This window comes from Spiroplasma endosymbiont of Melieria omissa, assembly GCF_964031175.1.
In the GTDB taxonomy this organism is placed as follows: domain Bacteria; phylum Bacillota_I; class Bacilli_A; order Mycoplasmatales; family VBWQ01; genus Spiroplasma_E; species Spiroplasma_E ixodetis_A.
On the sequence record NZ_OZ035012.1, the window covers coordinates 346,029 to 403,699 of the forward strand.

General features: G+C 22.4%; 81 protein-coding genes, 1 tRNA gene and 3 pseudogenes (2 of these 85 cut by a window edge). 33 read left to right on the forward strand and 52 right to left on the reverse strand.

Annotated features, from left to right (window positions below):
- Positions 1-212, forward strand: the final stretch of a protein-coding gene (locus ACQH26_RS02245; RefSeq protein ID WP_425381862.1) for an IS630 family transposase. It extends 277 nt beyond the left edge of the window; only the last 212 of its 489 coding nucleotides appear in the window; its start codon lies beyond the left edge, outside the window; its stop codon occupies positions 210-212.
- Here ACQH26_RS02245 and ACQH26_RS02250 read toward each other — a convergent pair.
- Positions 209-1,015, reverse strand: a complete 807-nt coding sequence (locus ACQH26_RS02250; RefSeq protein WP_425382726.1) for an Mbov_0401 family ICE element transposase-like protein — start codon at positions 1,013-1,015, stop codon at positions 209-211. The two genes, ACQH26_RS02245 and ACQH26_RS02250, sit on opposite strands and share 4 nt — an antisense overlap.
- A gap of 72 nt (positions 1,016-1,087) precedes the next feature.
- Between ACQH26_RS02250 and ACQH26_RS02255 the strand changes: the two genes are divergently transcribed.
- The gene (locus ACQH26_RS02255) at positions 1,088-1,306 is read left to right on the forward strand and encodes a hypothetical protein (protein ID WP_425382727.1); all 219 of its coding nucleotides are present in this window, start codon (positions 1,088-1,090) and stop codon (positions 1,304-1,306) included.
- On the opposite strand, the gene ACQH26_RS02260 is transcribed toward ACQH26_RS02255, so the two are convergent.
- Together ACQH26_RS02260 and ACQH26_RS02265 are read right to left on the reverse strand one after the other, a co-directional pair.
- Positions 1,299-1,787 carry an IS630 family transposase gene (locus ACQH26_RS02260; RefSeq protein ID WP_425382140.1) on the reverse strand — a complete coding sequence of 163 codons (489 nt, stop codon included), beginning with the start codon at positions 1,785-1,787 and terminating at the stop codon, positions 1,299-1,301. The two genes, ACQH26_RS02255 and ACQH26_RS02260, sit on opposite strands and share 8 nt — an antisense overlap.
- Positions 1,788-1,827: 40 nt before the next feature.
- Positions 1,828-2,187, reverse strand: coding sequence for a helix-turn-helix domain-containing protein (locus tag ACQH26_RS02265; RefSeq protein WP_425381863.1), 360 nt, complete (start codon positions 2,185-2,187; stop codon positions 1,828-1,830).
- A gap of 205 nt (positions 2,188-2,392) precedes the next feature.
- On the opposite strand from ACQH26_RS02265, the gene ACQH26_RS02270 reads away from it, so the two are divergent.
- The 6 genes from ACQH26_RS02270 (at position 2,393) to ACQH26_RS02295 (ending at position 5,830) form a co-directional block, all read left to right on the forward strand.
- Positions 2,393-2,956 carry a hypothetical protein gene (locus tag ACQH26_RS02270; RefSeq protein WP_425382728.1) on the forward strand — a complete coding sequence of 188 codons (564 nt, stop codon included), beginning with the start codon at positions 2,393-2,395 and terminating at the stop codon, positions 2,954-2,956.
- A gap of 109 nt (positions 2,957-3,065) precedes the next feature.
- The gene (locus ACQH26_RS02275; RefSeq protein WP_425382729.1) at positions 3,066-3,425 is read left to right on the forward strand and encodes a helix-turn-helix domain-containing protein; all 360 of its coding nucleotides are present in this window, start codon (positions 3,066-3,068) and stop codon (positions 3,423-3,425) included.
- Positions 3,426-3,465: 40 nt separating this feature from the next.
- Positions 3,466-3,954, forward strand: a complete 489-nt coding sequence (locus ACQH26_RS02280; protein WP_425381862.1) for an IS630 family transposase — start codon at positions 3,466-3,468, stop codon at positions 3,952-3,954.
- Positions 3,917-4,828 (forward strand): hypothetical protein, encoded by a 912-nt coding sequence (locus ACQH26_RS02285; protein WP_425382730.1) that lies wholly within the window; start codon positions 3,917-3,919, stop codon positions 4,826-4,828. The genes ACQH26_RS02280 and ACQH26_RS02285 overlap by 38 nt, the downstream gene beginning before the upstream one ends.
- Positions 4,829-4,941: 113 nt before the next feature.
- The gene (locus tag ACQH26_RS02290) at positions 4,942-5,301 is read left to right on the forward strand and encodes a helix-turn-helix domain-containing protein (protein ID WP_425381863.1); all 360 of its coding nucleotides are present in this window, start codon (positions 4,942-4,944) and stop codon (positions 5,299-5,301) included.
- A 40-nt stretch (positions 5,302-5,341) separates the two neighbouring features.
- A complete protein-coding gene (locus ACQH26_RS02295) occupies positions 5,342-5,830 on the forward strand; it encodes an IS630 family transposase (RefSeq protein WP_425381862.1) in 489 nt (162 codons plus the stop codon).
- On the opposite strand, the gene ACQH26_RS02300 is transcribed toward ACQH26_RS02295, so the two are convergent.
- Positions 5,831-6,667, reverse strand: a complete 837-nt coding sequence (locus ACQH26_RS02300) for an ABC transporter ATP-binding protein (RefSeq protein ID WP_425382731.1) — start codon at positions 6,665-6,667, stop codon at positions 5,831-5,833.
- Positions 6,668-6,802: 135 nt separating this feature from the next.
- A tRNA-Ile gene (locus ACQH26_RS02305) sits at positions 6,803-6,879 on the reverse strand.
- A 140-nt stretch (positions 6,880-7,019) separates the two neighbouring features.
- Between ACQH26_RS02305 and ACQH26_RS02310 the strand changes: the two genes are divergently transcribed.
- The 5 genes from ACQH26_RS02310 to ACQH26_RS02330 all read left to right on the forward strand — a co-directional run bounded on the left by ACQH26_RS02310 (position 7,020) and on the right by ACQH26_RS02330 (position 10,426).
- Complete coding sequence (locus ACQH26_RS02310) at positions 7,020-7,967, forward strand: DDE-type integrase/transposase/recombinase (protein WP_425382732.1); 948 nt, start codon at positions 7,020-7,022, stop codon at positions 7,965-7,967.
- A gap of 47 nt (positions 7,968-8,014) precedes the next feature.
- Positions 8,015-9,135 (forward strand): IS3 family transposase gene (locus ACQH26_RS02315; protein WP_425381867.1). Its coding sequence is split into 2 segments (ribosomal slippage): positions 8,015-8,285 and positions 8,285-9,135, totalling 1,122 coding nucleotides; the frame shifts between segments, so codons are not numbered across the junction.
- 136 nt (positions 9,136-9,271) lie between these two features.
- Entirely contained in the window at positions 9,272-9,433 is a 162-nt protein-coding gene (locus tag ACQH26_RS02320; protein WP_252319474.1) for a hypothetical protein, read from the forward strand.
- A 123-nt stretch (positions 9,434-9,556) separates the two neighbouring features.
- Positions 9,557-9,814, forward strand: coding sequence for a hypothetical protein (locus tag ACQH26_RS02325; protein WP_425382733.1), 258 nt, complete (start codon positions 9,557-9,559; stop codon positions 9,812-9,814).
- Between the two features lie 189 nt (positions 9,815-10,003).
- The gene (locus tag ACQH26_RS02330; protein ID WP_425382734.1) at positions 10,004-10,426 is read left to right on the forward strand and encodes a hypothetical protein; all 423 of its coding nucleotides are present in this window, start codon (positions 10,004-10,006) and stop codon (positions 10,424-10,426) included.
- Positions 10,427-10,664: 238 nt separating this feature from the next.
- On the opposite strand, the gene ACQH26_RS02335 is transcribed toward ACQH26_RS02330, so the two are convergent.
- From ACQH26_RS02335 to ACQH26_RS02350, 4 genes and pseudogenes are all read right to left on the reverse strand, one after another.
- Positions 10,665-11,657 (reverse strand): hypothetical protein, encoded by a 993-nt coding sequence (locus ACQH26_RS02335; RefSeq protein ID WP_425382735.1) that lies wholly within the window; start codon positions 11,655-11,657, stop codon positions 10,665-10,667.
- Positions 11,658-11,753: 96 nt separating this feature from the next.
- Positions 11,754-12,023 (reverse strand): annotated as a pseudogene (locus ACQH26_RS02340) (transposase); the annotation flags it as partial.
- A 189-nt stretch (positions 12,024-12,212) separates the two neighbouring features.
- Complete coding sequence (locus ACQH26_RS02345; protein WP_425382736.1) at positions 12,213-12,464, reverse strand: transposase; 252 nt, start codon at positions 12,462-12,464, stop codon at positions 12,213-12,215.
- Positions 12,465-12,504: 40 nt separating this feature from the next.
- The gene (locus ACQH26_RS02350; protein ID WP_425381863.1) at positions 12,505-12,864 is read right to left on the reverse strand and encodes a helix-turn-helix domain-containing protein; all 360 of its coding nucleotides are present in this window, start codon (positions 12,862-12,864) and stop codon (positions 12,505-12,507) included.
- Positions 12,865-13,031: 167 nt separating this feature from the next.
- Here ACQH26_RS02350 and ACQH26_RS02355 point away from each other — a divergent pair, with 167 nt between their 5' ends.
- Positions 13,032-13,820 (forward strand): hypothetical protein, encoded by a 789-nt coding sequence (locus ACQH26_RS02355; RefSeq protein ID WP_425382737.1) that lies wholly within the window; start codon positions 13,032-13,034, stop codon positions 13,818-13,820.
- Positions 13,821-14,099: 279 nt separating this feature from the next.
- Positions 14,100-14,348, forward strand: a complete 249-nt coding sequence (locus ACQH26_RS02360; RefSeq protein WP_425382738.1) for a hypothetical protein — start codon at positions 14,100-14,102, stop codon at positions 14,346-14,348.
- Positions 14,349-14,440: 92 nt separating this feature from the next.
- Here the strand turns inward: ACQH26_RS02360 and ACQH26_RS02365 are convergent, their stop codons facing one another.
- Together ACQH26_RS02365 and ACQH26_RS02370 are read right to left on the reverse strand one after the other, a co-directional pair.
- A complete protein-coding gene (locus tag ACQH26_RS02365; RefSeq protein WP_425381872.1) occupies positions 14,441-14,935 on the reverse strand; it encodes a transposase family protein in 495 nt (164 codons plus the stop codon).
- 4 nt (positions 14,936-14,939) lie between these two features.
- Entirely contained in the window at positions 14,940-15,287 is a 348-nt protein-coding gene (locus ACQH26_RS02370; RefSeq protein ID WP_425381897.1) for a transposase family protein, read from the reverse strand.
- Between the two features lie 205 nt (positions 15,288-15,492).
- Between ACQH26_RS02370 and ACQH26_RS02375 the strand changes: the two genes are divergently transcribed.
- From ACQH26_RS02375 to ACQH26_RS02430, 12 genes are all read left to right on the forward strand, one after another.
- Complete coding sequence (locus tag ACQH26_RS02375) at positions 15,493-15,633, forward strand: hypothetical protein (protein WP_338974739.1); 141 nt, start codon at positions 15,493-15,495, stop codon at positions 15,631-15,633.
- A gap of 61 nt (positions 15,634-15,694) precedes the next feature.
- Complete coding sequence (locus tag ACQH26_RS02380; RefSeq protein ID WP_174481051.1) at positions 15,695-15,859, forward strand: hypothetical protein; 165 nt, start codon at positions 15,695-15,697, stop codon at positions 15,857-15,859.
- A 117-nt stretch (positions 15,860-15,976) separates the two neighbouring features.
- A complete protein-coding gene (locus ACQH26_RS02385; RefSeq protein ID WP_338978737.1) occupies positions 15,977-16,267 on the forward strand; it encodes a SemiSWEET family sugar transporter in 291 nt (96 codons plus the stop codon).
- Complete coding sequence (locus ACQH26_RS02390) at positions 16,260-16,565, forward strand: SemiSWEET family sugar transporter (RefSeq protein WP_281748102.1); 306 nt, start codon at positions 16,260-16,262, stop codon at positions 16,563-16,565. Before ACQH26_RS02385 ends, ACQH26_RS02390 begins: the two co-directional genes overlap by 8 nt.
- Before the next feature lie 42 nt (positions 16,566-16,607).
- The gene (plsY, locus tag ACQH26_RS02395) at positions 16,608-17,321 is read left to right on the forward strand and encodes a glycerol-3-phosphate 1-O-acyltransferase PlsY (protein WP_425382739.1); all 714 of its coding nucleotides are present in this window, start codon (positions 16,608-16,610) and stop codon (positions 17,319-17,321) included.
- Between the two features lie 167 nt (positions 17,322-17,488).
- Complete coding sequence (gene rpsO / locus ACQH26_RS02400; protein WP_252319942.1) at positions 17,489-17,755, forward strand: 30S ribosomal protein S15; 267 nt, start codon at positions 17,489-17,491, stop codon at positions 17,753-17,755.
- An 814-nt stretch (positions 17,756-18,569) separates the two neighbouring features.
- Positions 18,570-19,088: a hypothetical protein gene (locus ACQH26_RS02405; protein ID WP_425382740.1), complete on the forward strand. Its 519-nt coding sequence runs from the start codon at positions 18,570-18,572 to the stop codon at positions 19,086-19,088.
- A 134-nt stretch (positions 19,089-19,222) separates the two neighbouring features.
- The gene (locus ACQH26_RS02410) at positions 19,223-19,519 is read left to right on the forward strand and encodes a hypothetical protein (protein WP_425382741.1); all 297 of its coding nucleotides are present in this window, start codon (positions 19,223-19,225) and stop codon (positions 19,517-19,519) included.
- Positions 19,519-19,665 (forward strand): hypothetical protein, encoded by a 147-nt coding sequence (locus ACQH26_RS02415; RefSeq protein WP_425382742.1) that lies wholly within the window; start codon positions 19,519-19,521, stop codon positions 19,663-19,665. Before ACQH26_RS02410 ends, ACQH26_RS02415 begins: the two co-directional genes overlap by 1 nt.
- Positions 19,666-19,778: 113 nt before the next feature.
- Positions 19,779-20,138 (forward strand): helix-turn-helix domain-containing protein, encoded by a 360-nt coding sequence (locus tag ACQH26_RS02420; RefSeq protein WP_425382031.1) that lies wholly within the window; start codon positions 19,779-19,781, stop codon positions 20,136-20,138.
- A gap of 40 nt (positions 20,139-20,178) precedes the next feature.
- Entirely contained in the window at positions 20,179-20,667 is a 489-nt protein-coding gene (locus ACQH26_RS02425) for an IS630 family transposase (RefSeq protein WP_425382141.1), read from the forward strand.
- A gap of 74 nt (positions 20,668-20,741) precedes the next feature.
- Positions 20,742-21,071: a hypothetical protein gene (locus ACQH26_RS02430; RefSeq protein WP_425382743.1), complete on the forward strand. Its 330-nt coding sequence runs from the start codon at positions 20,742-20,744 to the stop codon at positions 21,069-21,071.
- 64 nt (positions 21,072-21,135) lie between these two features.
- Here ACQH26_RS02430 and ACQH26_RS02435 read toward each other — a convergent pair whose 3' ends face one another.
- Together ACQH26_RS02435 and rpsD are read right to left on the reverse strand one after the other, a co-directional pair.
- Entirely contained in the window at positions 21,136-21,477 is a 342-nt protein-coding gene (locus ACQH26_RS02435) for a hypothetical protein (protein WP_425382744.1), read from the reverse strand.
- 234 nt (positions 21,478-21,711) lie between these two features.
- On the reverse strand, positions 21,712-22,323 hold the full coding sequence (gene rpsD, locus ACQH26_RS02440; RefSeq protein ID WP_425382745.1) for a 30S ribosomal protein S4: 612 nt from the start codon (positions 22,321-22,323) through the stop codon (positions 21,712-21,714).
- A gap of 320 nt (positions 22,324-22,643) precedes the next feature.
- On the opposite strand from rpsD, the gene ACQH26_RS02445 reads away from it, so the two are divergent.
- Positions 22,644-23,417, forward strand: coding sequence for a DDE-type integrase/transposase/recombinase (locus tag ACQH26_RS02445; protein WP_425382746.1), 774 nt, complete (start codon positions 22,644-22,646; stop codon positions 23,415-23,417).
- On the opposite strand, the gene ACQH26_RS02450 is transcribed toward ACQH26_RS02445, so the two are convergent.
- Together ACQH26_RS02450 and ACQH26_RS02455 are read right to left on the reverse strand one after the other, a co-directional pair.
- On the reverse strand, positions 23,410-23,898 hold the full coding sequence (locus ACQH26_RS02450; RefSeq protein WP_425382141.1) for an IS630 family transposase: 489 nt from the start codon (positions 23,896-23,898) through the stop codon (positions 23,410-23,412). The genes ACQH26_RS02445 and ACQH26_RS02450 overlap by 8 nt on opposite strands.
- 40 nt (positions 23,899-23,938) lie before the next feature.
- On the reverse strand, positions 23,939-24,298 hold the full coding sequence (locus ACQH26_RS02455) for a helix-turn-helix domain-containing protein (protein ID WP_425381863.1): 360 nt from the start codon (positions 24,296-24,298) through the stop codon (positions 23,939-23,941).
- Between the two features lie 181 nt (positions 24,299-24,479).
- Between ACQH26_RS02455 and ACQH26_RS02460 the strand changes: the two genes are divergently transcribed.
- Positions 24,480-24,716 (forward strand): integrase core domain-containing protein, encoded by a 237-nt coding sequence (locus ACQH26_RS02460; protein ID WP_425383065.1) that lies wholly within the window; start codon positions 24,480-24,482, stop codon positions 24,714-24,716.
- Between the two features lie 31 nt (positions 24,717-24,747).
- Here ACQH26_RS02460 and ACQH26_RS02465 read toward each other — a convergent pair.
- Both ACQH26_RS02465 and ACQH26_RS02470 read right to left on the reverse strand, forming a co-directional pair.
- Positions 24,748-25,537, reverse strand: a protein-coding gene (locus ACQH26_RS02465; RefSeq protein WP_425382012.1) for an IS5 family transposase whose coding sequence is annotated in 2 segments (ribosomal slippage) — positions 24,748-25,275 and positions 25,277-25,537 — 789 coding nt in all. Because the reading frame shifts where the segments join, the coding sequence is not laid out codon by codon here.
- A gap of 182 nt (positions 25,538-25,719) precedes the next feature.
- Positions 25,720-25,929 carry a BspA family leucine-rich repeat surface protein gene (locus tag ACQH26_RS02470; protein WP_425383066.1) on the reverse strand — a complete coding sequence of 70 codons (210 nt, stop codon included), beginning with the start codon at positions 25,927-25,929 and terminating at the stop codon, positions 25,720-25,722.
- Between the two features lie 343 nt (positions 25,930-26,272).
- Here ACQH26_RS02470 and ACQH26_RS02475 point away from each other — a divergent pair.
- A pseudogene (locus tag ACQH26_RS02475) lies at positions 26,273-27,395 on the forward strand (IS3 family transposase).
- Between the two features lie 431 nt (positions 27,396-27,826).
- Here the strand turns inward: ACQH26_RS02475 and ACQH26_RS02480 are convergent.
- The 19 genes and pseudogenes from ACQH26_RS02480 to ACQH26_RS02570 all read right to left on the reverse strand — a co-directional run.
- A pseudogene (locus tag ACQH26_RS02480) lies at positions 27,827-28,257 on the reverse strand (transposase); the annotation flags it as partial.
- 1 nt (position 28,258) lies between these two features.
- Positions 28,259-28,753: a transposase family protein gene (locus ACQH26_RS02485; RefSeq protein WP_425381872.1), complete on the reverse strand. Its 495-nt coding sequence runs from the start codon at positions 28,751-28,753 to the stop codon at positions 28,259-28,261.
- Entirely contained in the window at positions 28,707-29,105 is a 399-nt protein-coding gene (locus tag ACQH26_RS02490) for a transposase family protein (RefSeq protein ID WP_425382747.1), read from the reverse strand. The genes ACQH26_RS02485 and ACQH26_RS02490 overlap by 47 nt, the downstream gene beginning before the upstream one ends.
- A 988-nt stretch (positions 29,106-30,093) precedes the next feature.
- Positions 30,094-30,855, reverse strand: a complete 762-nt coding sequence (gene pnuC / locus ACQH26_RS02495; RefSeq protein ID WP_338960310.1) for a nicotinamide riboside transporter PnuC — start codon at positions 30,853-30,855, stop codon at positions 30,094-30,096.
- 122 nt (positions 30,856-30,977) lie between these two features.
- A complete protein-coding gene (locus ACQH26_RS02500; RefSeq protein ID WP_425381862.1) occupies positions 30,978-31,466 on the reverse strand; it encodes an IS630 family transposase in 489 nt (162 codons plus the stop codon).
- A gap of 40 nt (positions 31,467-31,506) precedes the next feature.
- Entirely contained in the window at positions 31,507-31,866 is a 360-nt protein-coding gene (locus ACQH26_RS02505) for a helix-turn-helix domain-containing protein (RefSeq protein WP_425381863.1), read from the reverse strand.
- A 128-nt stretch (positions 31,867-31,994) separates the two neighbouring features.
- Positions 31,995-32,315, reverse strand: coding sequence for a hypothetical protein (locus ACQH26_RS02510; RefSeq protein ID WP_425382748.1), 321 nt, complete (start codon positions 32,313-32,315; stop codon positions 31,995-31,997).
- 568 nt (positions 32,316-32,883) lie between these two features.
- Positions 32,884-34,299 carry an MATE family efflux transporter gene (locus tag ACQH26_RS02515; RefSeq protein WP_425382749.1) on the reverse strand — a complete coding sequence of 472 codons (1,416 nt, stop codon included), beginning with the start codon at positions 34,297-34,299 and terminating at the stop codon, positions 32,884-32,886.
- Positions 34,300-34,380: 81 nt separating this feature from the next.
- Complete coding sequence (pheT, locus tag ACQH26_RS02520; protein ID WP_425382750.1) at positions 34,381-36,786, reverse strand: phenylalanine--tRNA ligase subunit beta; 2,406 nt, start codon at positions 36,784-36,786, stop codon at positions 34,381-34,383.
- Positions 36,787-36,810: 24 nt separating this feature from the next.
- Positions 36,811-37,875 carry a phenylalanine--tRNA ligase subunit alpha gene (pheS, locus tag ACQH26_RS02525; RefSeq protein WP_425382751.1) on the reverse strand — a complete coding sequence of 355 codons (1,065 nt, stop codon included), beginning with the start codon at positions 37,873-37,875 and terminating at the stop codon, positions 36,811-36,813.
- Positions 37,876-37,939: 64 nt separating this feature from the next.
- Positions 37,940-38,719: a TrmH family RNA methyltransferase gene (locus ACQH26_RS02530; RefSeq protein ID WP_425382752.1), complete on the reverse strand. Its 780-nt coding sequence runs from the start codon at positions 38,717-38,719 to the stop codon at positions 37,940-37,942.
- Positions 38,697-39,404 carry a M48 family metallopeptidase gene (locus ACQH26_RS02535; RefSeq protein ID WP_425382753.1) on the reverse strand — a complete coding sequence of 236 codons (708 nt, stop codon included), beginning with the start codon at positions 39,402-39,404 and terminating at the stop codon, positions 38,697-38,699. Before ACQH26_RS02535 ends, ACQH26_RS02530 begins: the two co-directional genes overlap by 23 nt.
- A 35-nt stretch (positions 39,405-39,439) precedes the next feature.
- The gene (locus tag ACQH26_RS02540) at positions 39,440-39,943 is read right to left on the reverse strand and encodes a dUTP diphosphatase (protein WP_338960903.1); all 504 of its coding nucleotides are present in this window, start codon (positions 39,941-39,943) and stop codon (positions 39,440-39,442) included.
- Positions 39,944-39,974: 31 nt separating this feature from the next.
- Positions 39,975-40,835 carry a hypothetical protein gene (locus ACQH26_RS02545; RefSeq protein ID WP_425382754.1) on the reverse strand — a complete coding sequence of 287 codons (861 nt, stop codon included), beginning with the start codon at positions 40,833-40,835 and terminating at the stop codon, positions 39,975-39,977.
- A gap of 233 nt (positions 40,836-41,068) precedes the next feature.
- A complete protein-coding gene (gene rplT, locus ACQH26_RS02550; protein WP_252320320.1) occupies positions 41,069-41,428 on the reverse strand; it encodes a 50S ribosomal protein L20 in 360 nt (119 codons plus the stop codon).
- 16 nt (positions 41,429-41,444) lie between these two features.
- A complete protein-coding gene (gene rpmI, locus ACQH26_RS02555) occupies positions 41,445-41,633 on the reverse strand; it encodes a 50S ribosomal protein L35 (protein ID WP_425382755.1) in 189 nt (62 codons plus the stop codon).
- 16 nt (positions 41,634-41,649) lie between these two features.
- Complete coding sequence (infC, locus tag ACQH26_RS02560; protein WP_425382756.1) at positions 41,650-42,192, reverse strand: translation initiation factor IF-3; 543 nt, start codon at positions 42,190-42,192, stop codon at positions 41,650-41,652.
- Between the two features lie 294 nt (positions 42,193-42,486).
- A complete protein-coding gene (locus tag ACQH26_RS02565) occupies positions 42,487-42,975 on the reverse strand; it encodes an IS630 family transposase (protein WP_425382141.1) in 489 nt (162 codons plus the stop codon).
- A 40-nt stretch (positions 42,976-43,015) separates the two neighbouring features.
- Complete coding sequence (locus ACQH26_RS02570) at positions 43,016-43,375, reverse strand: helix-turn-helix domain-containing protein (protein WP_425381863.1); 360 nt, start codon at positions 43,373-43,375, stop codon at positions 43,016-43,018.
- A gap of 271 nt (positions 43,376-43,646) precedes the next feature.
- Here ACQH26_RS02570 and ACQH26_RS02575 point away from each other — a divergent pair, with 271 nt between their 5' ends.
- From ACQH26_RS02575 to ACQH26_RS02585, 3 genes are all read left to right on the forward strand, one after another.
- Positions 43,647-43,970 (forward strand): hypothetical protein, encoded by a 324-nt coding sequence (locus ACQH26_RS02575; RefSeq protein ID WP_425382757.1) that lies wholly within the window; start codon positions 43,647-43,649, stop codon positions 43,968-43,970.
- The gene (locus ACQH26_RS02580) at positions 43,900-46,851 is read left to right on the forward strand and encodes a hypothetical protein (protein WP_425382758.1); all 2,952 of its coding nucleotides are present in this window, start codon (positions 43,900-43,902) and stop codon (positions 46,849-46,851) included. Before ACQH26_RS02575 ends, ACQH26_RS02580 begins: the two co-directional genes overlap by 71 nt.
- 62 nt (positions 46,852-46,913) lie before the next feature.
- Positions 46,914-47,222, forward strand: a complete 309-nt coding sequence (locus ACQH26_RS02585; protein ID WP_425382759.1) for a hypothetical protein — start codon at positions 46,914-46,916, stop codon at positions 47,220-47,222.
- A gap of 122 nt (positions 47,223-47,344) precedes the next feature.
- Here ACQH26_RS02585 and ACQH26_RS02590 read toward each other — a convergent pair whose 3' ends face one another.
- The 16 genes from ACQH26_RS02590 to ACQH26_RS02665 form a co-directional block, all read right to left on the reverse strand.
- Entirely contained in the window at positions 47,345-47,779 is a 435-nt protein-coding gene (locus ACQH26_RS02590; protein ID WP_425382760.1) for a hypothetical protein, read from the reverse strand.
- A 64-nt stretch (positions 47,780-47,843) separates the two neighbouring features.
- Positions 47,844-48,026, reverse strand: coding sequence for a hypothetical protein (locus ACQH26_RS02595; RefSeq protein WP_425382761.1), 183 nt, complete (start codon positions 48,024-48,026; stop codon positions 47,844-47,846).
- A 3-nt stretch (positions 48,027-48,029) separates the two neighbouring features.
- Entirely contained in the window at positions 48,030-48,212 is a 183-nt protein-coding gene (locus ACQH26_RS02600) for a hypothetical protein (protein WP_425382762.1), read from the reverse strand.
- Positions 48,212-48,538 (reverse strand): hypothetical protein, encoded by a 327-nt coding sequence (locus ACQH26_RS02605; protein WP_425382763.1) that lies wholly within the window; start codon positions 48,536-48,538, stop codon positions 48,212-48,214. Before ACQH26_RS02605 ends, ACQH26_RS02600 begins: the two co-directional genes overlap by 1 nt.
- 119 nt (positions 48,539-48,657) lie before the next feature.
- On the reverse strand, positions 48,658-48,951 hold the full coding sequence (locus ACQH26_RS02610) for a hypothetical protein (protein WP_425382764.1): 294 nt from the start codon (positions 48,949-48,951) through the stop codon (positions 48,658-48,660).
- A 340-nt stretch (positions 48,952-49,291) separates the two neighbouring features.
- The gene (locus ACQH26_RS02615; RefSeq protein ID WP_425381973.1) at positions 49,292-49,624 is read right to left on the reverse strand and encodes an IS3 family transposase; all 333 of its coding nucleotides are present in this window, start codon (positions 49,622-49,624) and stop codon (positions 49,292-49,294) included.
- A gap of 225 nt (positions 49,625-49,849) precedes the next feature.
- Positions 49,850-50,314 carry an IS3 family transposase gene (locus ACQH26_RS02620; protein WP_425382765.1) on the reverse strand — a complete coding sequence of 155 codons (465 nt, stop codon included), beginning with the start codon at positions 50,312-50,314 and terminating at the stop codon, positions 49,850-49,852.
- A gap of 41 nt (positions 50,315-50,355) precedes the next feature.
- Positions 50,356-50,634 carry a transposase gene (locus tag ACQH26_RS02625; protein WP_425381925.1) on the reverse strand — a complete coding sequence of 93 codons (279 nt, stop codon included), beginning with the start codon at positions 50,632-50,634 and terminating at the stop codon, positions 50,356-50,358.
- Positions 50,635-50,656: 22 nt separating this feature from the next.
- Positions 50,657-50,965, reverse strand: coding sequence for a transposase (locus ACQH26_RS02630; protein WP_425382766.1), 309 nt, complete (start codon positions 50,963-50,965; stop codon positions 50,657-50,659).
- Positions 50,966-51,127: 162 nt separating this feature from the next.
- A complete protein-coding gene (locus ACQH26_RS02635; RefSeq protein ID WP_425381863.1) occupies positions 51,128-51,487 on the reverse strand; it encodes a helix-turn-helix domain-containing protein in 360 nt (119 codons plus the stop codon).
- A gap of 814 nt (positions 51,488-52,301) precedes the next feature.
- Positions 52,302-52,526: an ankyrin repeat domain-containing protein gene (locus ACQH26_RS02640; protein WP_425382767.1), complete on the reverse strand. Its 225-nt coding sequence runs from the start codon at positions 52,524-52,526 to the stop codon at positions 52,302-52,304.
- 152 nt (positions 52,527-52,678) lie between these two features.
- Complete coding sequence (locus ACQH26_RS02645) at positions 52,679-53,314, reverse strand: hypothetical protein (RefSeq protein WP_425382768.1); 636 nt, start codon at positions 53,312-53,314, stop codon at positions 52,679-52,681.
- Between the two features lie 87 nt (positions 53,315-53,401).
- Positions 53,402-54,889, reverse strand: coding sequence for a VWA domain-containing protein (locus ACQH26_RS02650; protein WP_425382769.1), 1,488 nt, complete (start codon positions 54,887-54,889; stop codon positions 53,402-53,404).
- 14 nt (positions 54,890-54,903) lie between these two features.
- Complete coding sequence (locus ACQH26_RS02655; RefSeq protein ID WP_425382770.1) at positions 54,904-56,481, reverse strand: AAA family ATPase; 1,578 nt, start codon at positions 56,479-56,481, stop codon at positions 54,904-54,906.
- A 22-nt stretch (positions 56,482-56,503) separates the two neighbouring features.
- Positions 56,504-57,124 (reverse strand): hypothetical protein, encoded by a 621-nt coding sequence (locus ACQH26_RS02660; protein ID WP_286642598.1) that lies wholly within the window; start codon positions 57,122-57,124, stop codon positions 56,504-56,506.
- 330 nt (positions 57,125-57,454) lie between these two features.
- On the reverse strand, positions 57,455-57,671 hold the 3' portion of the coding sequence (locus ACQH26_RS02665) for a hypothetical protein (protein WP_425382771.1). Its footprint extends 245 nt past the window's final position; 217 of the gene's 462 nt are visible here — the last part of the coding sequence; its start codon lies beyond the right edge, outside the window; its stop codon occupies positions 57,455-57,457.

Consider the following 57,671-nt stretch of genomic DNA (forward strand, 5'->3'; position numbering starts at 1 on the left):
TTCATAAATCTAAATTAACACAACAATTAATTGAAAATGCTGGATGCAAACTATTATTTCTTCCGCCATATTCTCCTAATTTAAATCCAATTGAACATTTTTGATTTGCTATAAAACATAATATAAGAAAAATATTACCAAATTATTGACCAAATATTAAAAAAGCGATTGATTTTGTTTTTCAAGATATGAGTAAACATTACTTTAGTTAGCTATATAATGTTCTAATTAAATGAAATTTATCTAAAACAAACTGTGCATTTAAATAATCAGCAACTTCTTTAATTCATCCTGCACTGTCTCCACAAATAATGATTTTGGCTTGTTCAAAATTTTCAAAAAATCTTTTTCCTTGTTCTAAAATAAATTCAGCAGTTTTCTTAACTCCAATTGCTGTTTTATTTGATCTGATAATAACATTCACTCTTTTATTAACTAATTTGTGATTAATATTATCCGTATAAAATGCTACTAAACGCATTGAATATTTATTAATTTTTCTTTTAATTTCTCAAAACTTTCGATGACCATCATCAATGCTAATATAAATGGGTTGATTTTTTTCTAATTTAATTTTTTCTACATTTTTATTAAAAACTTTATGTTTTTCAAAAATTCTATGAATATCCATAATAGTTAAACCAGCATCTTTCAAAATATCACAAATATCTTTGTATCTTTTTCCATCAGCAAAATATTCAATAACAATTTGTTCTATGTCTTCTCCAATTTTTTTATATTTGGGTAATTCTAACTCTTCATCAACTAAACAAATACGTACTCATTTTTGTAATTCTATGTTATAATATTTATAAATACGTCGTTTATAAATTACTATGCCATATTTTGTTTTTCTTTTTCTTTCTTTATAATCAACAATTTTATATTTATTTTTATCTCTTGTTTTAAAAAATTTTCTATCTAATTTTTCTCATTTTTGTTTTATATGTGCTAATACTAATTGATTAATATTAGCACATTCTTTTTGATAAATTCATTTGTATTTTGCACTCATGTTTAATTTTCCTTTCTAAATTGGATTTGTTAATAGTTTAAGTTTAATTTTTTTTAAAAATAAGGAGAAAATATGGCTTTTATTAGTAGTTATGCACAATTAAATAAAAAATATAATCTTAATTTTAGTGATAATAATTATGGTTTTAGTTGAGATATTTTTAAAGAATTTGTTGGTGATGAATGAGCAGAATTTTTCACTACCAACTGTTTTTATCGTTTTGTACCAACTGCACGTGGAACAAGAAAAACTTGAAATTGTTTAGCATTTGATTTATTTATAGCTAACTAAAGTAATGTTTACTCATATCTTGAAAAACAAAATCAATCGCTTTTTTAATATTTGGTCAATAATTTGGTAATATTTTTCTTATATTATGTTTTATAGCAAATCAAAAATGTTCAATTGGATTTAAATTAGGAGAATATGGCGGAAGAAATAATAGTTTGCATCCAGCATTTTCAATTAATTGTTGTGTTAATTTAGATTTATGAAACGTTGCATTATCTAAAACTATAATTTGTCCACGCTTTAATACTGGAATTAGTTTATTTTTAACATATGATTCAAAAATTTTACTATTGCAATGTTCTTCAAATGCTCATAAGGCTTTTAATTTACCTTTATTTAGTGAACCAATTATACTCATTCTCTTTATTTTATATGCGGGTTTATTATCAAATAATCTTTTACCTTTTTCAGATCAACCATATTTATAAAATTCATTATCATCAATTCCAGATTCATCAATATATACTAAATCTTCATTCATTATTTTAGCTATTTCTTTTAAAAAATCTTCTTGTTTATTTTTATCTCTTTGTTCATATAGAAAAGTTTTTTTTATATGTATAATTTAGTTTTTTAAAATAGTTATAAACTGTTTCTTTAGTCATATTTCCAAATTTATCAATTACTTTTTGAACTGTAACATCTTTATTTTCTGCTAAATAATTTTTTAATTCATCTAAATCCTTTATTTTGTGGCTATGTCCTTTTTGATAATTCAAAATTGGTTTTATATGCCCAGTTTCTTTTTTTCTTTTTCTTCATAAAAATAAAGTCTTTCTAGTGATATTGAACACTTTACAAATTTCTTTAATTTTCATATTTTTACTTTCATAAGCTTCTATTACTTTTCTTCGTAAGTCTTCACTGTATGGTTTTGGCATAATTTAATCTTCCTAATCTATTTTAATTATTGCTGAATTGTACTTTTAAATTCAAAAACTGTTTAAATTACATATTATTATTTTACATTATTTATGAGTAAATATTACTTTAGTTAGCTATATATGTTGTAATTTTAGTGATAGTAGTGTTCAAGAAGTAAGACGTTATGAAAATACTCATAGTGAAACTACAATTGGTGCATTAATGAATGTTTGTCAAGTTTTATTAGATAAATATGATATTAATTTACTACCTAATAACCCACATGGTATTAAGTGAAAAATAACTAAGGATGGTGGATGTATTATTTTTCCTAATAATCAACAAATTGATTTTATTGGTTATGCTAATAGTAATAAAATTTTTGGAAAAGAAGCAGGTGGTTCAAGTTTTTTAGGTTCAAGAACAGATGAAATTATTATGGCAGAAGAAAAAGAAACTTTAACAGAAAAACAATTAACATATCGATATGAACGATTACAGAACTCTATGTTTAGAAGTAATCGTATTAAAGTATCAAAAGAACCTATTAAAGAATGAAGTTGAACGTTTATTGATAAAAATATATATAGTACTAATTTTGGAAAAAAAATTACTCGCTATTTTTATAAAAGTTTCTTTATTACTTTTACATGTAATCCTTATGATAAATATCATCCATTTTATTTAAAGTACTGTACACCATTTTTACCATTAAATGATAAAATAATGAAAAATCTTAAAAAAGTTGGCAAAATTTATTATGAAAATCAAGATATAGCTAACTAAAGTAATATTTACTCATAAATAATGTAAAATAATAATATGTAATTTAAACAGTTTTTGAATTTAAAAGTACAATTCAGCAATAATTAAAATAGATTAGGAAGATTAAATTATGCAAAAACCATACAGTGAAGACTTACGAAGAAAAGTAATAGAAGCTTATGAAAGTAAAAATATGAAAATTAAAGAAATTTGTAAAGTGTTCAATATCACTAGAAAGACTTTATTTTTATGAAGAAAAAGAAAAAAAGAAACTGGGCATATAAAACCAATTTTGAATTATCAAAAAGGACATAGCCACAAAATAAAGGATTTAGATGAATTAAAAAATTATTTAGCAGAAAATAAAGATGTTACAGTTCAAAAAGTAATAGATAAATTTGGAAATATGACTAAAGAAACAGTTTATAACTATTTTAAAAAACTAAATTATACATATAAAAAAAACTTTTCTATATGAACAAAGAGATAAAAATAAACAAGAAGATTTTTTAAAAGAAATAGCTAAAATAATGAATGAAGATTTAGTATATATTGATGAATCTGGAATTGATGATAATGAATTTTATAAATATGGTTGATCTGAAAAAGGTAAAAGATTATTTGATAATAAACCCGCATATAAAATAAAGAGAATGAGTATAATTGGTTCACTAAATAAAGGTAAATTAAAAGCCTTATGAGCATTTGAAGGACATTGCAATAGTAAAATTTTTGAATCATATGTTAAAAATAAACTAATTCCAGTATTAAAGCGTGGACAAATTATAGTTTTAGATAATGCAACGTTTCATAAATCTAAATTAACACAACAATTAATTGAAAATGCTGGATGCAAACTATTATTTCTTCCGCCATATTCTCCTAATTTAAATCCAATTGAACATTTTTGATTTGCTATAAAACATAATATAAGAAAAATATTACCAAATTATTGACCAAATATTAAAAAAGCTATTGATTTTGTTTTTCAAGATATGAGTAAACATTACTTTAGTTAGCTATATGTTTAGTGGTTTAGGATTATTTATTTTAAGATTTACTATTCAACCATTTTGAAATAAATTACCAGATATTCAAAAAAGAACATTATTAGAAATGAAAAAAAGTAATCCTGATGAATTTAATACTGTTTTTTATGGTTTTGAATTTTTAGATAGTGATGTAACAATTTTTCCCTTTCAAAAAACTGTAAAATATTGACAGAAATATGATTTAAAACAATTTTATAATCAAGAAAAAGATATGTATAAATTTGATTTTTATAGTGTTGGTATTGATTGAGCTACGGGACCAAAAGACCATACTGTATTTATGGTAGTTGGTTTTAAAGAGTATAATAATACTGGTTATTATAATGCTTATATTATTTGTGAATTAGTAGTTACTCCAAATGACTTTATAAATGAAAATGAAAAAATTAATGCTTACGTTAATGAAATTTTAGGATTAATGGACAATTTTGAGAATTTTGAACAAGCAATTTATTTTTATGATGATAAAGCAAGAACTGCTATTGATTGATTAAATCAAAAATTAATAGATGAGCATAATACTATTCTAATAACACAAACTGATATTAAACATGCTTCTAATTTAAATCAAGAAGCAGAATTAACTAATAGAGTAGTTTGAATGAGAAATATTATGAGTTATGGAAACTTTTATGCAAATAAAGATGATTTACCAAAAACTACTCAATGTTTAGAAGAATTACGTTATGATGAAACAAAAACTAACATTCCAGACAAGAATATGTATCAAGACCCATATGATGCTTTGTTTTATGCACTATATCCATACAAAAATGTAATTAGGGGTAAAAATAATGCTACTGTGAAAAAAAGTATCTTCACATTTGGTATATATAGCTAACTAAAGTAATATTTACTCATAAATAATGTAAAATAATAATATGTAATTTAAACAGTTTTTGAATTTAAAAGTACAATTCAGCAATAATTAAAATAGATTAGGAAGATTAAATTATGCCAAAACCATACAGTGAAGACTTACGAAGAAAAGTAATAGAAGCTTATGAAAGTAAAAATATGAAAATTAAAGAAATTTGTAAAGTGTTCAATATCACTAGAAAGACTTTATTTTTATGAAGAAAAAGAAAAAAAGAAACTGGGCATATAAAACCAATTTTGAATTATCAAAAAGGACATAGCCACAAAATAAAGGATTTAGATGAATTAAAAAATTATTTAGCAGAAAATAAAGATGTTACAGTTCAAAAAGTAATTGATAAATTTGGAAATATGACTAAAGAAACAGTTTATAACTATTTTAAAAAACTAAATTATACATATAAAAAAAACTTTTCTATATGAACAAAGAGATAAAAATAAACAAGAAGATTTTTTAAAAGAAATAGCTAAAATAATGAATGAAGATTTAGTATATATTGATGAATCTGGAATTGATGATAATGAATTTTATAAATATGGTTGATCTGAAAAAGGTAAAAGATTATTTGATAATAAACCCGCATATAAAATAAAGAGAATGAGTATAATTGGTTCACTAAATAAAGGTAAATTAAAAGCCTTATGAGCATTTGAAGGACATTGCAATAGTAAAATTTTTGAATCATATGTTAAAAATAAACTAATTCCAGTATTAAAGCGTGGACAAATTATAGTTTTAGATAATGCAACGTTTCATAAATCTAAATTAACACAACAATTAATTGAAAATGCTGGATGCAAACTATTATTTCTTCCGCCATATTCTCCTAATTTAAATCCAATTGAACATTTTTGATTTGCTATAAAACATAATATAAGAAAAATATTACCAAATTATTGACCAAATATTAAAAAAGCGATTGATTTTGTTTTTCAAGATATGAGTAAACATTACTTTAGTTAGCTATAATAAATCAGTTTTATTAACCAATCCTGTATAAACAACTTTACTATAATTTAAAACAGTAACTTCATCAGCTAAATTTTGTAATTCAGATAAAATATGTGATGAAATAAAAACAGTTTTACCTTGCTCACGAAGTTTTCTTAAATCATTAAACAATTCTGTTCTTGCTGTTGGATCAAGATTAGCGGCTGGTTCATCTAAAATTAAGACATCTGGATTATTTAATAGTGATTGTGTTAATAACACCTTTTTCTTCATACCCGAAGAATAAGCATTAGGGTTACGTTTTTTAAACTTTCATAAATCTAATTCCTTTAAAATCATTTCTGTCTTTTCCTTAGCAACTTTATATTTCAAACCACTAATTTGCCCCATTGAAATTAAATAATCATAAGTAGTAATTCGTTTAGGAAATATTGCAGCTTCTGGAATATAACCAACTTGTTTTTTTGCTTCAACTGTTCATGAACGCTTACCATGAATAATTAAATCACCGTGTGTTTCAACCATAGCGCTAATTAAACATTTAATAGTAGTGGTTTTGCCTGATCCATTTGGACCAATAAAACCATGAATAGTACCTTTTTTAACTTTAATAATAGCATTATCAACAGCTTTAAATTTTTTAAACTGTTTAGTAAAATCACGAATTAAAATTGCATATTGAGCATCTTCAGGATTAACTATTACATTACGGTTATAATGATTACGTCAGTTTTTAAAATATGATTTAATAAAATTTAGAAATTTATGTTTTTCTTTTGATTTAGCATTAACATCATCTTCAACTAAAGAACTATTAATAATTGGTTTTAATATTTCTTGTTTTTTCATACTCATTTTCCTAACTACTTAAATATAATAATTACTATATGATTAATATACTTAATACTGATATATTATACATTAATTTATAATTCAAAAATAAAAAAATAAACAAAACTGTTTATTTCATAATTTCACATATAATGGTGGGACTAAATGGACTTGAACCATCGACCTCACGCTTATCAAGCGTGCGCTCTAACCAGCTGAGCTATAGTCCCAAAAAGAGCAACAGAGATATTATATATTTGTTCAAGCACGATTGCAATATATAATAACAATATTTTTGTAGATTAGACACACTTTTTGGACTAATAAAAGTTTTTATAACTTTATATTATTAGTTGAGGTGTAGTTTAAAATGAAATATTTAATTAATAGTGCTGATTTTACTAAATTTGATTATAAATTTAACAAATTTGTAGAAAAGTATAAAAATGATAAAAATATTAATAAAGTTAATATTTATTATCGTAAATTTAGAAAATTTTGTTTTATTTTTAAAAATAAAAATACTTGTAAAGAAATAATTTCTCAATTACATATGCCAAAGCAAACCTTTTATTATTGAGCTAAACGTTTTTATGATGTTTTTTACAGAAATAAACCTTTTGAAGAATTATTATTTAAGTCAACAAAACCTAAAAATATTAAATATTTCTATAAGTTGGAATTATCAGAAAAATTTATAAATTATTTTGTTCAGTATAAAGAAGAGTTTGGTATAGGTGCTTTTCAATTTTGTTATTTAATAAGGCATATTGATGATATTAGGTTTAATTTTTTGCCAAAACCCTCGGTTAAAACTATATATCGTTGATTAAAACGTTTTGGTTTTTGTTCACAAAAAGTTATTAAGAAAAAACATTTGAGATATGAAGTAAAAGAAACTGGATTATTACAAACTGATATTAAAGTAGTATCAGATTATATAACAGGAAGTAAAAGATGATATATTATTGATTTTATTGATGAAAAAACTCGAATTACTTATTGTTATCCATCTGAACAAGCACAAACCAGAGATATTGTAAATGCTACTAAAAATGCTTTAAATTTCTATGAAAAATTAGGAATTAAAATTAAAAGAATTAGAACTGATAATGGTAGTCAATATACTAATACATCTTGTGGAAAACCACAAAGGAATCGTTGATTTACAAATTTTTGTAATAAAAAAGGTATAGTTCATGAAACTACACCGTTTAGATCACCACAGAGTAATGGTAAGATTGAAAGATTTCACAGAAATTGAAGTAATTTATTTGAAATAAAACCATTGGATGGGTTACACTTTATTGGACACTAATTACGTAGACAAGTGAACAAATTAGTTGAAAGAAAGGAACTATAATTATGGCCAATATTAATTCATATACCGATGAATTTAAAAAACAAATAGTAGCTTTATATCAAAGCGGCAAATCAGTATCTTACCTTGCTAAAGAATATAATGTTACAAGAGCAGCTACTTATAATTGAATTAAGCAATTTACTAATTCAGGTAGTTTTAAAGCTAAAGATAATCGTTCTGTTGAAGAAAATGAATTAATTAAATTAAGAAAAGAATTAAAACAATTAAGAATGGAAAATGATATTTTAAAGCAAGCAGCACTAATAATAGGCAGAAAATAGAAATTATTACAAACAATAAGTTTAAATATAAAATTCGCACAATGTGTCATTTTTTAAAAATTTCTAAATCAACATATTATTTTAATTTAAAGAAAAAAGAAAATAAAATTCAAAATAATATTTATGATGAAGCTATTATTAGTGCTTTTAAAGAAAATAAATGTGTTTATGGAACAAGAAGATTAAAAGTAATATTAGAAAACCAAGAAATTTATTTATCAAGACGAAAAATTAAAGAAATTATGAATAAGCATAATTTAATATCAAAATACACTAAATTATCATTCAAAAATCATAATAACAAAGTAAATGATGAAAAAATCACTAATCTTGTGAATAGAAACTTTAATAATAGGCTTAAAAATGAAGTTATTGTCAGTGATTTAACTTATGTTCAAGTTAATGGTAAATGAAACTATATTTGCTTATTAATTGACCTATTTAACCGCGAAATTATTGGACATAGTGTAGGTACTAGAAAAGATGCCTTATTAGTACATCAAGCATTTATGCAATCAAATCGCTGTTTAAAAGATATTCAAATATTTCATAGTGATTGTGGTAATGAATTTAATAATAAAATTATTGATAAACTTTTACTAGCATTCAATATTACTCGCTCTTTAAGCAAAAAAGGTTGTCCTTATGACAATGCTGTTGCTGAAGCAACTTTTAAAACTTTCAAAACTGAATTTATTAATGATAAAAATTTTAGATCATTAATCCAATTAAAATTAGAATTATTTGATTACATCAATTGATACAACAACATAAGAATCCACAGCACTTTAAACTACTTAACTCCAGTTAATTATCAAAAACAAATGTCTACCAAAAAATAGTCCTAAAAAGTGTTGCCATTCCAATTTTATTTAATTTTTATTTAATATTCTTATAATAAAAATTTATATTTTTAAAAGTAAAAAAATTTTTGTATAATTTATTCATACAAGGTTTTTTATTAAGAGGGGATTGAGAATGACAAAGATTAAAATACATATCTTAAAAATTGAAAAATGAAATCAAAATTTAGGAAAAGAAGCAACACTAAATGATGATGATATAAAAGATATAAATGAGAATGAGAATATAGAGAAAATTAATGATGATATTATTGCAAAATCACCTACGTTTTCATAATCATATTTTTATTGTATATTTATTAAAAAATTTTAATAAAAAATACTAAATATGAATTAAGTAAAATGATATAATTTATATATAATTTACTTATTAAATTATATAAGTTTGAGAGGTAAAAAAATGAATGGCAATAAAAATGAAATGAAAATAAAACTCAAAGAAATTTATTTATTAAAATATAAAACAAATCAAAGTGATGACATAAAATATAAAGCATTTGAAACATTAGAATTAGCAAGACTATTTCATCTAAGTTTTAAAGAAATAGTAACAAAATTTGGATACCCTAATCGCGAAATTATTCACTATGAAATTATTGTAATACCATTTAATTTAGATGCAAGTAGAATATTGAATCAAATTAATAAATCAAAATAATATTAAGAAAATATTTGAATATTTTCTTAATATTATTCATTTATATAATTAATTAAAACTTTGCTTATACAATCAATAATTGTAAAAACAATATAAATTTGTTATCATTTTTACATAAAATAATATAGTTTTTAACTTATTATTTTTATTATCTAAAAATGTTTTTTTTATATTTAAAGAGGTATCAAAATGAAAAAAGTTAAAATATTACAGTTAACAACTATAATATTATTTGCAATCACGGTTTTAATTATAATTACTGGTCTATACTTAATTTGATTTAGTAACTTTTATTTTAAATTCGATAATAATGAACAATGCCATTCAAATTTTAAAGATGGATATACAATATTAAAACATTTTGGTTTAAGTTATACTATTAGCACTTCAGCAAGTTCTTTCTGTAATTTAAGTCATTTTCCTGATAATTACTATCCTTGAATTCAATTACAAATTGGATTTATCTTTTGTATAATTATCGTTCCAATCTTATTATATACAGTATTTCTATTCGTAGTAATTATTTTTGTTTTTAAAATAAGAGAAAAAAATAATAATTTTTGAGATGCAATCGAAAATTGTGAAATAATTAATAATTACTATGTTCATTAATTTTTATTAATATACTTTATCTTACTAATATTTTAAAAATGAAACTTAATTTTGCTAATTTTTGTTTTAACTAAATATTTTCTAAACATTATAATATTTTTATTATAATGTTTTTTATTTTTTTAATAATTTTATTTTATTCTTTTAAAAAATAACTTCCCTTGATAATTTTGATTAGTTTTATCATTATAATTTTTGCTTCCAATATATAAATTATTATCTACAGGTAATAAGCTCACTACAACACCATAATCTTTATTTCAATCAAATACTTCAGTAAAAGTAATACCACCATCAGATGACTTATATAATCCACCTTTAAAAAATTTATTATCAATAACTGAACTCTACTTCCAACATATAAATCATTATTAACAACAGCTAAACTTCAAATCTCACCATAATTTTTATTATTTTTTCAACCAATAGTTTCTGTTATTTTTTCTCCTTTAAGAGAAAGTTTAAATAGTCTACTTTCATATAGTTGATTTCTACTTCCAATATATAAATTATTACCAAAAACTATTAAACTCCAAACTTCACCATTATTTTGATTTCATTTTTTTAACAATTCTAATATTCCATTAGGTTTAAATATTAATAAATTTCCAGTATATGTACCAGTTTTAGTACCAATATACAAATCATTATCAATAACCGCTAAACTTCTAACTTCACCATATGTTTCAATTCAATCCTTAATTTCTGATACTTTTCTATTAGATTCAATCATAAATAACTTACCATAACAATCAGAAGTTCTTGTTCCAACATATACATTATTGCCCATAGCTACTAAATTATAAACTTCTCCTGTTATTTCTGATATTTGTGTCAAAATATTTTGTTCAGGAGAATATCTAAAAAGTCCATTAGCAAAAGTTGCTACATAAACAGTTCCATCATTAGTAACAACTAAACTAGAAATATAACCATTAATACCAGTAATTGGTGTTATTATTTTATTTTTTGTATTACTTGCATTATCTTTAATTTTATATACACCATTACTAGTTCCGACATATAAATCATTATTTATATTTAATAAAGTTGATATTGCACCATAAGATTCAGGTCAATTAAAAATATTTAATTTTTCTTGATATACTCCCTCATTTTGAACTAATATTTCAGAAATTGCTATAATACCCCCAATTAATCCACCAGCCAAAACTGTCCCACCAACCATTCCTACAATAACTTTTCTTTTTCTTCTAATTTCTTTTGGCATAAATTAAAATCTCTCCTTAATTTTATTAAATTTTTGTAAATTAATTTTACATTATTCTTAAAACAAATTATTGATATGCTTATTTTAAACATATAGCTAACTAAAGTAATGTTTACTCATATCTTGAAAAACAAAATCAATCGCTTTTTTAATATTTGGTCAATAATTTGGTAATATTTTTCTTATATTATGTTTTATAGCAAATCAAAAATGTTCAATTGGATTTAAATTAGGAGAATATGGCGGAAGAAATAATAGTTTGCATCCAGCATTTTCAATTAATTGTTGTGTTAATTTAGATTTATGAAACGTTGCATTATCTAAAACTATAATTTGTCCACGCTTTAATACTGGAATTAGTTTATTTTTAAGAACCTGTTTAGAATCTTTTTAATAGAATTTAACTAAAACAAGAAATAATCATTTATAAATAGGTACTTAACCAATAATTTATTTTCTTTTTCATTTTTTTGTTAAAAAGATTTTATCATTTGAAAACTTATCGACTAAAAATCTATTTTTTATTATAAAATAACCATTATAATATAAATTTTATTAAAAATTAATCAAAAAAGATCCTAAACAGGTTCTAACATATGATTCAAAAATTTTACTATTGCAATGTCCTTCAAATGCTCATAAGGCTTTTAATTTACCTTTATTTAGTGAACCAATTATACTCATTCTCTTTATTTTATATGCGGGTTTATTATCAAATAATCTTTTACCTTTTTCAGATCAACCATATTTATAAAATTCATTATCATCAATTCCAGATTCATCAATATATACTAAATCTTCATTCATTATTTTAGCTATTTCTTTTAAAAAATCTTCTTGTTTATTTTTATCTCTTTGTTCATATAGAAAAGTTTTTTTTATATGTATAATTTAGTTTTTTAAAATAGTTATAAACTGTTTCTTTAGTCATATTTCCAAATTTATCAATTACTTTTTGAACTGTAACATCTTTATTTTCTGCTAAATAATTTTTTAATTCATCTAAATCCTTTATTTTGTGGCTATGTCCTTTTTGATAATTCAAAATTGGTTTTATATGCCCAGTTTCTTTTTTTCTTTTTCTTCATAAAAATAAAGTCTTTCTAGTGATATTGAACACTTTACAAATTTCTTTAATTTTCATATTTTTACTTTCATAAGCTTCTATTACTTTTCTTCGTAAGTCTTCACTGTATGGTTTTGGCATAATTTAATCTTCCTAATCTATTTTAATTATTGCTGAATTGTACTTTTAAATTCAAAAACTGTTTAAATTACATATTATTATTTTACATTATTTATGAGTAAATATTACTTTAGTTAGCTATAAGTAAGCGATTTTAAAAAATATTTTTTTGGGGGAGGGAATAAATTTTGGAAGTACAAAAAATTCAATTTAAAAAATTACGACCGCATAATTTTTTGGGAGGGCAATATTTTGTTTTATTATTTTTTTGAATAATATTTATTACATTACTAATTACTGCATTAGTCTTATTTTTAAATGAAAGAACAAGAATTGATAAAGAAAATAATGTTAAAGAACTACTAGAACAAATTGCTAACGCAAAACAAGAAAGTGACAAAACTCCTTTCTATAAAAAATTAATGGCTATTTATTATCCATTAATTGATTTTTCATTAATGTCATTTATTTTTACTCAACATGATGATGCACCAATAAGTGACTGAGGAAGTGCATGAACACAACGCTTAAATAGCATTAATACTGCTTATTCATATATCTTTATTACAATTTTAATCGCTTTAATTGCTTTACTTTTTTATATTATTATCATCATTAAACTTTATCGTCGTCGAGCATTTCAAAGAAAATATGGTTTAACAACTCAATTTGCAAATGATTATCCAATTTATGATATTAAAATGTATCTAGGTTTTACAGTTAATTTAGCTATTGTTTTTAGTTTTTTCAATTTTCTAACAACTATCACTGTATTAATTTATGGTATTATCTTGGTATTAACTTCTTATTTCTTTTGATATATTTTAAAAATTAAAACAGAAATATTAATTATGCATAAATGATGAAAAACACCAAACTTTGCTTTATTTTTATCTGTTATTTTATTCCAAAATGGTTATACTTTATTAAAATCAATATTTGCTCAAAAGTTTAATGTTAACTTAGAACCTGTTTAGGATCTTTTTAATAGAATTTAACTAAAACAAGAAATAATCATTTATAAATAGGTACTTAACCAATAATTTATTTTCTTTTTCATTTTTTTGTTAAAAAGATTTTATCATTTGAAAACTTATCGACTAAAAATCTATTTTTTATTATAAAATAACCATTATAATATAAATTTTATTAAAAATTAATCAAAAAAGATCCTAAACAGGTTCTTAGACTTAATTTTATCAATTATTTTACCAATTGGAAGAATTACCATCTTTATTACATTATTAATCAAAAATATGCTTAATTCACAAGTTACAGCAGTAAAAAATGCTATTAAAACAATTGCTGCTAAAATTAGTGCTTTTCAAATTTTCTATTATACACAAAAAGAAAAATCTTTAGAAGACTACATGTTTGTTAGTCAGTTGCCAACACTTGTTCGTATACCATTACAAAATAATAGCATTAACACCAAACAAGCAGTAACGCTAATGGCAACTATTGATGAAACAATAATATTTTTTAAAAACACTTTCATAAACTAAAAGAATTAAACTATATGCTTTTTCACTTATTTAATAGAATAACTGATATTGAAGAAATTGAAGAAATCAAAAATAATATTCTTAAAATAGACTTACTGCATAACGTTTTTAAGTTTTAATGATAAATTATAAAATCCTGCAATTAAATTAAATCTTAAAAATATTCGTTTTCTACCTTTTCTAAATTTATAACCAATAATTTTAAAACATTTTAAAAATGCAAAAACATGTTCAATTTTTCTGCGAGTTTTATTAATAATCTTATTAAAAATTTTAATTTTACTTGTTTTAGGATTATTTTTACTAGTTTTAATGGGTAAAAATGTATTACTATGAATTTTTTGTAAACCTTGATAACCTTTATCTGCAAGAATTACAGTTTCTGACAAAAATTCTAACTTTGAATTTTTAAAAGTTTTAAAATCATGATTTTTACCAGTATCAGGAAAAATATTTAAAATTTCATTAGTATGTGCATTAATTATGGTTTGAAACTTAACAGTATGCATTCATTTTTTGCCAGAAAATCAATCTTTTTGATTATATTTTGGTCGTTCTGTTTCTACTTCTGTTACATCAATTATCAAAATTTTATTTTTGAATTCTTCTTTTTAAAAAAATATTTTTATTTGTTAAATTATTAAACTTATTATTATTTATTAAAATGTCTTCAATTGAACGAATATTTCGTAAAGCAGTAGTATCAACCATATCATACTCAGCACCAATACTATGATATGTACGATTTTCATATAAATATCTTAAAGTCATTACTAGTCTATCTTCTATTGACATTTTATATGGCCTTCCACCAGTGGTATTTTTTAGATTTTGATGATCTAATAAAATATTTAAAATTTCATTAAAAACTAGTTTATTAATACCAACTATTTTACGAAAATATTGATCCGGTTTATCTTTTAATTCAAAATATGTCATAAAATTTATCCTTAACTATTCAAATTTTATTTTAATAATAACAAAAAAATGAAAAGTTAACTAGTTATGCAGTAAGTCTAATAGAAAAAAATAATTAATCAAAATTTAACAAAAAAGTTTTAAAAATAGTTAATACCATAGAAAATAATAAAATTTGTTATAATTGAGTAGAGTAATTATGATATGAGGAAAGGAAGTTATATACATGTGACCATTTAAAAAAAGGGATAAAACCGGAGAAGCAAAAGATCAAAAAAAATGTGATGGTTGTGGGAAAATGAAAAGTTCATCTGAATGCACTAAAGCAGCAGATGGTAAATGTTTGTGTAAAGATTGTGCTAAATAAATATATTAAATAAGTGTGTCATTAACACACTTATTTAATATATTTAGAAAGGAAGGATATAATGAAATGATTCAATAAAAAAAACAAAAAAACTGATGATGAATCTTTAACAAAAACCGTAAAATGTTTTGATTGCGGAATGATGTTTGAACCTTTTGACATTCTTGATACAAAAGAAGGGAAATCTTTATGTAAAAAATGTTTCATTAAAGAAGAAGAAAAATAAATTAATGATGTGTTTAGCAAAACACATTTTTTATTATTTAAAATAAAATAAATAACTATTTTCACAATATTTTATTATAATTACTATGATAAATTAAATTAATTAAAAGGAGAAAAAATGAACATTTTTATAGAAATATTGGGGTATCTTGCAGCCATTTGTATTCCTTTGGCATTCTTACCACAAACTATTAAACTAATTAAAACAAGAAATACTTCAGGTCTTTCTATTTTTTCATATAGTATCTATCAACTGGGAGGTCTTACTTTTTTAATATTTGGCATACTTCGTAATGATATTCCCATGATTACTTGTCAAACTATTACTGCTATACTAAATTTCATAATAATTGGGATTATTGTTAACAATTTAATTAAACAAAAAAATAAGGAGGAAAAAAATGTCTAATATTGCAATTGATATTATTGGATATATAGGTGCCTTTTTTATTTCAGTTGCCTTTTTACCACAAACTATTAAACTAATTAAAACTAAAAACACAAAAGGTTTATCGTTAATTTCTTATAGCATATATCAAATAGGATTAACTTCATTCATAATTTATGCTAGTTTAATTAAAAACATTCCCTTACTAGCAGCAAATGCCTTTGGCACAGTTATTAATATCATATTATTAACATTAATAATTTATAATTTATATTATAATAATAAAGATAAAAAGAACAATTTAACTTCCAAAAAATAAAATTTTTATTAACATAATACTTGCACAAGAATGGAGAAAAAAATGGAACATATTAATCTATTAGGAACTTTTATTTTTATTATCATTGGTTATTTAATTGGCTCAATCTCACCTTCAATTATTATTAGTAAAATAAAATTTAAAACCGATGTTAGAGATTATTACTCTAAAAATGCTGGTGCTACTAATTCAACACGAGTTATGGGTGGTAAATGAGGAGCTATTATTTTAATTATTGATGGTTTTAAGTCCGCTATTCCTATTTTAATTGCATACGGTTTAACCTTTATCGATATTACTAATCCTAATTATGAAACAATGTTTAAACAAGCATATATTTATCCAACTGGTCTTGCTGCAATTATTGGTCACTGTTGACCAGTATTTTATGGTTTTCGTGGTGGTAAAGGAGCTGCATCTTCATTAGGAGTACTATTAATGATTAATCCTATTTATTGCGTTATCACAATTGCTAGTTGATGATTTATTTTATATTTAAGTAGAATGTCATCTTTATCTTCAATGTTAATGATGATACTTGCTTTTATCTTATCATGAATACCCAATATGCCACTGCATGCTTTTCTTTCCCAACAAGACACTCAATACTATATTGTTAATATAACTATGGCTCTAATTTGAATATTAATTATTATTCGTCATTGAGATAATTGTAAAAGAATTCTTAATCATACTGAACGTAAAGTGACTATTTTTGATAAAAAAAATAAAAAAGCAAATGAAGAAAAAAAATAAAAAATCATCTCTTTATACAAAATTAATAAAAATATTTTTTAAAAAAATGCTTGTTTTATGTTTAAAATTAATGTACTATTATAACCGTGTTGACTTAACATTGTTAATATTCTCTCCGATATTAGCTTTGCTTAAGCCGAATTATATTTAAAGGAGAGTTGTCAAATATGGAACAAATTAAACAAGATGAATTGATTAAAAAATTTCGCTTAAATGCCAAAGACACTGGTTCTTCTGCAGTTCAAATTATTAATTTAACAAAAAGAATTTTAGAATTAACAGCCCATCTACAAGTACAAAAAAAAGATATTACTGCAAAACGAAGTTTGTTAAAAATGGTAGCAAGCAGAAAACGTTTCTTAAAATACTTTAAAAAACAAGATGTTGCTACATACAATAAATTATTAACAGCACTATCACTAAAAGATAACTAATATTAAATCAGTATTTACTTATTAATACTGATTTTTTTATATACATCTAAATAGGACGGTTGTCAAATTTACGAAATAATTAATTATCATATTAGTAACTTATTTCCAATATTACCATTTCAAAATGATGATAGACAAATTAAATTCTCTTTAACCCTTATAACCTACGTATTTTAAACAAATCAAATTATTAAAGGAAAAAGACAAGAAATAATCTTGTCTTTTTTTGTAATTGTAAAATTTTAAAATTTTTAATAACCGTCTTTAACGCTATTATCAACACGTGTTAGGGAACTAAAAAAGTGAACTACAATACAGTTGTTAAAAATAGTAGCTAAAACATGTGGACTTGCATGGATAAATAAAAAGTGGAGTGATACCTAATAAAATATACTAACCATTTAATGGTAATTCTTGGGGTGGGAGCGAATTGGAAACTAGTATATATAGACCTGTTGTAGGGACCTATTGTATTAATTCTATTCTTTATTTAACCAACCTTGCCACTCCCCAGTGAGCAAGTGTTGGTTTTATTTTTTATTTTTTTTGAAAAAATTTTTGGGTGAGAAAATAAATTTCAAACTTGTAAAAAAAATTGAGCGGTGCCGGTTCAATTAAAATATTAATTTATTAAACATAAATTAAATAAATATTGAATCGAATGCCTCGATTTATTTTTAAAATTTCACAATTTATTTTTGAGCCCAGAATTGCTGGAATGAATAAAACGAATAGTAGTATTATTAATAATCTAAAAATCAAATTATATGTTCTTTATGCTAGAAGCAACAGAACATATTAAGAAAGGATTATTATGCAAATAGAATTTAAAAAAGAACAAATTGTTAAAGATAAACCACAATCTATTCTTATTGATTATATTGAATATAAATTATCGCTTCCAAAATGAATGATTAAAAATAATTCTTTTATTGTTGATAACAGTTACACATATTGAGTTTTTAATTTAGAAAATATTAAAAGAGAATTAAGTGGTAATGAATTAATAAAATTATTAGAACCATATATTAAAGACCAAAAAATAACTATTAATAAACCAACCGCTCCAAAAGAATATTATCTTAATGATATAAAACTTGAACCACTAACATTTTATGAACAGCATAATAGTTGATTTATGGGTGAAATAACAGATAACAAAACTAAAATTACTAATCCTTGTTTTAAATATAACATTACGTGAGAAGAAAACAGAAAAGGTTTTAAAATAAATAATCCATATAAACATGATGGTTTACCAATTAATTATATAGTTACTTCTTATAAGGAAATTTCAACTCATAATGAAAAAGTATTTTTGTTGAACATGTAAACAACATAAATTAGATTATTTATTCTTTAATACTAATGATATAAAAACAAGAAAATATTTTTTAAGAGATAAAAATAGTAAAGCAATTTGTTATGACTGTATTTTAAATATTAGGTTAAGTAGGAGGTATAAATATGGATAAAGAAAAACCATTTTCTTGCAAAGACCAAAAAAATATTAATGAATATAATAAAAAACTTAGTAAAGCAATAACAAAGGAACATTTAAATAATATAGAAAAATTAAGAGAAAATTTTAAAAAAGAAGTAATTACTCAATATAAGGAAAATTTAATTAATTATCTTGAAAATGAATTTATGGAATTACTTAAAGATGATATTAGTGATGTAATTAAAATTAATATTAGTAATTGAAAACTTAAATTAATAATGAAATTACAAGAAAAAATTCAAAATGGTGACTTTGAATAATGCAATATGACTTAATTATTGGTATTGATCCCGCTGGTATTGGTAATAATGGAATTGTTATATATTCAAATGAAAGTAATAATATTGTTTATAATGAAACATTCAATACATTAACTGTTTTATGAACTAAAAATATGTATAGCTAACTAAAGTAATATTTACTCATAAATAATGTAAAATAATAATATGTAATTTAAACAGTTTTTGAATTTAAAAGTACAATTCAGCAATAATTAAAATAGATTAGGAAGATTAAATTATGCCAAAACCATACAGTGAAGACTTACGAAGAAAAGTAATAGAAGCTTATGAAAGTAAAAATATGAAAATTAAAGAAATTTGTAAAGTGTTCAATATCACTAGAAAGACTTTATTTTTATGAAGAAAAAGAAAAAAAGAAACTGGGCATATAAAACCAATTTTGAATTATCAAAAAGGACATAGCCACAAAATAAAGGATTTAGATGAATTAAAAAATTATTTAGCAGATAATAAAGATGTTACAGTTCAAAAAGTAATTGATAAATTTGGAAATATGACTAAAGAAACAGTTTATAACTATTTTAAAAAACTAAATTATACATATAAAAAAAACTTTTCTATATGAACAAAGAGATAAAAATAAACAAGAAGATTTTTTAAAAGAAATAGCTAAAATAATGAATGAAGATTTAGTATATATTGATGAATCTGGAATTGATGATAATGAATTTTATAAATATGGTTGATCTGAAAAAGGTAAAAGATTATTTGATAATAAACCCGCATATAAAATAAAGAGAATGAGTATAATTGGTTCACTAAATAAAGGTAAATTAAAAGCCTTATGAGCATTTGAAGGACATTGCAATAGTAAAATTTTTGAATCATATGTTAAAAATAAACTAATTCCAGTATTAAAGCGTGGACAAATTATAGTTTTAGATAATGCAACGTTTCATAAATCTAAATTAACACAACAATTAATTGAAAATGCTGGATGCAAACTATTATTTCTTCCGCCATATTCTCCTAATTTAAATCCAATTGAACATTTTTGATTTGCTATAAAACATAATATAAGAAAAATATTACCAAATTATTGACCAAATATTAAAAAAGCGATTGATTTTGTTTTTGAAGATATGAGTAAACATTACTTTAGTTAGCTATAGAAGTTGAAGAGAAAATTTATAATGTAGAAAGTAAAGCGGGATATTCTGTTTCCTATACTCCTTTTTATATGTCACTTCAACATCGAATTAATATCCAACTATTAAAAGAAAAAGAAATAGTAAATGCTCTTAATAATGTTGATGAATTAGAAAAGTTTAAAAAATTAGAAGAAATATATAAAGAATTAGTTACTAGAAAAGAAGAAATTGAAGCACCAAATTCAAGATGAAAAAACGCTAATAAATATAAAGAACCTAATAATCCTGACTTGCAAACAAGAATTAATCAAATTTTAGAAAATGGTCCAATAAGACAACAAAATTTTATCGATGCAGCAAATCAAGAACATATTCCTAATAATAGTAATGGTTCAAATAGTTTTCTTAATGCTATATAATATGAACTTATATTAAGATCATTATTTATAGAGAACATGTAAAAGTTACCCTTTGGGGTAACTTTTACAATATTTTATTTTTTATTAAATCAATAGTATTTTCTACTTGTTTATTATTAATTTCTTTTTTGTCTTTTATCTTAATAAATCGATAAGTACTAACGATTAAAAAGCCTATATAAATTAAATAAGATATCGTTAGTACTGATATTAGTAAAATATTGTCATAATAATTTTTAGTAAAAAATGAAAATATGTTACTAAAAATTAAAGGAATTATAGCTATTCATAAAATTAAATATTTCTTTTTATTTTTACTAATTCCTAATCAGCCAATAGCTGTTATCATAACAGCTATTACAAAAGTAATACTAACTATTTTTTCAGAAATTTCATTTTTAATCATTTTTATTTTTCCTTTCTTCATCTATAATTAACATTATATCATTTAATTTAATTGACATAGTAGTAGGAGAAAAATTAATTTTTAGTTTTGTTTTAAGGAAATTGATTGATAGATAATTAATTTATATTTTATTTTTTCAAAAACAAAAAAATGATAAATGCTTTTATTGACATTTACCATCTAAAAAATAAATCTGTTATCAGTTGATAACAGATTTTAAATTAATTATTAATTTTAAGCACGTCCATATGATTCAACAACTAATGCTTCATTAATATCAGTATTTAGTTCGTCACGTAGTGGATGACGTACATATGTACCAATAAATGTTTTTTTATTGAATTCAATAAATGGTAATGTTGAAGCGTTAGCGCTTAATGCTTCAATAATTTTTGCATTTTTTTGTGCTTTTTCAGTAATAGTAATTTTATCTCCTATTTTAACACGATATGAAGGAATATTAACTTTTTTACCATTAACTAAAACATGACCATGATTTACTAATTGACGAGCACCTTTTCTTGTTAAAGATAAACCTAAACGAAAAACAATATTATCTAATCTTGATTCTAAGAATACCAACAAGTTAGTACCAGTAACACCATGAGTTTTTTTTGATTCATCAAATAAATTTTTCATTTGACGAGCATTTAAACCATAAGTGAAACGAATTTTTTGTTTTTCTTGTAATTGTAATCCAAAGTTAGAAAGTTTAATTCTTTTTTGACCGTGTTGTCCAGGAGCGAATGTTCGCTTTTTTCCTTTTGCAAATTCTTTACCAGATTCAAGAATTGAGAAGTTTAATCTTCTTGATTTTCTAAAAACTGGACCAGTATATCTTGACATAATAAAAACCTCCTTGGAATGTATACAAACACAAAGAGACTTTAATAAGTTCTCATTAAGATAGTTTACAATTCGCCAGAACAGCACTGGTTACTATTAAGATTAATAGAAAATTCTACTAATAAAAAGAATAATCTTTGAGGGTAAACTATTTGCAACTTAATAATACTTATTTGCTGCTTTCGTGAATGCTTGTTAATTATAGGATAAGTAATGTTATTTGTCAAATATTATTTTTTCATTTTTTGTAGATTAGACACACTTTTTGGACTAATAAAAGTTTTTATAACTTTATATTATTAGTTGAGGTGTAGTTTAAAATGAAATATTTAATTAATAGTGCTGATTTTACTAAATTTGATTATAAATTTAACAAATTTGTAGAAAAGTATAAAAATGATAAAAATATTAATAAAGTTAATATTTATTATCGTAAATTTAGAAAATTTTGTTTTATTTTTAAAAATAAAAATACTTGTAAAGAAATAATTTCTCAATTACATATGCCAAAGCAAACCTTTTATTATTGAGCTAAACGTTTTTATGATGTTTTTTACAGAAATAAACCTTTTGAAGAATTATTATTTAAGTCAACAAAACCTAAAAATATTAAATATTTCTATAAGTTGGAATTATCAGAAAAATTTATAAATTATTTTGTTCAGTATAAAGAAGAGTTTGGTATAGGTGCTTTTCAATTTTGTTATTTAATAAGGCATATTGATGATATTAGGTTTAATTTTTTGCCAAAACCCTCGGTTAAAACTATATATCGTTGATTAAAACGTTTTGGTTTTTGTTCACAAAAAGTTATTAAGAAAAAACATTTGAGATATGAAGTAAAAGAAACTGGATTATTACAAACTGATATTAAAGTAGTATCAGATTATATAACAGGAAGTAAAAGATGATATATTATTGATTTTATTGATGAAAAAACTCGAATTACTTATTGTTATCCATCTGAACAAGCACAAACCAGAGATATTGTAAATGCTACTAAAAATGCTTTAAATTTCTATGAAAAATTAGGAATTAAAATTAAAAGAATTAGAACTGATAATGGTAGTCAATATACTAATATAGCTAACTAAAGTAATGTTTACTCATATCTTCAAAAACAAAATCAATCGCTTTTTTAATATTTGGTCAATAATTTGGTAATATTTTTCTTATATTATGTTTTATAGCAAATCAAAAATGTTCAATTGGATTTAAATTAGGAGAATATGGCGGAAGAAATAATAGTTTGCATCCAGCATTTTCAATTAATTGTTGTGTTAATTTAGATTTATGAAACGTTGCATTATCTAAAACTATAATTTGTCCACGCTTTAATACTGGAATTAGTTTATTTTTAACATATGATTCAAAAATTTTACTATTGCAATGTCCTTCAAATGCTCATAAGGCTTTTAATTTACCTTTATTTAGTGAACCAATTATACTCATTCTCTTTATTTTATATGCGGGTTTATTATCAAATAATCTTTTACCTTTTTCAGATCAACCATATTTATAAAATTCATTATCATCAATTCCAGATTCATCAATATATACTAAATCTTCATTCATTATTTTAGCTATTTCTTTTAAAAAATCTTCTTGTTTATTTTTATCTCTTTGTTCATATAGAAAAGTTTTTTTTATATGTATAATTTAGTTTTTTAAAATAGTTATAAACTGTTTCTTTAGTCATATTTCCAAATTTATCAATTACTTTTTGAACTGTAACATCTTTATTTTCTGCTAAATAATTTTTTAATTCATCTAAATCCTTTATTTTGTGGCTATGTCCTTTTTGATAATTCAAAATTGGTTTTATATGCCCAGTTTCTTTTTTTCTTTTTCTTCATAAAAATAAAGTCTTTCTAGTGATATTGAACACTTTACAAATTTCTTTAATTTTCATATTTTTACTTTCATAAGCTTCTATTACTTTTCTTCGTAAGTCTTCACTGTATGGTTTTGGCATAATTTAATCTTCCTAATCTATTTTAATTATTGCTGAATTGTACTTTTAAATTCAAAAACTGTTTAAATTACATATTATTATTTTACATTATTTATGAGTAAATATTAATTTAGTTAGCTATACATCTTGTGGAAAACCACAAAGGAATCGTTGATTTACAAATTTTTGTAATAAAAAAGGTATAGTTCATGAAACTACACCGTTTAGATCACCACAGAGTAATGGTAAGATTGAAAGATTTCACAGAAATTGAAGTAATTTATTTGAAATAAAACCATATTTAAATAGTGATTTTAGTTTATTTCAAAAATTAGTGAATTCTTTTCAAGAATATTATAACAATTCTAAACCACATAAATCATTAGGATTAATGACTCCTATGGATTATTTTGATAAACTTTTATTAGATAAAAAATAGTCCAAAATGTCTGTACTACCTTAGAACCTGTTTAGAATCTTTTTAATAAAACTGAAATAAAGGAAAGAACAACCATTTGTAAACTAGTATTTAGTTTTCTTTCACAATTTTTTCATAATCTTCTGTATTTTTCTAATCAAGCAAAGCTTCGTTCTACAATTCATCTTTTTGGTAATACTACAAAAGTATGTAGTTCATTCCGTTTTATAATTTCAACATTTGCATTTATGATTGTTTTGATTTCAGAAGCAAATTTTTCACCAGTATAACCAGCATCTACTATTATTTTTTGAACTGCAGAAAGATTTTCTTTTTCATTTTCAATCATTATTATAGCGCTATTACGATCTGTTTTTTCTGCTGTGGTTATGTAAATTGCATGTGGTAAACCTTGAGAATCAACAATAATATGACGCTTTATTCCTGAAATCTTTTTACCAGCATCATAACCTTTATTTTCAGTAGTATCTGTATTTTTAACACTTTGCGAATCAATTATACAAAAACTAGTTTGTTCTTTGCGATTATTGTTGATACGAACTTTTTTAACCAATTTTTTTTAAAATTAATTGCCATACACTAGCTTCTTTACCGTTATTTTTACTTCAAATTTGAAAATAATAATATACAGTTTGTCATTTTGGAAAATTTTTTGGTAGCATTCTTCATTGACAACCACTTTTTAATACATATAAAATTGCACAAAATACTTCATATAAATCTAAACTTCTTGGTTTTGTTTTCTTTTTGCTATTTTCTAAAATTGATTTTATGTTCTCAAATTGTTCTTTGGTGACATGACTTGGATAATTTTTATGCATAATATATACCTCTGATTTTAAAATATATAATCATTTTACATTATTTTCGAAAAGATTCTAAACAGGTTCTTACATATTTTTTCATTTTTACAATTAAATATCATTAAATTTTAGTTATTATTTTTTTTAAAAAATAATTTAAATTTATATAATAAAATTTAGTATTTAACTTAAAAAGTTAGTTATTGAATTTTGGCATTTTTTTGATATCAGTTATTCCTGAATTCCAGAAAAAATCAATAGAATATATTGATTTTTTCTACATCTCAATCCAAAATATCTTGATTAAATTTTTTTGCATCATAGAACATAAAATTCATATCTTTTACATTAGAAGTATCTCAATCTGAAAGATCTTGATTAAATTTTTCGCCAGCGGACGGTTGTCAAATTTACGAAATAATTAATTATCATATTAGTAACTTATTTCCAAAAATGAATTATTTGAAAAATAATGAAAAATTAGACAAAATTACTCTCTTTAACCCTTAAATTTAAATTTATTATATTCGACGTATTTAAAAAAATATACATTTAAAAAAAATAAAAATTATTCTCAAAGTTATTAAGGAAAAAGGCAAGAAATAATCTTGTCTTTTTTTTGTAATTGTAAAATTTTAAAATTTTTAATAACTTTCTTTAATACTATTATCAACACGTGGATGGGTTACACTTTATTGGACACTAATTACGTAGACAAGTGAACAAATTAGTTGAAAGAAAGGAACTATAATTATGGCCAATATTAATTCATATACCGATGAATTTAAAAAACAAATAGTAGCTTTATATCAAAGCGGCAAATCAGTATCTTACCTTGCTAAAGAATATAATGTTACAAGAGCAGCTACTTATAATTGAATTAAGCAATTTACTAATTCAGGTAGTTTTAAAGCTAAAGATAATCGTTCTGTTGAAGAAAATGAATTAATTAAATTAAGAAAAGAATTAAAACAATTACGAATGGAAAATGATATTTTAAAGCAAGCAGCACTAATAATAGGCAGAAAATAGAAATTATTACAAACAATAAGTTTAAATATAAAATTCGCACAATGTGTCATTTTTTAAAAATTTCTAAATCAACATATTATTTTAATTTAAAGAAAAAAGAAAATAAAATTCAAAATAATATTTATGATGAAGCTATTATTAGTGCTTTTAAAGAAAATAAATGTGTTTATGGAACAAGAAGATTAAAAGTAATATTAGAAAACCAAGAAATTTATTTATCAAGACGAAAAATTAAAGAAATTATGAATAAGCATAATTTAATATCAAAATACACTAAATTATCATTCAAAAATCATAATAACAAAGTAAATGATGAAAAAATCACTAATCTTGTGAATAGAAACTTTAATAATAGGCTTAAAAATGAAGTTATTGTCAGTGATTTAACTTATGTTCAAGTTAATGGTAAATGAAACTATATTTGCTTATTAATTGACCTATTTAACCGCGAAATTATTGGACATAGTGTGTAGGTACTAGAAAAGATGCCTTATTAGTACATCAAGCATTTATGCAATCAAATCGCTGTTTAAAAGATATTCAAATATTTCATAGTGATTGTGGTAATGAATTTAATAATAAAATTATTGATAAACTTTTACTAGCATTCAATATTACTCGCTCTTTAAGCAAAAAAGGTTGTCCTTATGACAATGCTGTTGCTGAAGCAACTTTTAAAACTTTCAAAACTGAATTTATTAATGATAAAAATTTTAGATCATTAATCCAATTAAAATTAGAATTATTTGATTACATCAATTGATACAACAACATAAGAATCCACAGCACTTTAAACTACTTAACTCCAGTTAATTATCAAAAACAAATGTCTACCAAAAAATAGTCCTAAAAAGTGTTGCCATTCCACGTGTTAAGGAATTAAAAAAGTGAACCATAACACAGTTGTTCAAAATAGTGGCTAGCATGTGGACTTGCATGAATAAATAATAAGTGGAGTGATACCTAATAAAATATACTAACCATTTAATGGTAATTCTTGGGGTGGGAGCGAATTGTAAACTAGTATATATAGACCTGTTGTAGGGACCTATTATAGCTAACTAAAGTAATATTTACTCATAAATAATGTAAAATAATAATATGTAATTTAAACAGTTTTTGAATTTAAAAGTACAATTCAGCAATAATTAAAATAGATTAGGAAGATTAAATTATGCCAAAACCATACAGTGAAGACTTACGAAGAAAAGTAATAGAAGCTTATGAAAGTAAAAATATGAAAATTAAAGAATGGAATGGCAACACTTTTTAGGACTATTTTTTGGTAGACATTTGTTTTTGATAATTAACTGGAGTTAAGTAGTTTAAAGTGCTGTGGATTCTTATGTTGTTGTATCAATTGATGTAATCAAATAATTCTAATTTTAATTGGATTAATGATCTAAAATTTTTATCATTAATAAATTCAGTTTTGAAAGTTTTAAAAGTTGCTTCAGCAACAGCATTGTCATAAGGACAACCTTTTTTGCTTAAAGAGCGAGTAATATTGAATGCTAGTAAAAGTTTATCAATAATTTTATTATTAAATTCATTACCACAATCACTATGAAATATTTGAATATCTTTTAAACAGCGATTTGATTGCATAAATGCTTGATGTACTAATAAGGCATCTTTTCTAGTACCTACACACTATGTCCAATAATTTCGCGGTTAAATAGGTCAATTAATAAGCAAATATAAGACTTACTGCATAACGTTTTTAAGTTTTAATGATAAATTATAAAATCCTGCAATTAAATTAAATCTTAAAAATATTCGTTTTCTACCTTTTCTAAATTTATAACCAATAATTTTAAAACATTTTAAAAATGCAAAAACATGTTCAATTTTTCTGCGAGTTTTATTAATAATCTTATTAAAAATTTTAATTTTACTTGTTTTAGGATTATTTTTACTAGTTTTAATGGGTAAAAATGTATTACTATGAATTTTTTGTAAACCTTGATAACCTTTATCTGCAAGAATTACAGTTTCTGACAAAAATTCTAACTTTGAATTTTTAAAAGTTTTAAAATCATGATTTTTACCAGTATCAGGAAAAATATTTAAAATTTCATTAGTATGTGCATTAATTATGGTTTGAAACTTAACAGTATGCATTCATTTTTTGCCAGAAAATCAATCTTTTTGATTATATTTTGGTCGTTCTGTTTCTACTTCTGTTACATCAATTATCAAAATTTTGTTTTTGAATTCTTCTTTTTAAAAAAATATTTTTATTTGTTAAATTATTAAACTTATTATTATTTATTAAAATGTCTTCAATTGAACGAATATTTCGTAAAGCAGTAGTATCAACCATATCATACTCAGCACCAATACTATGATATGTACGATTTTCATATAAATATCTTAAAGTCATTACTAGTCTATCTTCTATTGACATTTTATATGGCCTTCCACCAGTGGTATTTTTTAGATTTTGATGATCTAATAAAATATTTAAAATTTCATTAAAAACTAGTTTATTAATACCAACTATTTTACGAAAATATTGATCCGGTTTATCTTTTAATTCAAAATATGTCATAAAATTTATCCTTAACTATTCAAATTTTATTTTAATAATAACAAAAAAATGAAAAGTTAACTAGTTATGCAGTAAGTCTTTAATATTAAATTTATAAGATAAAATAAATCTATCCTATAAATTTAAAAACCTTTCTATATTTCTATACTTAATAAATTTCACAACATAAATATTAAAAAAATCTAAAAATATTAATAAAGGTAATTAAAATGAACAAAGAATATAATAAAAACCTACTAAATGGAAAAATATTAATCACAAGTAAAAACTTAAGAAATTCAGAAAAGTTTTTTTAAAGTTATTAGATAATGAGCAATTATTTTTAATTTATAACATAATTATTAATGAAGAAATTAAAATAAATAATTATAAAAATAAACTTGAAATTAATTCTGAATTTGTAAAAATAAAATTAAATCAATTAATTAATTTAACTAACCCAGTAAAAATTACATGAAGAAATCATGAATTTCCAGATTTAGAAGTTACTTACAATAATAAAACAACATATATTGAACATACTAGTGTATATTGTGACGAAAAAGACAAGAAAAAGCGTTCAAGACATGCGGAATTTTTATTAAATGATAATTCTAATAAATCTAATGGCACACTACAAAAAGTAAATGATACAACATATTTAAAAAATTTGGAAAATGCAATTTTAGAAAAAAAAAGAAAAATTTATCCTTCATAAATTTAAAGAAAAAAATTATTTTATTAATTTATGTTAATTATCTTATTCAACATTTATTATTGGATGGAATGAAAACATATGATATAACATACAAAAAATGAAAGGAAATTACAACTCATTCATTAGATAAATTAATTAATAAAGAAAAATTATATAATTATTTTGATGAAATTATTATATGTGGTGACTTAATAATGAATTCAACAAAAAGATGAATAATAAACAAAACTTAATAATAATTTAAATATCACTAGATTAATTTAAATTATTATTTTTCTTATTTAAAAAATATTAATGTTCATATGTTTCTTTTTTAACTACCACTTTTTCTTTACTTCTTACAAAAAATCATTGATAAAAACCAAAGCATGAATTACCAAGAGCAACAATTCACATTAATAAAAGATTTACATCCAAACGATTATGAGCAGCTCCCGAATACATAGCTATTTGAAAAATATTAACAATTATTCAAAAAATTCATTGTTCACGAAAACGTAATAACATTAGTATTTGCGCAACAATACTTAAAGAATTAGTTAATGAATCTAGAATATGTGGTAAAACTTGTTGAAAAGTATTACCATCAAAATCATATTTCCCTAAAATTACACGTGAAAATTCAGGAATTTCAAAATAAAAAAATACTGATAAAACAATTGCAAAGTAAATAGTAACAATACTTGTTTTTAAATTTAAACGTTTAGAAATTATTTCTTGTTGTGAATCTAAATGAAATTTCCATAAACTATAGCCAATAAATTGAAAAGGCAAAAAGAAAAATAAATTCAACTGCATATCACCAACATAATCTCAAACTAAAGCAATACAACCATAAATACTAACAGCAAAAAAACCTCAAAAAAAATTAGAAATTTTACCAAACGAAATTAAAATTATACAAATAACATTAGTAAAAGCAGCAATACCATTTAAGAATAATAATACTTGCTGTCAAGGATGATAAGCTTGACGATTTACAATAGTTCAGACCGAAGGATATAAATTAGGATTAATAAAATGATTCAAATCAAAAAATGTATTTCATAACATAAAAATTCCTAAACAAATAATAGCTACTTTAGCAGAAAATGGAATTTTATTAAGATCTTTGGGTATTGATAATAAAAATTCTTTTATATTTTTCTTTCTTTTTATAAATCTAAATTTTATAGCTAACTAAAGTAATGTTTACTCATATCTTGAAAAACAAAATCAATCGCTTTTTTAATATTTGGTCAATAATTTGGTAATATTTTTCTTATATTATGTTTTATAGCAAATCAAAAATGTTCAATTGGATTTAAATTAGGAGAATATGGCGGAAGAAATAATAGTTTGCATCCAGCATTTTCAATTAATTGTTGTGTTAATTTAGATTTATGAAACGTTGCATTATCTAAAACTATAATTTGTCCACGCTTTAATACTGGAATTAGTTTATTTTTAACATATGATTCAAAAATTTTACTATTGCAATGTCCTTCAAATGCTCATAAGGCTTTTAATTTACCTTTATTTAGTGAACCAATTATACTCATTCTCTTTATTTTATATGCGGGTTTATTATCAAATAATCTTTTACCTTTTTCAGATCAACCATATTTATAAAATTCATTATCATCAATTCCAGATTCATCAATATATACTAAATCTTCATTCATTATTTTAGCTATTTCTTTTAAAAAATCTTCTTGTTTATTTTTATCTCTTTGTTCATATAGAAAAGTTTTTTTTATATGTATAATTTAGTTTTTTAAAATAGTTATAAACTGTTTCTTTAGTCATATTTCCAAATTTATCAATTACTTTTTGAACTGTAACATCTTTATTTTCTGCTAAATAATTTTTTAATTCATCTAAATCCTTTATTTTGTGGCTATGTCCTTTTTGATAATTCAAAATTGGTTTTATATGCCCAGTTTCTTTTTTTCTTTTTCTTCATAAAAATAAAGTCTTTCTAGTGATATTGAACACTTTACAAATTTCTTTAATTTTCATATTTTTACTTTCATAAGCTTCTATTACTTTTCTTCGTAAGTCTTCACTGTATGGTTTTGGCATAATTTAATCTTCCTAATCTATTTTAATTATTGCTGAATTGTACTTTTAAATTCAAAAACTGTTTAAATTACATATTATTATTTTACATTATTTATGAGTAAATATTACTTTAGTTAGCTATATATAGGTTATTCTTCTATTTTTTTTGTAATATTTGATAGTTTTATTTCATTAATTTCTTCGGTCGTTACTTTCATATTATTTTCACTTGTTTTATTTCTTGGTGGTAATTGTGGAGGAACATTATTACCAACTGAACTCAATGAAGTTGTTTCATCTTTTACATTTTCATAAATAAATTTTTCAAAAATAGCTTTTTCTTTTATTTCTTCATAAATATGATCATCTTGATTAAAATATAAAGGATTATCAATTGAACTATTTTGATAATTTAATAACGTTTTAATAGTCTTAAATAAAAAAATATTATCTTCTTTTAGTTTTTTCATCTCTTCTTCTATATGAAGAATTTCTTTTCTTAATTTTTGTAATTCTTTATTTTTCTTTTTAAAGTACTTTTTAAGATACTTATTATAAAATTTTCTTATAAACTTTAATATTTTCTTTCTCCTTCTTATAAAAAAATAAAAAAAATTTAAAACAATCATGCTTTTTTTATTTTTTTATTATTTCTTAATTTCTTTTTTAATTCCAAAATGATTTTATTAGTTCTGGTGTTATTACTATTTTTATATATTTACTTAAACTTATTTTTTAAAATTCTTTCAAAAAATAAAAATTTCTTATAATAAAGGTATGTCAAAATTTTTAATGTCCGTATTTATTTAGTTATTTAAAATTTAATTATTATAAAAGTTTAATTATAACTAAAAATAAAAAAATCATTACTTCTACCATCCTCTAAAATCACACCAGAAACTATAATAATTGTATATTAAATACAATAAAAATAAAACGATAAATATGAATTTATTTGCTAAAATATAATAGAATTTTTTTAAAATTTTTAAACAGAGTTATTAAAATAAAATCTATTATTAAAAAGGGATTTTTATATTATCCATGTGGTTCAAATGTCGGATGAGGTACATTTTCTACTTTAGAATTAATAATATTTTTATTTCAAGGAATTATTTTATAAAATACATAAGCACAAATAAAATCAGCTGATTTACTTAAACACGAAATCATAATTACCATTTTAATACTTAAGTCAGTTCACTGCAATAAAGCAAAAGTAATAAAAATATCAATAAATCAAATTAAAAATAGATCAGCAATACTAATAATTAAAGTATAGCCGCCAGCATAAAGAAAACTAAATAATGGTTGCATCATATTAATGAAAAAATAAGTTACTGCTGAAAAAGCCATATATCAAACTGCAAGTTTCATAGCATTATTAGATAAATTTGGAAATAATACTTTTGGAACTCAAAAAGCACTACCCAAAATAATTAAAGCAATAACAGTTGAAATAGCAAAACTCAATTTTAATATCTTCTTAGCATTTTCTTTAGCCAGTACTAGTTCTCCTGAACCTAACTTGCTACCAACAGCATATCCAACTAAAGCATTATATCCCCTAAAAGTAGAATAAAAAATAGCAACAACACTACCAACAATTTGCACAGCGGCAACAACTTCAGTATCACCAAAATGAGAATATAAAGCTGTTAACATTACTACTGAAACACCAAATAATACTTGACTAGCAAATAAAGGAATAAAAGTAATAATATATTTTTTATGTAAATCTTTTGTAAATTTAAAAATATTTCAATTAGGAGCATAAATTGGTTTTTTATAAATTAAATAACCTAACAATATAAAACATTCTACTGCTCTTGAAATAATTAAACTTATTGCTAATCCTTCAATGCCTAATTGTGGTCCCCCACTATATGGTAATGATAAAATACAAACTAAAAATGTATTTAAGAGTAATGAACAAATAGAAGTTATCAATGGTGTTTTAACATTGCCACATGTATTCATAGTAATTGACATAATAAAAGCAAAACCTAACAATGGGTAATTTCAAGCAATTAATTTACTATATTCTTCAGCAATACCAATAGCATTTTGATGAGAATTATCTTCAGCACCAAGAATTACTCCCATAATTTGTTTACTAAATAATTCTAATATTACAACAAAAAATATTGAAAAAATTAAAGTATAAAATAATTTTATATTAGTAGTTTCTTGAATTTTCTTCTTATCTTTAATACCTAAATATTGAGCAGTAAAAATATTACCGGTAGCAACAATAGCAAAAAAGATATATCAAACCATATCATAAATATTACTTGACGATGCAACTCCGGCAATAGCATCATCATTTCCAAATTGACTAACGACAAAATTATTCATTAAGTTTATTAATGTTTCAATTAAAGATTGTGCACAAATTGGAATCATAAATAATAATGCCATTTTATAAAAGTTTAAATTATCTTTGTTTAACATTTTCATATCATCTCACCCAATTTAAAATTTAATATAATAAAAAAATATATTAATGTTATTATTTAATATTTTGTTATATTTTTAACGAATAATTGCTTGAAATTTTTTCTTTAATATTTCTTGAATATTACTTATTTGTCCACTTACTTTTGTTTCATCTAATTGTTCTTCTTGACTATTAAATTTCAAATTAAAAGTTAATGAGTGTTGATGTTGTGATTTTAATTTTTCATCATTATAAAAATCTACCAAAGATATTTGTTCTAAAAAATCAATATTTGCAAACATTATAGCATTTTTTACATCAGAAAATTGAATATCGCTATTAACAATAATTGATATATCACGACTTAAAGCATTAAATTTTGATCAAAGCTTAAATTTAGAAACTACTTTTTGTTGTTCTTCTATGATTTTAACTAACTTACTACAATTAATTTCTGCTAAGAATATTTTTTCAACATTCATTATTTTTTGAGTTTGTGGATGCAGTGCGCCAATAGTAGCAATATGTTCTTGCTCATAAAAAATATCTGCGCTTAAATACGGATGCATTAAAGAATTATTATTATTTTTATAAACAATAGAGTTAAATAAATTTGGCATAACTTTTGCTAAAAAACCATCTAAAAAACCTTTAATAAAATAATACGTACTATTAGTAATTTTATTAGCATTAATTTTTGGTCAAAAATTATCCATAATCATAAAAGCTAAATGATGATTATCATCAGTTTCATCACCTGTATAAATAGTTTCATCAGTAAAAATTTTTAATTGTGTTTCTTTACGTGCATAATTATATTGACAAATTCTTAATAAACTATCTGTCAAACTAAAACGCATAACTTCTCTTGTTAATATCAATGGTGCTTCTAATTTTACAGGTATTTTATATTTAAAAAAATTAAAATCATTTAATCTCTGCATACTTGTTAAACTATATGTTTTTACTTGATTAAAACCATAACTTGTTAAATGTTGTCTTCATTTCATCATTAAATTTTCCAATGCTGTTGGTGACTTAAATGATACATTAAATTGTGGTTTAATAACTGATAATTTATCATATCCAAATACTCTGGCAACTTCTTCACTAAAATCATTAGCGTTATTTAAATCACTACGATGATTAGGGACTGTTACTTTTAAAATTTCTTGATTTTTTGCATCAATTTCAATTTGACAACCAATAATAGTCAAATAATTAATTATTTCATTAACCTCAAATTTTGTACCTAAAATTTTATTAATAAAATTAAAATTAAAGTTAATTACTTTTGTTTTAACTTGATAAGGAACATCATTACTAAAACCGGTAATTTCATATTTAACTTGCAATTGTCCTAAAATAAACAAATAACGTTGTAAAGCAATTAAATAATAATCAGGAACAACTGGTCTTGTTAAACGTTCTAATAATGTATTAATAAGAGCACCATGTCGTTTTGCTTGTTTACTCATTAAGGTAACATCAGGATTAATTGAAAATATAAAAACTTCTTTGGAACTTGGTTTAACTTCATATTCAATATTATGACTAACTCCTAAAACACTAAAAGCCAAATATTTATCGTGTAATAAAATATCGCCCTCTTTAATTTGCAAATTACCTTCTGGGTATGATTTAGGTGAAATATTTAAAGATGGTTTTTTTAAAACATCAGCACTAAAAGTAATTAAGGGTTGACCCAATTCTAACATTACTAAATGAATAATATCTTCTGATAAAGTTTTGGGTACAATATTTGCAAGTTGTAGTGTTCTTCTAATTCAAATTGGTGTTATTACAGATTTATCATCAAATTCAATCTTTAACGTTGCTAAAGCTTGAATTTTACCATTAAGAACACTAACTTGACTTTTATTATCAAATTTTCCTATACTACTAACTTCCATGTTTTTTAAAGGAATTTTAAAATAACCGCTTAATTCTCTAGCAATACTATAAATCCCCAAACAATCACTACGATTTACTGTTAAATCAATAAAAAAAATTGTATCATCTAAATTTAAATATTGTAACGGATTAATATTACCAATCATTGCATCATCTGGTAAATGAATAATACCACTTAATTCTTCTTTATTCTGAACAATACCGCTTAATCCTAATTCTGTTAATGAACAAAGCATTCCTGAAGAAACAACATCTTGAATTGTTCTTTCAACAATAGTAAGACCATTACCTAAAACACTTCCTATCCTTGCTACAACAACTTTAATACCAATAACTACATTTGGTGCACCACAAACTATAGTTAACATTTCAGTACCTACTGTTACTTCACAAATATTTAATTTATTCGATTTAGGATGTTTAGTAATTTTAGTAATTTGACCAACAACTAAGTTTGTATTACTAAACATTAAATTTTTTACTTGATCAACCTCAAAACCTAAACTATTTAAAGCATCAACGATTTCATAATCTTTAATGCTATTAATATTCAATCACTGCGAAATGATTTTACGTGAAACTATCATTTTATTTTATACTCCTTTTAATTTTTAAAATTGTTTTAAGAATCGAAAATCATTATTATAAAATAATCTGATATCGTCAATGCCATATTTAATCATAGTAATTCTTTCAATGCCTACACCAAAGGCAAAACCTGCTGTTGTTTCATCTAAACCAGCAGCAATAAAAACATTTGGGTGAATCATACCAGCACCTAAAACTTCAATTCAACCAGTATACTTACATAATGAACAACCTTCTGTATTACATTTTGGGCAACTTACATCTACTTCAACTGAAGGCTCCGTAAATGGGAAATAACTAGGACGTAATCTTGTTTTAGTTTCCATACCAAAAAATTGCTGACAAAAATAATTTAATGTTCATTTTAAATTTGCAAAAGTAATATTAGAACCAACTAAAAACCCATCAACTTGCATAAATTGATGAGAATGAGTAACATCATCATCATCTTTTCGATAAACATTTCCTAAACTAATAATAGCCGTGGTTTCTTTTGAATTTTTATCTTGCTCGCTAAGAATGCGTGCAGTCATATTTGTAGCGTGTGTTCTTAATAATCAACGATTAAGTTTGTCATTATTATTTTCAAGATAAAAAGTATCTTGCATATCTCTTGCTGGATGATCAAATGGTAAATTTAAGCGATTAAAATTATATTCTTCATTTTCTACTTCATTACCACTAATGATTTGATAACCCAAATTTTTAAAAATTTCAGATATTTCGGTAACAGTTTTTAATAGAGGATTGATGTGACCAATATTAAAATCAATAGCCGGTAGTGTTAAATCAATTTCTGAAGATTTAAGATGCTCATTAATGTTATCTTTCTCAATTTCATTAAATTTTTTTATTATATATTCATTAATTTCTTTTTTTAATTTATTAGCTGCTTGACCAATTTCAATTCTAAAATTATGAGGAAACTTTTCTAAAGATTTTAATATATTATTAATATCCGAATTTTTACCTAAATATTGTGATTTTAAAACTTGCAATTTATGTAAATCAGCAACTTCATCAATATTATTAAATGCTTGCTGTCTAATAATTTCTAATCTTTTTTTTAAATCGTTAACCGCTAACATTCTATTCCTCCATTAATTTGTTAATATGTATAATTAAATTTTTATAATTCAAAATAAGTATAATTTATTTTAATATATTACTAGTAAATAAGCAATACGTTACTATTGCTATACTTGTTGCTAAATTTAATGATTCAACATTAAAAGAAGTTGGAATAAAAATATTACTATTAATTTTATCTTTATACTTTTTATTAATGCCTTGTCCTTCATTGCCAAATAAAAAAGCATTCTTTTGCTTAAAGGTAATTTCAGATAAATTAGTACTATTATCTTCATGTAGAAATGTACCATAAATCATATAATTTGCATTTTTTACTTTTAATAAAAATTGATCAAAATTTTCATAATACACATTAGTATAAAAAATAGCTCCTTGACTTGCACTAATTACTTTGTGATTATATAAATCAACGCTTTCATTCGATAAATATACTTCAGAGATATTAAAAGCAGTAACACTGCGTAAAATATTTCCTAAATTACCTGGATCTTGAATTGTATCAATTAGAATAATATGAGAAGAATAAAAATAATTTAAAGGTTTAACAATATTACAAACGCCAATTATTGGTTGTGGTGTTTTTTGTTGTGAAATTTTTTTAATAATCATACTATTTACAACAATAACTTCAATATTATTACAATCTTTTAATAAATTTGCATATTTGTCTAAATACTTCTCATCAACATATATTGTAAGTAATCTTTTTTTTAATAATGCAATACTAATTAAATGTTCTCCTTCAATTAAAAACTTTTTTTTAACATTGCGATGTTTTCTTTCATGTAATAAAACTAATTCTTGAATTATTGGATTTTTAAGTGAGGTTATTTGTTTCATCCATAACTCCTTGTTTTAATATTTTTTGACAATCTTGAATATCTGGACAATATTGAGCAACAAAATTTCAAAATGTTTTTTTATGATGAGCATGAATTATATGCGTTAACTCATGAATTATAACATAATCAATTACAGCATAATCAAAATGAATTAATTTATAATTAAGTGTAATGATTTTAGTATTTGGTTGACAAACACCTCATTTATTTAACATCGAACGAATTTTTAGTACTGAAAACTCAATATTCATAATTTCTGATCAATATTGTAAACGACTCATAAAAATATTTTTTGACTCTTCTTTTAAAAATTTTTGAATTTTAATTAATATTTGCTTATCATCTTGAATATTTGTGCATACTACCAAATTATTAAATTCAAAATAAATAATGGTTTTTTTTGAATGATACTTAGTAATTAATTTATATTTTTTACTTAAAAAATAAAGATAACTGTCATTATTATTAATAACAATATTGGGTTTTAATATAGTTTTCTTTTTTAAAATTTTAGGTAAACTTTTTAAAATGAAATCTTCAATTAATTTTTCTTGCATAAAAAATGGAGCACTAATAATAATTTGATCGTTGCGCACTTTTAAATACATATGTTTTTGTTGTTTATATGTAATAATGTACTCTCATTTTGTATTATTATAATTGAAAATTTTAACATTAGTCATTTTAATCTCCTAAATAAAACGATCACTTATTTCCATTAATAATTTTGTGATTGTCGTAAATGATTTATTTCATTTTTATAAATATAACAAGAAATAATGTCTTCACTATTAAAGTTACATTTTTTACCAATTGTAAAATAAATATTTAATAATTCAAAAAAATCATTACTTGATTTTGATTTAAAAAAAGTTGTAACAAAAGCAAATAAATCAATGAATGCAAGATTAAGATCTTGATAATTTGTTTTTTCTGAAAAACTAAAATTTTGAAAATCAATATTAAGGCTATTACCGATACTAAGAATAAAATGAAGACTATCAATATATTCTTCAAGCATTACTGATTTTTCACTACTTGGTTTTGAACTTCAATATTTAAAACATCTTTGTTCATTTGCAAATTCACCTAATTCAACTAAAAGTGCTAAAAATCTAGAATTTAATGTTTTAATATCGCTAACACCGCGATTAATAATTATTTTTTTATCTAACTCATTTTGAAGTTGGATAATTGTTGAAAATTGTTTTGAATTTAACATAATTAACTCACTTTCTTTTTTTAATTATTAATTAAGATTTCATTATTTTTTTATCTTTTAAATTTAATTTTTTATAAAATTTTGTAATTAATGATTTTTTATCTTTGTAAATAGGATTAATTTTTGTTCCTTTTTCTAAATAAAAAGGAGATAAAGTTTTTATAATAAAAATATATGTTAAAACTAGTAATGAAATACCAACAACAGACATAAATGTAAAACGTAAAATTGGTAACCACACTGAAGTGTCTAATACTTTTTTACCAAAAATTGCTGTATAACCAGCATTTCCAATAAATAAGTAATTAGTACCAAAAGAAGTATTAAAAATAAAAACACCACCACCAAATAAAGTTAAATATAATATACTTTTTTTGATATATATTTTGTCATATTCAATATGACCATATAAATATAAAAGTAAATAAGAAAAAAGAATAATAATATGAATAAAATAATAATTTCAATAAAGAAAATGCTGTGGACCAAAAACTCATTTTGTTTTATCTGGTAATAAAAATGCCAAAATAACAGGACCAATTAAAGGAAAAGTAATATTAAATAAACTTTTATTAGGAATAATTAATAATATACCATTAGTAATATTTAATACCGAACATAATTGAAAAGGAAAATAATCATACCATTGATAATTATCACCATTCAATCCATGAACAATATAAAAACTAATATATAAAAGTATTTGAAAAATACCTAAACTACATTTAAAACTATAGCACTTACTTAAATTAGCATAAAACCTTTTAAAAATAAATAAACTAATTATCAAGAATAATGATATAGATAAGCCAATTCAATAATACATACCAAATAAAGGATTAATAACTGCTTGTGGATTACCATCAAAAAATCCAAGAAAAACAAATTGCATAATGGCCCCCTCTTTTTTAAATTTCTTTCTTATTTTTATACTAAGAAGCGAATTTATTTTTTAATTTTACCATTAAATATATTATAAAACAAAGTTTGTGATAAAAAAATATTCTTTGAAATTTATATTAAATACATTTCCAAAACTTATCATAATTTTATATAAATTAAAAACACTTGAAATAAATTAAATTTATTATAAGTGTTTTTAATTTATATAAAATTTGCAATTAATTATTTTGCTAAAGCAGATTTTGATGCCAAAACTAATTTCTCAAATTCTTCTGGTTGATTAATTGATAACTCAGACAATATTTTACGATTAAGATTAATATTAGCTTTATTTAAGCCATCAATAAAACGTGAATATGATAAATCATAATTACGAACAGCTGCATTAATTCTTTGAATTCATAACTTGCGAAACTCACGTTTACAATTTTTACGATCACGATAAGCATATGCTAATGAGTTCATTACTTGTTCATTTGCTGTACGATATAAACTATGTTTTGCTCCATAATATCCTTTTGCTGCTTTTAGTATTTTTTTACGACGATGATTAGTTGTATAACCACCTTTAACTCTAGCCATTTATTTTGTCACCTTCCTAAATTAAATCTTTTAAACGCTTATAGTCAGAAGCAGATACTTCACTTCACCCACGTAATTGACGTTTTTGTTTTGTTGTTTTATTTTGAGCTAAGTGAGAAACAAAAGCACCACTACGCATTCATTTACCACTTCCTGTTACTTTAATTCTTTTTTTTAAAGTTTTTTTTGTTTTCATTTTTGGCATATTTTACCTCCTATTGTTAATTTTCTTGATTTTTCTTTTTTGGAAAAAGATAAATAGTTTGTATATTTTTTTCTTTTTTATCAAAGTTTCTATCATAAATACAAATATCTTCTAATTCTTTATAAAATTTTGTAATTACTTCAAATCCTGCTTCAGGATTATGTAATTCACGACCACGATATTTTAATGTAACTTTTACTTTGTTACCATTACTTAGAAATTTACGAGCCTTATTTGCCTTTGTTTTAATATCATTGTTATCAATAACAACACTTAGTCGAATTTCTTTTTCTTCAACAATCGTTAATTTTTGTGCTTTTTTAACTTCTTTTTCCTTTTTTTTTTGTTCAAAACGATATGTATCAAATTTTAACATTTTACAAACAGGTGGTTTAGCATTTGGTGATATACATAATAGGTCATATCCTAAATCTTCTGCTTTTTTTAAAGCATCATTTTTTTTTATTAAACCATAATTAGTACCATCATTACCAATTAATAAAAATTCATAAAAGGGAATATTACTATTTCATAAATTATCATTATTTTTAAAAGCCATACATACCTCCTTTAATTTGCATAAATAAAAGTGTGCTAAAACGCACACTCACCACTACAAAACTTTATTTTAAAAATAAAAATTTAAAGCATTGAACCTATAACAACTTAGTTATCAGGTGAGCGTAAAAACTACTTTCTTTATGTCAAGTATTATTATATTAGATTTTTAATAAATTACAAGATTTTTTTAATATGTTAGTACATAAAATTAAATAAAAATAAAAAAACTTACTATATAATTAGCAAGCAAGTCTTTTATTTTTATTAATTTTAATACTAATTACTTATATAGCTAACTAAAGTAATGTTTACTCATATCTTCAAAAACAAAATCAATCGCTTTTTTAATATTTGGTCAATAATTTGGTAATATTTTTCTTATATTATGTTTTATAGCAAATCAAAAATGTTCAATTGGATTTAAATTAGGAGAATATGGCGGAAGAAATAATAGTTTGCATCCAGCATTTTCAATTAATTGTTGTGTTAATTTAGATTTATGAAACGTTGCATTATCTAAAACTATAATTTGTCCACGCTTTAATACTGGAATTAGTTTATTTTTAACATATGATTCAAAAATTTTACTATTGCAATGTCCTTCAAATGCTCATAAGGCTTTTAATTTACCTTTATTTAGTGAACCAATTATACTCATTCTCTTTATTTTATATGCGGGTTTATTATCAAATAATCTTTTACCTTTTTCAGATCAACCATATTTATAAAATTCATTATCATCAATTCCAGATTCATCAATATATACTAAATCTTCATTCATTATTTTAGCTATTTCTTTTAAAAAATCTTCTTGTTTATTTTTATCTCTTTGTTCATATAGAAAAGTTTTTTTTATATGTATAATTTAGTTTTTTAAAATAGTTATAAACTGTTTCTTTAGTCATATTTCCAAATTTATCAATTACTTTTTGAACTGTAACATCTTTATTTTCTGCTAAATAATTTTTTAATTCATCTAAATCCTTTATTTTGTGGCTATGTCCTTTTTGATAATTCAAAATTGGTTTTATATGCCCAGTTTCTTTTTTTCTTTTTCTTCATAAAAATAAAGTCTTTCTAGTGATATTGAACACTTTACAAATTTCTTTAATTTTCATATTTTTACTTTCATAAGCTTCTATTACTTTTCTTCGTAAGTCTTCACTGTATGGTTTTGGCATAATTTAATCTTCCTAATCTATTTTAATTATTGCTGAATTGTACTTTTAAATTCAAAAACTGTTTAAATTACATATTATTATTTTACATTATTTATGAGTAAATATTACTTTAGTTAGCTATATATGAAATGGTGCAGGGTATGATTATAATGAATTTTCTGGTGTAAATTATGAAAATAAAACTAAATCATTATTTAATAATAAAAATGATATGGAAACAACAGAAACTAAAATAAGTCATTATTCATATTATTTTTATAGATTTTTTGATATGTTATTAATTTATGAAAAATTATGAAATGGTATTGGTGATAGACCTTATAGTTTTAAATTTTTACCTATTGCTATGACTGACCAATTATTAAAACAAGAAATGATTAGTCAAAGATTAGCAGATAGAACAATATCATATACACAAGCTATTGCTGAATTAGATGAAGTAACAAAACAACAAGCAAAAAAACATTATAAAGAAATAATGGAAGAAGATAAAGAAGAAATAAAATTATTAGGAGAAAATGAAAATGATACATCAACAAATTCAATTAATGAAACATCTACATCTTCAATTAAAAAGACAACAATTGCTAATTAAAAGATGTAGTTATTGAAAAATATTTCCATTTGTTATTAATAATGGTGCTATACCTTTAACTGAAACTGGTTATAAACCTATTAATAGTAAAATAAGTGATTTTGGTCAATATGAATTAATATTAACTGGTAATACTCCAGTTGTATGTATTTGAAAAAATAGTACAAAAATATATCAAAAAAATAAAGGTAAAATTGACCCTATAACTCATAAACCTAGTGAACAAGATGAATTTTATACAAAACAATATAAAATTGGTGATTATTGAAATGCTTATTTAATTGATGATACAAGTGGTGTTGATTTTAGTAATTTACCTAATAATCAAATATTTAAAACAGTACAAACTAAAAGACAATATACTTTAGTAATGTTTGAAGAACATATTACAATTGATGATTATTTACAATTTTTTTGTGTATTTAATGATGAAAATGAAAATATTGGTGGTAATTCTTCAAAAAATCAAGATAGACAATTATTATATATTTCAAATGTAACAAATTATTATAGTCCTTATAATGGTGCATTTAGTATGCAAGTTTTAACTTTTAGTAGTTTAAATGATAGAGTAATTAGTAGTGGTCAAAATACACTTGATTTTGTACAATATGCAAGCCCGGGTAGTGGTTATGCTTTTCCTACTATTCAACAAGGAAAAGTAACTTTAAATCGTACTTTAATGAAAGATATTGGTGTACGTTATAGTCATAGACAAAGTTATGGATTAGAATTATTATCAAGTTGTTATTATTATGGAAGACCAATAATTCAAGGACAAGAACCAATTCAACAAAATAATGAAGAAATATTTGAAAGTAAAGTATTTGCTTCAAGAAGATTATTTATTGCTGGTAATAATGACCATTCTACAACAGATATTAAAAATAATGGTGGTTTACTTTCTGGAATAAATGATAAAATAACTACAAGTAGTCATCCAGAAACTACATTTTATAATATTATGGACGCAAAACCAACTGGATTTACTAATTTTAAAGATTTTAAAGAATGATTAAAAACTTCATTAAATTTTCAAGAAAATTTATTTGTAACAAAAGATTTTAAAGGTATGTTAGCATTTGATAAAGATAAAGCAATTAAAAGTAATGGTACAGCAATAGGAGAAGCTAAATTTTTTTGAGATAGTGAATGAAATATAAATAATTTAACAGGTAATTATAATGTTGATATGAGTAGTAATTTTAAATATAAAGACCCAGATACTCATTTAATTATAGGAAGTCCAACTGTAGATTATAGTAAAATATCACAAAAATATATGTCTGCTATATTAAATTTTAATAGTGTAGTATTTAGTCCTTTAATTCAAATGCCTTATGATAGTCAACAATGATTACCTTTTGCTTTAAGTGATATTCCTTTAATTGGTAAATTATTAAATGCTTTAACATTAGGTATATGAAGTAGTTGAGTTATTACTCAAAATGTTCAACAATATAAAAAAATGTTATATTTTAATGGTTTTATGAGTGCATTTTTTACAAGTAATTTAGAAAGTATTATTGGTAATGGTGGTTTAATTCCATTAAATGCATTTACAAATGATAATGATTTTACTATTGGTAAATTATTAGGTGCAAATGTTTCAACAACTGCTATGACAATGAAATTAAGTGATAGAGTAAGTGTTTATCCATGAAATCCAGAAAATGGAGAAAAATTAACTATAAAAGAACAAATAAGTACAGTTGATTTATCACAAAAGAAAAATAATAAAGTTTATATTTTAGCAGAAGATACTGAATTTTTAGATATTGCAAGTCCTTTTACAAATGAAGATACTGAAACTCAATGAAATCCTACAAGTAATGGTGTTATTGATGGTTCAAATTATGCTTATATTATTGATACAATTGTAACTCAATCATTACATCAAGGTGAAGAAAGACATACATTTTATAGTGATAATCCTTTTACTTATCAAGGTGATTATAATGAAATATCAGTTGCTCAGTTTAGATATAATAATATGGGTGCATTAACTGGAAATGCTTTTAATTGAACTACTTTGTATAAATTAAATCATGATGAATATAGTGAAACTGAAGAAACAACATTTAGTTATCCAGCAAAAATATTACCACCAAGTCCTCAAAATATAGCAAAATCAATAATTATTATTCCAGATTTAAAAATAGAAATGACAGCAAACGATGTATCATTAATTGATACAAGTTCGGAATCATACAAACCTAATTTTAATGTTTGACTTACTAATAATTCAAATAAATTAGGTAATTATGAAGTTGATTTAAAATTATTATTAGACCCAACTTTATTAATTAATACTTTTAATGATTTAAAAAGATATTATAAATCAATAACTATTTATTACGATTATGTTATTGAAACAAAGGAAGAAATAAAAAATTCTCATGATAATAAATTAGTAGTATATTCTACAAACGAAACTTTTAGACCGGCAAAAAGTGAAAACATAAGTAAAACTATTGATTTAAAAGATTTAATATTAAGTAATAATAATCCAACAATTAATGAATATAAACAAGAATTTTTACATCCAAATGATAATAATGATGAAAATGGATTAGCATATATTTATAATTATAGTAATAATAATTTAATGCCATATAATTTAACTGGTTATGAATTTAATCTATCAGTACATTTTGGAAGTTTAGGAAGAACAGTAAATAAAAATTATGAAACAAATTCATATATTGCGATGAGTATTGTTGATAATAAACATCTAAAATGAAATTTTTATTTACAAGCAAATTTAGGTAAAATTGAATGTATAAATGATTGAAAAAACAATTTAATATATACACATGGAAAAAGATATATCAGTAATATTAAAACTAATATTTATAAAATAATTTTAAATTCAAGATAAAAATAATTTTATATGTTAAAATAATTATGTTTATGATAAATATTTTTATGGAGTACTATTATATGAAAAATATTTTAAAAAAAATAAAATTTAAAGAAAAAAAAACATGATTAATAGTTATTAGTTTTATTTATTTAATTATATCAATTTATTATTTAGGAACATTAATCTATTGAGATAAATTTTATGATAATGTAAGTATTATTACTGATGATATGACTAAATATTTTAGTAGTGGAAGAATGTTTTTAATTAAAATGTTATCTTTATGATTTGTGGTTTCTATTGGTTTTTTTATAGGTTGAGTAATTTTAAAAGTTACAAAAAATAAAATAAAACCTAAACAAAATAATATTTCCCCACAATCTTAAATATTTCATGTTATAATATATTGAACTTACTTTTGTAAGTATATGAAATAAAAAAGTTCTCAATTTTACATTGTTGTTAGGTTGGCACCTAATTAAAAAGTTACCAATTAAGGTAACTTTTTTTATACTTTTATTAAATTAGATTTCTTTGAATTTATTAATAATTCATTATTAAAGTTATCATTAATTTCATTAACATCTATATTTATTGGATTTGTTTTCCTTATATATAATTCTTTTATTGTTTGAACATTTTTATTAATTTTATTTTTGATTTTATTAAGAAAATTATTTTTTTTGTTAATAATTTTATTTTTATCAATTTTTCCAAAAGTAAATATTTTGAATATTGAATAAATAATTTTTTTAAATTTACTAACTTTTATTTCTTTTTCAATTTTTTTATCTAATGTTTTAAGTTTTTCTTTAATAACTTCAAGTTTTTCTTTAATAACTTCTGAAGTAAATTGGTTTTTATTAGTAATTATTTTATCTAATTCTTCTTTGATTTTTTCTTCTGCGATTAAAAATTCTATAATCATTTTTTCTCCTTTCAAAATAAAAACTTATATTAAGTTTATATTATTTTTATATCATAAATATTTACTAAATATGTATAATTTAATTATTATCTCATTCAACATTTTTATAATCATTTAATAATTCAATTATTTCATTTATAAAATTATCACTATATGAACTTGATAATGCTATATTTTCATAAATTAAATCATTTTCAAAATCTAATTTAATATTTTTATCTTTATCAATTTTTCATTTAATTAAAAATTCACGTTTAGTCATTATTTACTCCTTATTTTTAATTTCTTTTACTTTATTTTTAAATTGTTTTTTATGAAAATAACACATATTAAAAAATTGAATTATACTATCTTCTATATTTACAGTTTTTAAAGTAACTAATACTTTACTATTACAATCTTTAACAATACATTTTAATAATACTTTTTCTTCTTTTTGTTTTTGCATTAATCAAATACTCCATTCTTTATTAATTGTAAAATTACATTTGTTTGTTCTATTGAACCATTTATATAATTTTCATTATAAAGTTTAGTTATTAATCTTTTATTATCCATTTCAATACATAAATTTAAATAATCAATTAATTTTTGTTTATATTGTTTTATAGCAAATTCTTTTCTTTCTTGATTTATTTTATTAACTATTTTTCAATGATTTTCACAATAAACTCTATTATTATTAAAATCTTTATGTGGTTGAATTTTACTATAATTTTCACATCTTATATTATTTTCATAATAATCACATTGTCATCCAGTTACTATAAACATTATTTATTCTCCTTTTATTAAATCTATTAAATATGCAATAAATACAGTAATTCCAAATAAAACTAATACTCCAATTATTACGGTTACTAAACTAAGTATTCATATTTCTACTGGTGTCATTAATTATTCTCCTTATTTAAATAATATCAACCAATTAATAAACTATCTGCTTCATCATGATTATTAATAATAGGTTCTCAATTATAATTATTTTTTAAATAATTTGCTAATTTAAAAGATAATTCTTTTTTAAGATAAATTATTCATTTTTTATATATTTTTTTATTAATATTTATATTTTTAATATTATTTTCTTTAATAAAATTATTCATAATTTCATGTGTTAATATTTCTATTATTTCTTTATAATTTTTTTCATAATATGATCATCATTCTGTATTACTTATTAACATATCTTTTGTTAATAATTTATTAAATTGTCCAGCAATAAAACCACGTAAATGTTCTTGTGTTTCATAACCAATACCATTTTTACTATGAAAAGTACCACGTTCAATAATTAAATCAAATTTTTCTAATCATGGATAAGTATTATCTAGTTTTGTATCAATATTAGGTATAATAATACTTCTAATTTTTCATTTTAATTCTAATGCAGTTTTAATATCATACTTTTTAAAATTATAACTTTTAATTAATATTGGTTTTCATATATCATTTGTATGTTGAGTATTTGTTTCTATTGGCTTTCATAAATATTTACAATTTATGGAATGGCAACACTTTTTAGGACTATTTTTTGGTAGACATTTGTTTTTGATAATTAACTGGAGTTAAGTAGTTTAAAGTGCTGTGGATTCTTATGTTGTTGTATCAATTGATGTAATCAAATAATTCTAATTTTAATTGGATTAATGATCTAAAATTTTTATCATTAATAAATTCAGTTTTGAAAGTTTTAAAAGTTGCTTCAGCAACAGCATTGTCATAAGGACAACCTTTTTTGCTTAAAGAGCGAGTAATATTGAATGCTAGTAAAAGTTTATCAATAATTTTATTATTAAATTCATTACCACAATCACTATGAAATATTTGAATATCTTTTAAACAGCGATTTGATTGCATAAATGCTTGATGTACTAATAAGGTATCTTTTCTAGTACTTAGAACCTGTTTAGGATCTTTTTAATAGAATTTAACTAAAACAAGAAATAATCATTTATAAATAGGTACTTAACCAATAATTTATTTTCTTTTTCATTTTTTTGTTAAAAAGATTTTATCATTTGAAAACTTATCGACTAAAAATCTATTTTTTATTATAAAATAACCATTATAATATAAATTTTATTAAAAATTAATCAAAAAAGATCCTAAACAGGTTCTTACACTATGTCCAATAATTTCGCGGTTAAATAGGTCAATTAATAAGCAAATATAGTTTCATTTACCATTAACTTGAACATAAGTTAAATCACTGACAATAACTTCATTTTTAAGCCTATTATTAAAGTTTCTATTCACAAGATTAGTGATTTTTTCATCATTTACTTTGTTATTATGATTTTTGAATGATAATTTAGTGTATTTTGATATTAAATTATGCTTATTCATAATTTCTTTAATTTTTCGTCTTGATAAATAAATTTCTTGGTTTTCTAATATTACTTTTAATCTTCTTGTTCCATAAACACATTTATTTTCTTTAAAAGCACTAATAATAGCTTCATCATAAATATTATTTTGAATTTTATTTTCTTTTTTCTTTAAATTAAAATAATATGTTGATTTAGAAATTTTTAAAAAATGACACATTGTGCGAATTTTATATTTAAACTTATTGTTTGTAATAATTTCTATTTTCTGCCTATTATTAGTGCTGCTTGCTTTAAAATATCATTTTCCATTCTTAATTGTTTTAATTCTTTTCTTAATTTAATTAATTCATTTTCTTCAACAGAACGATTATCTTTAGCTTTAAAACTACCTGAATTAGTAAATTGCTTAATTCAATTATAAGTAGCTGCTCTTGTAACATTATATTCTTTAGCAAGGTAAGATACTGATTTGCCGCTTTGATATAAAGCTACTATTTGTTTTTTAAATTCATCGGTATATGAATTAATATTGGCCATAATTATAGTTCCTTTCTTTCAACTAATTTGTTCACTTGTCTACGTAATTAGTGTCCAATAAAGTGTAACCCATCCAAAAATGTTCAATTGGATTTAAATTAGGAGAATATGGCGGAAGAAATAATAGTTTGCATCCAGCATTTTCAATTAATTGTTGTGTTAATTTAGATTTATGAAACGTTGCATTATCTAAAACTATAATTTGTCCACGCTTTAATACTGGAATTAGTTTATTTTTAACATATGATTCAAAAATTTTACTATTGCAATGTCCTTCAAATGCTCATAAGGCTTTTAATTTACCTTTATTTAGTGAACCAATTATACTCATTCTCTTTATTTTATATGCGGGTTTATTATCAAATAATCTTTTACCTTTTTCAGATCAACCATATTTATAAATTCATTATCATCAATTCCAGATTCATCAATATATACTAAATCTTCATTCATTATTTTAGCTATTTCTTTTAAAAAATCTTCTTGTTTATTTTTATCTCTTTGTTCATATAGAAAAGTTTTTTTTATATGTATAATTTAGTTTTTTAAAATAGTTATAAACTGTTTCTTTAGTCATATTTCCAAATTTATCAATTACTTTTTGAACTGTAACATCTTTATTTTCTGCTAAATAATTTTTTAATTCATCTAAATCCTTTATTTTGTGGCTATGTCCTTTTTGATAATTCAAAATTGGTTTTATATGCCCAGTTTCTTTTTTTCTTTTTCTTCATAAAAATAAAGTCTTTCTAGTGATATTGAACACTTTACAAATTTCTTTAATTTTCATATTTTTACTTTCATAAGCTTCTATTACTTTTCTTCGTAAGTCTTCACTGTATGGTTTTGGCATAATTTAATCTTCCTAATCTATTTTAATTATTGCTGAATTGTACTTTTAAATTCAAAAACTGTTTAAATTACATATTATTATTTTACATTATTTATGAGTAAATATTACTTTAGTTAGCTATAATAGGTCCCTACAACAGGTCTATATATACTAGTTTCCAATTCGCTCCCACCCCAAGAATTACCATTAAATGGTTAGTATATTTTATTAGGTATCACTCCACTTATTATTTATTCATGCAAGTCCACATGCTAGCCACTATTTTGAACAACTGTGTTATGGTTCACTTTTTTAATTCCTTAACACGTGTTGATAATAGTATTAAAGAAAGTTATTAAAAATTTTAAAATTTTACAATTACAAAAAAAAGACAAGATTATTTCTTGCCTTTTTCCTTAATAACTTTGAGAATAATTTTTATTTTTTTTAAATGTATATTTTTTTAAATACGTCGAATATAATAAATTTAAATTTAAGGGTTAAAGAGAGTAATTTTGTCTAATTTTTCATTATTTTTCAAATAATTCATTTTTGGAAATAAGTTACTAATATGATAATTAATTATTTCGTAAATTTGACAACCGTCCTAATACATTTTTACCCATTAAAACTAGTAAAAATAATCCTAAAACAAGTAAAATTAAAATTTTTAATAAGATTATTAATAAAACTCGCAGAAAAATTGAACATGTTTTTGCATTTTTAAAATGTTTTAAAATTATTGGTTATAAATTTAGAAAAGGTAGAAAACGAATATTTTTAAGATTTAATTTAATTGCAGGATTTTATAATTTATCATTAAAACTTAAAAACGTTATGCAGTAAGTCTATTATAATTAATTATATGATTAACATTGGCATCGTTTTCAACTAAAAATTTAACTATATTTAAATATCCTTTTTTGGCGGCTTTTGTTAATGGAGTATTACCACTAGTATTTTTATCTGGATAAGAAGTCACTTTACCGGTAAGTTTTTTACAAATGGAATATTTAAAGTTTCTATAATTGACATTGGCGCCATTTTTTACTAATTTCATAGTTTTTTTAAATTACCTTCTTCAATAGCAATCATGAATTTTAAACTCAAGTAAAAATGAAATAAATTCACCTAACTCTAGTAATCAACCAACAACAAATATCAAAAAACAAAGTTTGCTAATGATCTAATTAAAAGTCTAAAATACTTTTATTATTTCTTAGTTTTAATATTTCTAACTTCTTTTAATTGTTTTTTTAACATTTTCAATTGTAATTGTAAATCTTCATATGATGGTAAATCATCACTTTTAATTTCTTCTTTTTTGTTTTTACTATAATCATTAGTTTTTTTTGATAATTGTGGAGGATTAACTCATAAATTTTTTAAGCCATATCAAAAAATAGTAAGTAAACTTAAACCAATACCTGCTCAAGGAATTGTTCATAAATCTTTAAAAGGAATAGTTTGAAAATTTCTAATATTAAAGTAATTAAAAAGTACTAATACAAAAAGTATCAATACTAAGGTTATTAATAACATGTGTATAGCAAAAACTGATCTTGAAAAAGGTTTTTTAATAAAAATTAATGGTATTAAATAAGTTAAATTAAAAATCAATAATGTTCCAAAAGTATATAAAGAAACTATACTATCACTAGTCATTAATTGTTTATAAAAACTACTAGTAATTGGTTCTTTATTAACGATTAAAGTAATAATAATAGCAATATTGTTTTTTAATGGAACACCCCAATTAAATAATGGAAAAATTGATAAACTAATTGTTACTGTTAAAACACTAATAATAACTAATGTTTTACTTAAAATTAAATTATTTTTTTTCATGTTATCCATCTCTCATTATCAGTTTATTTTTTCCCTTTAATAATATTTTATCATTATTAAAGCAAAAAATAACTATCAAAATTAAGATTAAGATTTATTTTTAGTTTTAGCTAAATTTAATGCAATTTTTCGCGCAGCAAATGGATCACGAGGATCATAATGTCAATAATTAGTAAAATATTTTTCAAAATTATTAGGTAATGTTGAAGAAGCAATATTAATAGCATGAAAGCGATTAGCTTTTGCTTTTAGTTGTAACATTAAATTAATATTATTTTTAGTAATATTAGCAGATAAAAAATCAGAAACTACCAATAAGTCTGCATTATGATATGTCTTAGATTGCATAATTGTTAAAGCATGACTAATAGCTGGATTAATATTAGTATGTCCTTTAAAACTATGACCTAAAAAATGAATTAGATTAGGAATTGATGAAACTAAATTAGATAAGTCATAAGTTTCAAATTTACCAGAAAAATTAATCATATAGCACGGTCTTTTTTCTTGTAAAGCAATTTTACTAATAGCCAGCGCAATTGATTTTGCAATAATTTCCGGACTATGACTCATTGATTTAGATGTATCAATGCATAAGATAAAAGGGCCTTCACTTTCGGGAATTGGTACTTCTACAACTTCTTCAACAAGATGTTCAGTGGCAACTAAATCCATTGATTCAAACTCTGTAATTGCTAACTTTTCTTCAACAAATTTTTTATAAAAAATAGCATTTAACTCTGGAATAGCAAGATTAACTAATTCTAATGGTAATAAATGTTCTAAATCTTTACCCTCGGTAATTCCTACTATTTCTTCAGGCCATTTTCCTAATGGCTTTAATTCATATTCAATTTGTACTTTTTGATGAACCTGCTTTTCTGTTAAACCTGAAATTCCTTTTCAACGACCAAGTAGTCTAGCAATTTCAATAATAGCTGGATTCTTATTTAAAATTTCACCATATTGTATAATAGTATTTAAATTAATTTTTTTAAAATCATTTAAATCTCCTTCTCAAAATCGTCCAAAAAAATTTCAAGCAAAACCAACAATATGCCTTACTTCATTAATAATTTTAATATTATTACTTCACATTGTTAAATACTTTTGACGCATTTGCATAGTTTCAAATAACTTATAATTTACAATTCTTTGAACAATTAAACTTTCTCAATGTCTTGTAAAATTATCAAAAGTTAATTTACTATTAAGTTTACGATCCTTAAATTTTTCTTGAAAATAATGAAAATAATTAATCATTAGTGAATCAAGAGCTTTTGCCCTAGTGTAAATTTCTTGTCAATTATTTTTTAATCTATCAATACCATTAATCATAACTCAGAAATATAATCGTAATTCTCTTTTAATGATGGGACTAATAACAATATTTTTACTTTTTTCTAAAACTTCATTTAAATAAAAATGACTAATTTGTTGATCAAATTCCGGAGTTAATCAAGCAAAATTTTTTTTAAATCAAGCAAAACTACTTAAATTTGTTTCTGATAAAGACATTTTTTTTAATTTAGTTTCTAAAATTTGTGAAACATGGGATTCAATTAATTGTTCCATACTAATCACCTATTTTAATTAACATCAGAATTATTATTAGTGTCATTAACATTTGGGATAGTTATTGGTGAATCTTCAGTTAGTGATTCTGATGAAAGAGTCTTTTTGGTTTCTGCTTCAGGTATTTGTGAAATTTTATCAAAAAATGCCATTTCTAATAGTGATTTAAATTGTTCATCAAAAAATATAGAATTGGTTTTACTTAAACGATGATATTCTTGTTCAAAATGTACTTTTAATTCATTAATTTGTTGCTTTAAATCTTTAATTTGACTATTAATATTTCCAAATTGTGATTTACTATCAGTATTAGTTAATTCAACTTGAATTATAGAATTATTTGTAATATTTATTAATTCACTAGAATTTTTTAATTGTAGTTCAAACTTCTGATTACCTTCCATTTTACTTAAACTTTTACCATAAAATAATTGAATATTATGACTTTTTTTATTACGTCGTAATAATAACTGAAAATCCTTTCTACTAATAAAACAAATTGGAAATTCATCACTATGTCATAATAAACGATAATATATACCTTTAATTTCTTCAGAAAATGGATTGGAGTAAATAGATGGTTGATTTTGACTATCTTTAATGTTTTCGGCATTATTACTTAATGTTTCCAACTCACTTTCCAGTTCAATCTGATTTTGCTTCAATGTGTAAGTTAAATCTTCACAATATGCTTCATTGAAAAGTTTTGTATATTCTTTTTCTTGATCTTCATTATCTCAAATACAGTAAGGAATAATCAATAAATCAGGCTTATCAGTAGTTGTTCTGCCATTATAATAAGCTGAAGCTTTTATTAATTTAGCAATTTTTTTTCATCTTCGATCAGAAATGTAAGCTTTACCATTAGTTGCTTCTGTTAAAATTTTACGAAAACGAGAAATAAAATTTAATGTTTCTTTGCTTAAAGTAACAGTAGTTTCCAATTCTTTTAATCACTTTTCATATTCAGATGTTTTAATTTGTAATTCAAGCGGAACTTTTACTTCTAAACTAGTAATACTTTCTAGCATATCATTAAAATTTTCTTCATTAGTTAAACCATAAACTATCATTCTAATAATAAAACGATCAAATAAAGCTTCTAAACCTTTACCACTTTCTGGTAATTCATTGGAAGCTGAAATTAATAGTTTTAATGGTACTTTGATATCAACACCACCATTACGAAAGATTTTTTCATTAATAATAGTTAGTAAAGTATTTTGAATTGAAGGGCCTGCTTTTCAAATTTCATCCAAAAAAGCAATATCAACAGCAGGTAAATATTGATCAATAATTCTTACATAGTTACCTTTTAATAAATCTTTGATTGAGATTGGTCCAAAAATTTCTTCTGGAGTAGAAAAACGATTCATTAAATATTCAAAATTTCGCCCATCATGAAGCGCATATTTAATTCGTCGTGAAATTAATGATTTAGCAATTCCTGGTAATCCTAATAAAAATATTGATTCTCCTGATAATAACGCCAAAATAGCAAGTTTAAAAACAGTTTCTTTTTCATAAACATCAGTGCTAATTACTTTAATTAATTGTTCAATTCGCTTAGAAAGTAAACTATCTGTATTCATTATATTCTCCTTTACTTATTATTTATTCGACACTTAATTCTCTTCTTACATCATCACTTTTAACAATTAATAAACAAGCAGCAATTAATCATAAAACAGTTATTAGTAAAACAATAATCATAAATATTGGAACTTCTGCAGAAACAGTTTCATTTACTAATCCATTAACCACTAACAAAATTGTACAAAATACTTCTAAAACTATAAAATAAGCAATTGCTAAAATAATATAAACAATTGATCATCCAAACATAGCACTAGCAGTGCGACCAATCGCTACTGGTAAATAAAATATAAAATTAAATCCCAGAGTTATAATTAAAAATATATAAATTATATAAGTTGGGTTCATGTTACTACCTTTATTACTCAAAATTTGATTAACCAAATTGTTAGCTAAAAAATAAGAAAAAATTAAATGAAAACATGAAACCGTAAGTAACAAAATACGAGCAATATTTTCCATTTTTGAACTTCAATACATTCTTTTAAATTTAATACTATCACTTAATAACGGATTATAAGTAGTAAAACGTTGTTCTTCAATATCTTTAAATGATGGATTATCATTATTTGATTTGATAATACTATTATCAACATTTGACAATGGAGTATTTTTTAAGTCATCTTTTTTTTCTTCCATATATCTAACACCCCTTATTTTTTATTTATATTATAACTTATTTTAGGTATTAAAACTTAATAATAGTATCTGATATAAATCAAAATTATAAGCGTTTAACTTTACAAAATTATTAAATAAACATATTATCAAATTTAAATTTATTTTTTTAAGATATAATATGACAAAATTAAAAAACAAAAAAATAATTATTTAACTTTGACCATCCAAAATTAAATAATTATTAAAAATATTTTTTAAATAAATAAGAAATTATAAATCAATATATAAAATAAAATATTTTGTTGATTCACTAAAAATAATACTTAATATATTTTAAAAACAAAATACCTAATGAACATAATAACTGTTAATTATTTCACATTTTTGGATTGCATCTCAAAAATTATTATTTTTTATTTTTACTTTTAAACCAATAATTAAAAAAGTTAATGCAATAGTAAAAAATCCAAAAATTGGAGTTAAAATTATACAAAAAATAACTCCAATTTGTAACTGAACTCAATCATAATAACCATCATAATTATGAATTACTGATGAACATATA